Annotated in this window: 54 protein-coding genes, 1 tRNA gene and 7 pseudogenes (2 of these 62 only partly in view); 37 read left to right on the top strand and 25 right to left on the bottom strand. The window is 66.4% G+C overall.

Features of this window, described 5'->3' with window-relative positions:
• Together P1N55_RS05200 and P1N55_RS05195 are read right to left on the bottom strand one after the other, a co-directional pair.
• Window positions 1-340: the 5' end (the start) of a pyridoxal phosphate-dependent aminotransferase gene (locus tag P1N55_RS05200; protein ID WP_276277896.1), read on the bottom strand. Its footprint begins 806 nt before the window's first position; 340 of the gene's 1146 nt are visible here — the first part of the coding sequence; it begins with the start codon at window positions 338-340; its stop codon lies off the left edge, out of view.
• Complete coding sequence (locus P1N55_RS05195; protein ID WP_276277895.1) at window positions 337-831, bottom strand: Lrp/AsnC family transcriptional regulator; 495 nt, start codon at window positions 829-831, stop codon at window positions 337-339. The genes P1N55_RS05200 and P1N55_RS05195 overlap by 4 nt, the downstream gene beginning before the upstream one ends.
• Before the next feature lie 150 nt (window positions 832-981).
• Between P1N55_RS05195 and P1N55_RS05190 the strand changes: the two genes are divergently transcribed.
• From P1N55_RS05190 to P1N55_RS05145, 10 genes and pseudogenes are all read left to right on the top strand, one after another.
• Window positions 982-1323, top strand: coding sequence for a hypothetical protein (locus P1N55_RS05190; protein WP_276277894.1), 342 nt, complete (start codon window positions 982-984; stop codon window positions 1321-1323).
• A gap of 66 nt (window positions 1324-1389) precedes the next feature.
• A complete protein-coding gene (locus P1N55_RS05185; protein ID WP_276277893.1) occupies window positions 1390-2628 on the top strand; it encodes an MFS transporter in 1239 nt (412 codons plus the stop codon).
• Between the two features lie 49 nt (window positions 2629-2677).
• Entirely contained in the window at window positions 2678-3268 is a 591-nt protein-coding gene (locus tag P1N55_RS05180) for a thioredoxin family protein (protein WP_276277892.1), read from the top strand.
• Between the two features lie 51 nt (window positions 3269-3319).
• Window positions 3320-4132 (top strand): BtpA/SgcQ family protein, encoded by an 813-nt coding sequence (locus P1N55_RS05175; protein WP_276277891.1) that lies wholly within the window; start codon window positions 3320-3322, stop codon window positions 4130-4132.
• Window positions 4133-4180: 48 nt separating this feature from the next.
• On the top strand, window positions 4181-5131 hold the full coding sequence (locus P1N55_RS05170; protein ID WP_276277890.1) for a mechanosensitive ion channel family protein: 951 nt from the start codon (window positions 4181-4183) through the stop codon (window positions 5129-5131).
• 41 nt (window positions 5132-5172) lie between these two features.
• Window positions 5173-5840, top strand: a pseudogene (locus P1N55_RS05165) (O-methyltransferase).
• 79 nt (window positions 5841-5919) lie between these two features.
• Window positions 5920-6519, top strand: a complete 600-nt coding sequence (locus tag P1N55_RS05160; protein ID WP_276277888.1) for a chemotaxis protein CheC — start codon at window positions 5920-5922, stop codon at window positions 6517-6519.
• A gap of 322 nt (window positions 6520-6841) precedes the next feature.
• A complete protein-coding gene (locus tag P1N55_RS05155; RefSeq protein ID WP_276277887.1) occupies window positions 6842-7996 on the top strand; it encodes an acyl-CoA dehydrogenase family protein in 1155 nt (384 codons plus the stop codon).
• A gap of 83 nt (window positions 7997-8079) precedes the next feature.
• Window positions 8080-8865 (top strand): N-acyl homoserine lactonase family protein, encoded by a 786-nt coding sequence (locus tag P1N55_RS05150; RefSeq protein WP_276277886.1) that lies wholly within the window; start codon window positions 8080-8082, stop codon window positions 8863-8865.
• Between the two features lie 87 nt (window positions 8866-8952).
• Entirely contained in the window at window positions 8953-9402 is a 450-nt protein-coding gene (locus P1N55_RS05145) for an ester cyclase (protein ID WP_276277885.1), read from the top strand.
• A 65-nt stretch (window positions 9403-9467) separates the two neighbouring features.
• Here P1N55_RS05145 and P1N55_RS05140 read toward each other — a convergent pair whose 3' ends face one another.
• Both P1N55_RS05140 and P1N55_RS05135 read right to left on the bottom strand, forming a co-directional pair.
• Complete coding sequence (locus tag P1N55_RS05140; protein ID WP_276277884.1) at window positions 9468-9707, bottom strand: hypothetical protein; 240 nt, start codon at window positions 9705-9707, stop codon at window positions 9468-9470.
• Window positions 9704-10423 (bottom strand): DICT sensory domain-containing protein, encoded by a 720-nt coding sequence (locus P1N55_RS05135; RefSeq protein ID WP_276277883.1) that lies wholly within the window; start codon window positions 10421-10423, stop codon window positions 9704-9706. The genes P1N55_RS05140 and P1N55_RS05135 overlap by 4 nt, the downstream gene beginning before the upstream one ends.
• Before the next feature lie 255 nt (window positions 10424-10678).
• Here P1N55_RS05135 and P1N55_RS05130 point away from each other — a divergent pair, with 255 nt between their 5' ends.
• The 6 genes and pseudogenes from P1N55_RS05130 to P1N55_RS05105 all read left to right on the top strand — a co-directional run bounded on the left by P1N55_RS05130 (window position 10679) and on the right by P1N55_RS05105 (window position 18270).
• Window positions 10679-12577 carry a 2-oxoacid:acceptor oxidoreductase subunit alpha gene (locus P1N55_RS05130; protein WP_276277882.1) on the top strand — a complete coding sequence of 633 codons (1899 nt, stop codon included), beginning with the start codon at window positions 10679-10681 and terminating at the stop codon, window positions 12575-12577.
• 2 nt (window positions 12578-12579) lie between these two features.
• A complete protein-coding gene (locus tag P1N55_RS05125) occupies window positions 12580-13518 on the top strand; it encodes a thiamine pyrophosphate-dependent enzyme (protein WP_276277881.1) in 939 nt (312 codons plus the stop codon).
• A gap of 84 nt (window positions 13519-13602) precedes the next feature.
• Window positions 13603-14031: an HTH-type transcriptional regulator LrpA1 gene (lrpA1, locus tag P1N55_RS05120; RefSeq protein ID WP_276277880.1), complete on the top strand. Its 429-nt coding sequence runs from the start codon at window positions 13603-13605 to the stop codon at window positions 14029-14031.
• A gap of 34 nt (window positions 14032-14065) precedes the next feature.
• Window positions 14066-15676, top strand: a complete 1611-nt coding sequence (locus P1N55_RS05115) for a DHH family phosphoesterase (RefSeq protein WP_276277879.1) — start codon at window positions 14066-14068, stop codon at window positions 15674-15676.
• A gap of 38 nt (window positions 15677-15714) precedes the next feature.
• The gene (locus tag P1N55_RS05110) at window positions 15715-16506 is read left to right on the top strand and encodes a CBS domain-containing protein (protein WP_276277878.1); all 792 of its coding nucleotides are present in this window, start codon (window positions 15715-15717) and stop codon (window positions 16504-16506) included.
• A gap of 61 nt (window positions 16507-16567) precedes the next feature.
• Window positions 16568-18270: pseudogene (locus tag P1N55_RS05105) on the top strand (acyl-CoA mutase large subunit family protein).
• 21 nt (window positions 18271-18291) lie between these two features.
• On the opposite strand, the pseudogene P1N55_RS05100 reads toward P1N55_RS05105, so the two are convergent.
• Together P1N55_RS05100 and P1N55_RS19895 are read right to left on the bottom strand one after the other, a co-directional pair.
• A pseudogene (locus P1N55_RS05100) lies at window positions 18292-18573 on the bottom strand (ATP-binding protein); the annotation flags it as partial.
• A gap of 250 nt (window positions 18574-18823) precedes the next feature.
• Window positions 18824-19693, bottom strand: a pseudogene (locus tag P1N55_RS19895) (PAS domain-containing protein); the annotation flags it as partial.
• Window positions 19694-19990: 297 nt separating this feature from the next.
• On the opposite strand from P1N55_RS19895, the gene P1N55_RS05090 reads away from it, so the two are divergent.
• A complete protein-coding gene (locus P1N55_RS05090; protein ID WP_276277876.1) occupies window positions 19991-20650 on the top strand; it encodes a hypothetical protein in 660 nt (219 codons plus the stop codon).
• A 17-nt stretch (window positions 20651-20667) separates the two neighbouring features.
• Here P1N55_RS05090 and P1N55_RS05085 read toward each other — a convergent pair whose 3' ends face one another.
• From P1N55_RS05085 to P1N55_RS05060, 6 genes and pseudogenes are all read right to left on the bottom strand, one after another.
• Window positions 20668-20931, bottom strand: a complete 264-nt coding sequence (locus P1N55_RS05085; protein WP_276277875.1) for a DUF7520 family protein — start codon at window positions 20929-20931, stop codon at window positions 20668-20670.
• Window positions 20932-21221: 290 nt separating this feature from the next.
• Window positions 21222-23009 (bottom strand): annotated as a pseudogene (locus P1N55_RS05080) (cbb3-type cytochrome c oxidase subunit I).
• 72 nt (window positions 23010-23081) lie between these two features.
• The gene (locus P1N55_RS05075; RefSeq protein WP_276277874.1) at window positions 23082-23441 is read right to left on the bottom strand and encodes a DUF6684 family protein; all 360 of its coding nucleotides are present in this window, start codon (window positions 23439-23441) and stop codon (window positions 23082-23084) included.
• Window positions 23442-23696: 255 nt separating this feature from the next.
• A complete protein-coding gene (locus tag P1N55_RS05070; protein WP_276277873.1) occupies window positions 23697-25085 on the bottom strand; it encodes a DUF7282 domain-containing protein in 1389 nt (462 codons plus the stop codon).
• A gap of 477 nt (window positions 25086-25562) precedes the next feature.
• Window positions 25563-26130, bottom strand: a pseudogene (locus P1N55_RS05065) (peroxidase-related enzyme).
• 39 nt (window positions 26131-26169) lie between these two features.
• A complete protein-coding gene (locus tag P1N55_RS05060) occupies window positions 26170-26565 on the bottom strand; it encodes a DUF7541 family protein (protein WP_276277872.1) in 396 nt (131 codons plus the stop codon).
• A 100-nt stretch (window positions 26566-26665) separates the two neighbouring features.
• Here P1N55_RS05060 and P1N55_RS19625 point away from each other — a divergent pair, with 100 nt between their 5' ends.
• Together P1N55_RS19625 and P1N55_RS05055 are read left to right on the top strand one after the other, a co-directional pair.
• Window positions 26666-27139, top strand: a complete 474-nt coding sequence (locus tag P1N55_RS19625) for a hypothetical protein (protein WP_346430004.1) — start codon at window positions 26666-26668, stop codon at window positions 27137-27139.
• Window positions 27072-28997, top strand: a complete 1926-nt coding sequence (locus P1N55_RS05055) for a DUF7527 domain-containing protein (protein WP_346430003.1) — start codon at window positions 27072-27074, stop codon at window positions 28995-28997. The genes P1N55_RS19625 and P1N55_RS05055 overlap by 68 nt, the downstream gene beginning before the upstream one ends.
• Window positions 28998-29016: 19 nt before the next feature.
• Here P1N55_RS05055 and P1N55_RS05050 read toward each other — a convergent pair whose 3' ends face one another.
• On the bottom strand, window positions 29017-29322 hold the full coding sequence (locus P1N55_RS05050) for a hypothetical protein (protein WP_135304560.1): 306 nt from the start codon (window positions 29320-29322) through the stop codon (window positions 29017-29019).
• A 196-nt stretch (window positions 29323-29518) separates the two neighbouring features.
• Between P1N55_RS05050 and P1N55_RS05045 the strand changes: the two genes are divergently transcribed.
• The 3 genes from P1N55_RS05045 (at window position 29519) to P1N55_RS05035 (ending at window position 31756) form a co-directional block, all read left to right on the top strand.
• The gene (locus tag P1N55_RS05045) at window positions 29519-30895 is read left to right on the top strand and encodes an adenylosuccinate synthase (protein WP_276277871.1); all 1377 of its coding nucleotides are present in this window, start codon (window positions 29519-29521) and stop codon (window positions 30893-30895) included.
• Window positions 30896-30963: 68 nt separating this feature from the next.
• Window positions 30964-31158 (top strand): methytransferase partner Trm112, encoded by a 195-nt coding sequence (locus P1N55_RS05040; protein ID WP_276277870.1) that lies wholly within the window; start codon window positions 30964-30966, stop codon window positions 31156-31158.
• 34 nt (window positions 31159-31192) lie between these two features.
• Window positions 31193-31756: a DUF7524 family protein gene (locus tag P1N55_RS05035; RefSeq protein ID WP_276277869.1), complete on the top strand. Its 564-nt coding sequence runs from the start codon at window positions 31193-31195 to the stop codon at window positions 31754-31756.
• 1 nt (window position 31757) lies between these two features.
• Here the strand turns inward: P1N55_RS05035 and P1N55_RS05030 are convergent, their stop codons facing one another.
• Complete coding sequence (locus tag P1N55_RS05030; protein WP_276277868.1) at window positions 31758-32849, bottom strand: DR2241 family protein; 1092 nt, start codon at window positions 32847-32849, stop codon at window positions 31758-31760.
• A gap of 53 nt (window positions 32850-32902) precedes the next feature.
• Window positions 32903-33784, bottom strand: coding sequence for a CbiX/SirB N-terminal domain-containing protein (locus tag P1N55_RS05025; RefSeq protein ID WP_276277867.1), 882 nt, complete (start codon window positions 33782-33784; stop codon window positions 32903-32905).
• Window positions 33785-33865: 81 nt separating this feature from the next.
• Here P1N55_RS05025 and P1N55_RS05020 point away from each other — a divergent pair, with 81 nt between their 5' ends.
• The 6 genes from P1N55_RS05020 (at window position 33866) to corA (ending at window position 38998) form a co-directional block, all read left to right on the top strand.
• Entirely contained in the window at window positions 33866-34345 is a 480-nt protein-coding gene (locus P1N55_RS05020) for a DUF7523 family protein (protein ID WP_276277866.1), read from the top strand.
• A 64-nt stretch (window positions 34346-34409) separates the two neighbouring features.
• The gene (cysS, locus tag P1N55_RS05015) at window positions 34410-35888 is read left to right on the top strand and encodes a cysteine--tRNA ligase (RefSeq protein ID WP_276277865.1); all 1479 of its coding nucleotides are present in this window, start codon (window positions 34410-34412) and stop codon (window positions 35886-35888) included.
• A 223-nt stretch (window positions 35889-36111) separates the two neighbouring features.
• The gene (locus tag P1N55_RS05010; protein ID WP_276277864.1) at window positions 36112-36558 is read left to right on the top strand and encodes a hypothetical protein; all 447 of its coding nucleotides are present in this window, start codon (window positions 36112-36114) and stop codon (window positions 36556-36558) included.
• Between the two features lie 616 nt (window positions 36559-37174).
• A complete protein-coding gene (locus P1N55_RS05005; protein WP_276277863.1) occupies window positions 37175-37810 on the top strand; it encodes a DUF6517 family protein in 636 nt (211 codons plus the stop codon).
• Window positions 37811-37856: 46 nt separating this feature from the next.
• Window positions 37857-38024, top strand: coding sequence for a hypothetical protein (locus tag P1N55_RS05000; protein ID WP_276277862.1), 168 nt, complete (start codon window positions 37857-37859; stop codon window positions 38022-38024).
• The gene (corA, locus tag P1N55_RS04995; protein ID WP_276277861.1) at window positions 38021-38998 is read left to right on the top strand and encodes a magnesium/cobalt transporter CorA; all 978 of its coding nucleotides are present in this window, start codon (window positions 38021-38023) and stop codon (window positions 38996-38998) included. The genes P1N55_RS05000 and corA overlap by 4 nt, the downstream gene beginning before the upstream one ends.
• On the opposite strand, the gene P1N55_RS04990 is transcribed toward corA, so the two are convergent.
• The 5 genes from P1N55_RS04990 to P1N55_RS04970 form a co-directional block, all read right to left on the bottom strand.
• Window positions 38993-40219 (bottom strand): tripartite tricarboxylate transporter permease, encoded by a 1227-nt coding sequence (locus P1N55_RS04990; RefSeq protein WP_276277860.1) that lies wholly within the window; start codon window positions 40217-40219, stop codon window positions 38993-38995. The genes corA and P1N55_RS04990 overlap by 6 nt on opposite strands.
• A 167-nt stretch (window positions 40220-40386) precedes the next feature.
• The gene (rpl12p, locus tag P1N55_RS04985; RefSeq protein ID WP_276277859.1) at window positions 40387-40728 is read right to left on the bottom strand and encodes a 50S ribosomal protein P1; all 342 of its coding nucleotides are present in this window, start codon (window positions 40726-40728) and stop codon (window positions 40387-40389) included.
• A gap of 26 nt (window positions 40729-40754) precedes the next feature.
• Window positions 40755-41801, bottom strand: coding sequence for a 50S ribosomal protein L10 (locus P1N55_RS04980; RefSeq protein WP_276277858.1), 1047 nt, complete (start codon window positions 41799-41801; stop codon window positions 40755-40757).
• 1 nt (window position 41802) lies between these two features.
• On the bottom strand, window positions 41803-42441 hold the full coding sequence (locus tag P1N55_RS04975) for a 50S ribosomal protein L1 (RefSeq protein ID WP_276277857.1): 639 nt from the start codon (window positions 42439-42441) through the stop codon (window positions 41803-41805).
• A gap of 214 nt (window positions 42442-42655) precedes the next feature.
• The gene (locus tag P1N55_RS04970; RefSeq protein WP_276277856.1) at window positions 42656-43144 is read right to left on the bottom strand and encodes a 50S ribosomal protein L11; all 489 of its coding nucleotides are present in this window, start codon (window positions 43142-43144) and stop codon (window positions 42656-42658) included.
• 234 nt (window positions 43145-43378) lie between these two features.
• On the opposite strand from P1N55_RS04970, the gene tnpA reads away from it, so the two are divergent.
• Together tnpA and P1N55_RS04960 are read left to right on the top strand one after the other, a co-directional pair.
• Complete coding sequence (gene tnpA / locus P1N55_RS04965; protein WP_276277855.1) at window positions 43379-43768, top strand: IS200/IS605 family transposase; 390 nt, start codon at window positions 43379-43381, stop codon at window positions 43766-43768.
• A 1-nt stretch (window position 43769) separates the two neighbouring features.
• Window positions 43770-44922 (top strand): annotated as a pseudogene (locus tag P1N55_RS04960) (RNA-guided endonuclease InsQ/TnpB family protein).
• A gap of 13 nt (window positions 44923-44935) precedes the next feature.
• On the opposite strand, the gene P1N55_RS04955 reads toward P1N55_RS04960, so the two are convergent.
• Entirely contained in the window at window positions 44936-45136 is a 201-nt protein-coding gene (locus P1N55_RS04955) for a VNG_1110C family protein (RefSeq protein ID WP_276277854.1), read from the bottom strand.
• Between the two features lie 131 nt (window positions 45137-45267).
• Between P1N55_RS04955 and P1N55_RS04950 the strand changes: the two genes are divergently transcribed.
• From P1N55_RS04950 to artA, 5 genes are all read left to right on the top strand, one after another.
• Window positions 45268-46380, top strand: coding sequence for an OBG GTPase family GTP-binding protein (locus P1N55_RS04950; RefSeq protein WP_276277853.1), 1113 nt, complete (start codon window positions 45268-45270; stop codon window positions 46378-46380).
• A gap of 122 nt (window positions 46381-46502) precedes the next feature.
• Window positions 46503-46964 (top strand): TIGR04206 family protein, encoded by a 462-nt coding sequence (locus P1N55_RS04945; RefSeq protein ID WP_276277852.1) that lies wholly within the window; start codon window positions 46503-46505, stop codon window positions 46962-46964.
• 414 nt (window positions 46965-47378) lie between these two features.
• A complete protein-coding gene (locus P1N55_RS04940) occupies window positions 47379-48131 on the top strand; it encodes a VOC family protein (RefSeq protein WP_276277851.1) in 753 nt (250 codons plus the stop codon).
• Between the two features lie 358 nt (window positions 48132-48489).
• Entirely contained in the window at window positions 48490-51144 is a 2655-nt protein-coding gene (locus tag P1N55_RS04935; RefSeq protein ID WP_407067191.1) for a DUF7827 domain-containing protein, read from the top strand.
• 139 nt (window positions 51145-51283) lie between these two features.
• Window positions 51284-52288: an archaeosortase A gene (gene artA, locus P1N55_RS04930; RefSeq protein ID WP_276277849.1), complete on the top strand. Its 1005-nt coding sequence runs from the start codon at window positions 51284-51286 to the stop codon at window positions 52286-52288.
• Here artA and dph5 read toward each other — a convergent pair.
• Window positions 52285-53064 carry a diphthine synthase gene (gene dph5, locus P1N55_RS04925; RefSeq protein ID WP_276277848.1) on the bottom strand — a complete coding sequence of 260 codons (780 nt, stop codon included), beginning with the start codon at window positions 53062-53064 and terminating at the stop codon, window positions 52285-52287. The two genes, artA and dph5, sit on opposite strands and share 4 nt — an antisense overlap.
• Before the next feature lie 75 nt (window positions 53065-53139).
• Here dph5 and P1N55_RS04920 point away from each other — a divergent pair, with 75 nt between their 5' ends.
• Both P1N55_RS04920 and P1N55_RS04915 read left to right on the top strand, forming a co-directional pair.
• Window positions 53140-54120, top strand: coding sequence for a class I SAM-dependent methyltransferase (locus tag P1N55_RS04920; protein WP_276277847.1), 981 nt, complete (start codon window positions 53140-53142; stop codon window positions 54118-54120).
• A 123-nt stretch (window positions 54121-54243) separates the two neighbouring features.
• A tRNA-Thr gene (locus P1N55_RS04915) sits at window positions 54244-54318 on the top strand.
• A gap of 224 nt (window positions 54319-54542) precedes the next feature.
• Here P1N55_RS04915 and P1N55_RS04910 read toward each other — a convergent pair.
• From P1N55_RS04910 to P1N55_RS04900, 3 genes are all read right to left on the bottom strand, one after another.
• A complete protein-coding gene (locus tag P1N55_RS04910; RefSeq protein WP_276277846.1) occupies window positions 54543-54875 on the bottom strand; it encodes a DUF7344 domain-containing protein in 333 nt (110 codons plus the stop codon).
• Window positions 54876-54978: 103 nt separating this feature from the next.
• On the bottom strand, window positions 54979-55221 hold the full coding sequence (locus tag P1N55_RS04905; protein WP_276277845.1) for a DUF7385 family protein: 243 nt from the start codon (window positions 55219-55221) through the stop codon (window positions 54979-54981).
• A gap of 30 nt (window positions 55222-55251) precedes the next feature.
• A protein-coding gene (locus P1N55_RS04900) for a cytochrome c oxidase subunit 3 (RefSeq protein WP_276277844.1) crosses the window boundary here: on the bottom strand, window positions 55252-55985 show its 3' portion. It continues 130 nt past the right edge of the window; the window shows 734 of its 864 coding nt (coding positions 131-864); its start codon lies off the right edge, out of view — the gene reads right to left on this strand; it ends in the stop codon at window positions 55252-55254.

The raw sequence follows: 55985 nt of genomic DNA, 5'->3' as shown, positions 1-55985 counted from the left end.
CGCCGGGGTTCATCAGCGCGCGGAAGGCGAGGTCGAGGCCCTCGCTGGCGCCCGCGGTGACGAGTATCTCCTCGTCCGGGTCGTAGGGCAGCTCGTGCTTGTCGGCCTCGAACCGGGCGATGCGCTCGCGCAGTTCCCGCTTGCCGCGGTTGGCCGTATACGAGGTTCGGCCCCGCTCGAGGGACGCGATGGCGGCCTCACGGGCGGCCCACGGCGCCGTGAAGTCCGGCTCGCCGACGCCCAGCGAGATGATGTCGTCCATCTCCTCGGCCAGCTCGAAGAACCGCCTGATGCCCGACGGGGGAACCTGGTCGACCCGGTCGGCGGGTTCGAAGGTCATGGTGAGACCGACAGCCTGTCGTCGTCGTCGCGGTCGCCGAACTCCATCCCCTGTTCCTTGTAGGACTCCATGATGTAGTGGGTGACCGTCTGCGTGATCTCGGGGATGGGCGCGATCTTGTCGCTGATGAAGTGGGACACCTCGCGCATCGAGTCGCCTTCGACCTCGAGGTCGAAGTCGTAGTCGCCGCTGACGAGGCGCAGCGAGGTGACCTCCGGGAACTTCGCGATGCGGTCGGCGATGTCCCCGTAGTTGGTCTCGCGGTCCAGCGCGACGTTCAGCTCGACGGTCGCCCGGACCCGCTCGTCCTCGGTCTCGACGGCGCCCCAGTCGACGACGGCCTGGTACCCGCGGACGATGCCCGCCTCCTCGAAGTCCTCGATAGCGGCCGCTACCTCCTCGACGGAGAAGTCGGTCTGGCGGGCGATGTCCTCGGTGGTGTAGCGGGCGTTCTCCCGAAGCAGGTCCAGGATCTCTCGTCGACTGCTCATACACAGGAGGCGGAGGGTCGCGGACAAAAACCTTGCTCCACTCGCGCCGTCCCGAGGTACCGTTTCCCGCCGGCCGACGGGGGCGCCCGGACCCGATACCTCACAGCGAAGCCCCGAATTTTATTGAGAGGGCTGCCCTGGGTGAACGTAATGTACGACGAAGTTGGGCAGGCACTGGACCCCGACACGGGGTGGGGCCACGTCGCCGACCACGACGACGCACCGGCGGTCATCGACGCCATCCTCCGTCTCGACGCCGACACCGAGTACACGCGGACCGAACTGAGCGAGTCCGCCGACGTCGCGATGAAGACCCTGTACCTGGACGGCACGCTGGAGCACCTCGTCGAGATGGGTTTTCTCTCGAAGGAGGAGGCCGAGGGCGAGGAGACGACCTACACCGTCGACCGGGAGAGCGACGTCTACGCGGCGGCCGCCGAGTTCGACGAGGCCGTCACCAAGCGCCTCGGCACCGCGGAGCCGACGTCGTAACCCGACCGTCGCGGCGAGCGAGCAATCAGGACGCTCTTTTACCACCGCCCCGGAGCACCGTCCACAGTGGTCACCGACTCCCAGTCCCGGCTGGTCGTCGCGCTCGTCGGCGGGTCCCACGTCGTGAACCACGCGTATTTCATGCTCCTGCCGCCGATTTTCGGCCCGCTCCGGGGCGACCTCGGAGTGACAGACGCCCAGCTTGGCGTGGCGCTCGGCGTCGTGGGCGTCGTCGTCACGGCGCTGCAGCTCCCGCTGGGATCGGTGTCCGACTCGCGCGGGCGGACGCCGGTCCTCGCGCTCTCGCTGTCTTTCGGCGCGCTGGGGGCGCTGCTGACGGCGACCGCCCAGTCCTACGCCTGGCTGCTGGTGGCGAGCGTCGTCACCGGCGTGGGCATCGCGGGCCACCACCCGGCCCACTACCCGCTCATCGGGTCGGCGACGACGCCGGCGACCCGCGGTCGGGCCTACAGCGTCCACGGGTTCACGGGCGCCGTCGGGTTCGCGACTCCGCCGGCCGTCGTCGGACTGTTCGCGACGCTGGGCCTGAACTGGCGCCTCGCAGTCGGGTCCATCGCGGTGCTCGGGGGCCTCTACGGCGTGGTGGCGCTGTTCGCGCTGGACCGCCGCGTCGACGACGCCATCACCGCGCCGACCGCGACGGGGACGACGGACGCCCCCCTCGCCCAGCGAGCGCGCGCCGAACTCCGGACGGTGCTCTCCTCGCCCCCCATCGTCGCGCTCACCGTCCTGTGGTTCGTGACGTCGATGGCCGGGTGGGGCATCAAGCAGTACACGGCGGGCCTGCTCGCGACCGTCTACCGGGTCCCCGACCCGACGGCGAACTTTGCGGTCTCGGCGATGCTCGTCACGGGCGCCGTGCTCATCTTCGGCGGTGGGTGGCTCACCGACCGGGTCTCGCCCGCAGCGGTGCTCGTGGCGGGGTACGCGGCACTCGTCCTCGTGGCGGGGGCGCTCGGCCTCGGCGTGCTGCCGACGCTCGGAGCCCTCGCGCTGGTGCTCGTCCTGAGCGCCACCGTCGACGCGAGTCGACCGGCCCGTGCGTCGCTGGCCGACGCGCTCTCGACGGACGACTCGGCCGGGAAGAACTTCGGCCTGCTCACGGTCGGCATCTCCGGCGGGGCGGCGGTCGCGCCGCCCGTGCTCGCCGTCGTCGTCGAACGGGCCGGCGTCGAGGCGGCGTTCCTGGCTGTCTCGGGCATCGGCGTGCTGGCCATCGCGCTGACGGCGGTCGTCCTCGCCGTCGCGGGCGACGCCGCCGCCGGGCGCCCCGTCCCCGAGTGAGCACGGCACCTGACAGGATGCTTTAGTGCGCGCTCGCCCAAGTGAGCGCATGGTCTCGCTAGACTCGGAATCCGACGTGCTCGAACACGGTGACGCCGCGCCGGCGTTCGAGCTCCCCGGTGCCGACGGCGCCACCTACTCGCCTTCCGACTTCACGGACCACGGCGCTCTGCTCGTCGTGTTCACCTGCAACCACTGTCCATACGCGAAGGCGAAGATGCCCGAACTGAACCGCCTCGCCGAGGAGTTCGACGACCTCGCCGTCGTGGGCATCAACCCGAACGACCCCGAGCAGTACCCCGACGACTCCTTCGAGCGGATGCAGGCGGTCGTCGACGACGGCACCGTGCAGTACGACGCCTACCTCTTCGACGAGGACCAGTCCGTCGCGGCGGCCTACGGTGCCCGCTGTACGCCCGACCCGTTCCTGTTTCGCAACGTCGACGGCACCTTCGAACTGGCATATCACGGCCGACTGGACGACGCCCCCAACCCCGAGGACGACCCGAGCGAGCGCGAGATGGCGGCCCACGTCGAGACCGTGCTCGCGGGCGAGGACATCACTGCCGAGGAGCGCCCATCCCGGGGCTGTTCCATCAAGTGGAAGCCCGGGAACGAACCGGACTACTGGGACGCGTAGGACCACCCGCGGCCGGCTGTCTTTTTCACTCCCGCCGATGAAGCGAGCGGTATGAACCGAGCGGCGGTCTTCGGCGCCGAACGCCCGGTGGTCGGCATGGTCCACCTGCCGGCGCTCCCCGGCGCCCCACAGTCCGAAGCGCCCCGTGCCGAGATTCGCGAGCGGGCCGTCGCCGACGCGGCGGCGCTCGAGGCGGGCGGCGTCGACGCGCTGGTCGTCGAGAACTACGGCGACGCGCCCTTCTACCCCGACGAGGTCCCGGCACACGTCGTCGCCGACATGACCGCCCTCACGCGTGCGGTCCGTGACGCCGTCGACGTCCCGGCCGGTGTCAACGTCCTCCGGAACGATGCGACGGCGGCGCTCTCGGTGGCCGCCGCGGCCGGGGGGTCGTTCGTCCGGGTCAACGTCCACACCGGCGCCCGCCTCACCGACCAGGGCGTCGTCGAGGGGCGAGCCCACGAGACGCTCCGCCTGCGAGAGCGCATCGACGCCGACGTCGCGATACTGGCGGACGTCGCGGTGAAACACTCAGCGCCGCTAGCCGACCGCCCGCTCGACCAGCAAGTGGCGGACGCCATCGAGCGAGGCCTGGCAGACGGCCTGGTCGTCTCGGGGGCTGGGACCGGGGAATCGACCGCCGCGTCCGACCTCGAGGCCGTCGTCGCGGCCCGCGACGAGGTCGATCCGTCCGTCCCGGTGTTTGTCGGCAGCGGCGTCACGGCAGCGACGGTCCGCGACCTGCTCGAAACCGCCGACGGCGTCGTCGTCGGGACGGCGCTGAAACGCGACGGCGTGCCGACGAACTCGGTCGCGCGCGAGCGGGTCGAGACGCTGGTCGCGGCGGCCGACCGGGGGCGCTGACGGCGCCCCCTCCAAACCGTTTAGGGCACCCCGCCCTACTTCGGTGTCGTGAGTCGTCCACTCGGCTATCTCTCGCTGGTCCTCGCAGCCCTCGCGGCCGTGGGCGTCGTCGCCGTCCAGCGACTCGGGGTCACTGGCACGGTCGACGGCTTCGCGCTCTCCTTTCTCCTGGTGAAGGTGCTCTCGGCCGTCGCCGTCGGGTTCGCGACCTACGGCTGCTACCGCCTCGTCAACCACGCCGTCCAGCGCCACACCCCGGACAAGCGGCGGAAACACGACGCCCAGAACGTCCTCCGCCTCGCCTTCGGCCTCGCTGGCACGTTCGCGGCGCTGGGCATCCTCACCCAGCAGTGGCTCGGCCTGCTGTTCTCGCTCGGCGTCGTCGGGTTCGCCGTCACCTTCGCGCTCCAGCAACCGCTGTTCTCGCTGCTCGGGTGGGCCTACATCATGGTCAAGCGGCCCTACCAGGCCGGCGACCGGATCGCGATCGAGTCCTCGAAGGGCGACGTCGTCGAGGTGTCGTTCCTGGTGACGACCCTCTGGGAGATCGACGGCGAACTCGTCTCCTCGAACCAACCCTCGGGGCGGATCATCACGCTGCCAAACAGCGTGGTCCTCTCCTCGCACGTGAAAAACTACACCCAGGACGAGTTCCCGTTCGTCTGGAACGAGCTGTCGATACAGGTGGCCTACGAGACCGACTTCGAGTTCGCGAGCGAGACGATGCGGACCGTCGCCGACGACTACCTCGGCGACGAGATGGCGGACCGCATCGGGCGGTACCGGCGCAACCTGGAGTCGACGCCGGTCGAGCTCGAGGTCCAGGACCGGCCGACGGTCAACGTCGTCCAGGCGGAGTCGTGGGTCGAGTTCCGACTCCGCTATCTCGTCCACCCGCGGCGCGGCCAGCGGGTGAAAAACGAACTGTACCGGCGCATCATCCAGGCGTTCAACGAGTCCCCGGACCGGGTCAGCTTCCCGGTCGGTCGGAACCGCTGACCGCCGCTGGGTTTTACCAGCGCCCCGGTCGCAGGGCTCGTATGGACGAGAATCCGCTGCCCGACGTCACCGAACAGTTCGCCCGGACGCTCGCCCCGAGACCGACCAGGTCATCGAGGCGATGGACGCGAAGGCCGACCGCGAGGGGTTCCCGACGGTCGGTCCGGTCGTGGGCGGGTGGCTCCGGATGCTGGCCCACATGGTCGACGCCGAGCGGGTCTTCGAGTTCGGCTCCGGCTTTGGCTACTCGGCGTACTGGATGGCGCCGGCACTCCCCGCCGACGGCCAGATCGTGCTGACCGAGGTCGACGCCGACGAACTCGAGGAGGCCCGCGAGTTCCTCGAGCGGGGCGGCTACGCCGACCGGGCGCGCTTCGAACACGGCGACGCCATCGACGTCGTCGCGGACTACGCGGGCCCCTTCGACGTGGTGCTCGTCGACAACGAGAAGGACCGCTACGCCGAGGCCTTCGCGGCGGTCCGCGAGAAGGTTCCCGTCGGTGGCGTCGTCGCGGCGGACAACGCCATCGAAGCCGGACCGCTCGACTTCGACGATGTCCGGGCCCTGCTCGCAGGCGAGTCCGTCGACGCGAACGCGATGAGTCGGGGCATCGCGGACTACCTCGAGACGGTCAGGTCCGACCCGGACTTCGAGACGGGGCTGTTGCCGCTGGGCGAGGGTGTCGCGGTGAGCGTCAGAGTCGCGTGAGTCCGATTCTCGCCTGCGAAAATGCGGGTGCACCGCTTATGTACGAGGGGGCAGAACCTCAATCAAGACCCCTTTGCTCATGAGTTTGAAGATAGATATCCGGAAGCTCGGACTGTTCAACCAGATGGCCAAGGAGGGCAACACGGTCGCCAGCCACCTCAGCCAGATGACGGGGATGGAGACGCAGATGGAGATCACCAAGATCAACTTCATCGACATTCCGGACATCAAGACCCAGATCGGCGACGAGAAACAGATCGGCATCAGCATCGAGATGGTCGAGAAGCCCCACGGCTACATCCTCTTTCTGTTCAGCGCCCGGAGCGCGAAGGACCTCGCGGCCGGGATGATCGGCGACATGGGCGAGACCGACCCCAGCGCGACCGGTTTCACCGACATGGAGCGGTCGGCCATCCAGGAGATCGGGAACATCATGACCTCGGGGTTCATCGACGGGTGGGCTAACGTCTTGGACACGACCATCGACATCTCGACGCCGAACTTCACGTTCGGGCCGGGCAGCGGGATGGTCGACCAGCTCGTGGGCGACTGGGACAACGAGATGGCGCTGATGTTCGACTCGCGCGTCCAGGCCCTCGACTCCGACATCAACGTGACCGTCTACACCTTCCCCGAACTCGAGGAGCTGGTCGACCTCATGCAGCAAATCGACGTCTGAGGGCGGCTTCTTCGACGAGTCGGCGGCACCCGGCGACCGTCGGTCCACCGACGGTCAGGGCCTGGGAGTGCGACGTGCGGTGTCTCACTCGACGCCGGCGACGAGGCTGCGAAAGATGAGGACGAAGCCCCCGTGGTCCCGGACGGCCGGGAGCGCCGACACCAGCGCCCGCGACCAGGTAGTTTGCGTCGATACGTCCCACTCGCTTACTGTTGACCGGGAAACGCGTGCCGGTCGACTATCGGTGGTGTCTCGGAAACAACTCTGGCGACGTTTTCCGGAGTTTCACGAGGTATATGGTGGCACGGTCCATGGGTCGGCCATGGAGTTACTCTCAGACGAGCTGGTCCCCGAGCACGCCCGCGAGGTCAAGCAGGCCGCACGGGAGTTCGCCGACGAACACATCGCGCCCAACGCCGCGGACTACTACGAGTCCGGCGAGTATCCCGTCGACATCCTCGAAGCGGGGATGGACGCCGGCCTGGTCGCCCAGGACCTCGGCGAGGAGTGGGGCGGGCGGGGCTTTGACCTCCACCAGATCCTCGCCATCGCCGAGGAGTTCTACCGGGCCGACGCCGGCATCGCGCTCACGCTCCAGCTGGCGAGTTTCGGCGCGGAGATCGTCGAGGACCACGGCGACGAGGCCCAGAAAGAGGAATTCCTCCGCCCGGTGGCGGAGAACGAGCAGATAACCGGCCTGGCCGTCTCCGAACCCGAGACCGGTAGCGACCTGGCGGGGATGTCGACGACCGCCGAGAAGGACGGCGACGAGTGGGTCCTCAACGGCGAGAAGTACTGGATCGGCAACGGCGTCGAAGCAGACTGGGTGACCGTCTACGCCAAGACCGGCGACGATCCGAACAACCGATACGGGAACTACTCGATGTTCATCGTCCCCACCGACACCGATGGGTACGACCCCGAGCACATCCCCGAGAAGATGGGTTTCCGGGCGTCGAAGCAGGCCCACATCGTCTTCGACGACTGCCGAATCCCCGAGGAGCACCTCGTCGGCGTCGAGGGCGCCGGGTTCTACATGCTCGCGGAGTTCTTCAACCACGGCCGGGTCATCGTCGGCGGCCACGGCCTGGGCCTGGCGACGGCCGCCATCGAGGAGGCCTGGGAGTTCGTCCACGACCGGGAGGCCTTCGGCCGCACCGTCGACGAGTTCCAGGCCGTCCAGCACAAGCTCGCCGACATGCAACTCGAACTCCAGTCGGCCCGAACGCTCACCTGGCACGCCGCAGACCGGGTCGCAAACCAGGACAACGCCGGGTACTGGGCCGCGCTGGCGAAGACCCGCGCCACCGAGGCGGCGATGGACTGCGCCGAGAAGGGGATGCAGCTCCACGGCGGTCGCTCGGTGCTGACCGAGAATCGCATCTCTCGGGTCTACCGCGACGTCCGTATCCCGGTCATCTACGAAGGGGCAAACGACATCCAGCGCAACCTCATCTACCGGCAGGCGCCCCAGTAACACTGAACCGGCACATTGGGTCACACTGCCATTACCTACCAGTTTGGCCCACCCCTTATCCCTGTCTGACATCTATCTCGGGTATGGACGAAACCAGCGTCACGTTCGTCGACCGCGGCACGGTCAGGGCCGACATGAACTTCGTGGTCGACGGGCACGCCGTCGCTACCGCCTCGAACCGCTCGCCCGACCACGAGTACGCCGAGTTCGTCGTCTGGAACCTGGTCGTCGAGACCCCGGAGACGACTATCCTCTGGGACACTGGCTCGCACCCCGAGGCCGGTGACGGCTACTGGCCCGAACCGCTCTTCGAGGCGTTCGCCCACGTCGACGCCGACGAGCACCACCTCTCGGACGACCTGGGTGCCGCGGGCTACTCGCTCGAGGACATCGACGCCGTCGTGATGAGCCACCTCCACCTGGACCACGCCGGGGGCCTGTACAACTTCGCGGGGACGGACGTGCCGATCTACGTCCACCGCGAGGAACTTCCCTTCGCGTACTACAGCGCGAAGACGGACGAGGGCTCGATCGCCTACCTCGCCAGCGACTTCGACCACGACCTGAACTGGCAGGTCGTCCACGGCGACCGGTATCACCTGACAGACGGTGTCGAGTTGCTCCACCTGCCGGGTCACACGCCCGGACTGTTGGGCGCGCTCGTCGACAGGCCCGACAGCCCCCTGCTCGTCGTCGGCGACGAGGCCTACGTCGAGGCGAACTACGCCGGCCAGCCGATGGCGACGGGTCTGCTGTGGAACAACGGCGCGTGGAAGGAGAGTCTCGAACGTTGCCGCGACATCGAGCGCCAGACCGGTGCCGACCTGTTACTGGGCCACGACCGCGAGGCGTTCGAGGCCTTGCAGTAACCTGGACGCAGTTACACCGCGCAGTACAGGAAATATCCGGCAGTGTGGTTTTACTACAACTCCACCAAGTTCAGCCTTGGTGACACGATGGCTACACAACCTCCTTCCGACCTCGCCGAGCGGTTCCAGCAGTACGACGCCGCCTGGAACGAGGGTGACCTCGACGCCGTCGACGACCTGTTTGCCGAATCTGTCAGGGTCCACGACGTCCCGGCAGGAACGACCTACGACGGACGAGACGCGTTCAAGGAGTGGATCACGGACATCCGTGAGGCCTTCCCCGACTTCACGGCCAGCTTTGCCGACAGTGATGTCATCGTCGGTGATGGTAAGGTGGCCGTGGAGTGGGAAATGAGCGGCACTCACGAGGGGCACCTCCCCGGTCTCGATATCGAACCGACTCACGAAGCCGTCGAGTTCTCGGGAGTCACCGTCTACGAACTAGACGGCGAAACGGTGACCGAAGCCCGGTGGTACTACGACATGCTCGCCCTCCTCAGACAGGTCGGGGCGGCCCCCGAAGAACTGCCTGCGTAGGCGACCCACTTTGTTCGCGCAGCCGGCCAGGACTGTGTCTGGTCCCGGTGCGCTCTCGCCTTGGTTCAGGAATCTCCGTCGAGACCGTCACTCACAGGCTTCGACGACGCCCTCGGTCCGGACGACTCGACCGGCAGCAGCGTCATGGTTTCGCCGTCGACGGTCCGGACGAGCCACCGGTCGCGCTCGCGCTCGAGTACTCGCCAGCAGTCGAGGGCGAGCGCGAGCTCGAACTCGAGGCCGTTGACTCGCTGTCCAGTCTCTGCAACCTGGAACGCGCGACACGGCCGCTCACCCTCGCTCACTGTTCGACGAACCCGTAGGTCGACTCGAGGTGAGTCAGGATGTAGTCGACCGTCGACGGGTCGTAGGTCCAGAACCCGTAGAACGCCCTCGGTTCGCGCTCCTCGGCCAGCAGGGCGCTCTTCTGTTCGTCGTCGCCCCCGCCATCGAAGACGACGAACCACGAGTCTTCGATCTCGCTGGCCCGTTCGAGGTGGAGCGTGAACCCCTCGTGAGCGGGCGGGTCCGTGTCGGGGTACGCGTAGGCGTGGACGTCGACGTCCGTCTCGCCCAGGCGCTCGTAGAGGTCGAGTTCGCCCTCGAGCGTCGAGGTGGTCTGGAATCCGGCGTGAAGCGCCCCGCTGCCGACCCGCCAGGCCCGGTCCTCTATCTCCCGGGAGGCAGCCACCAGGCGGTCGATGGACCACGAGGTGAACATCGTCTCGTCCAGGTGGTCGAGAATCGGCCGGTACGGGCTGTCGCCGACCGCTCTCGCGGCCGACTCCGTGCCGAGCTCGTCGCGGAAGGCCGCCAGACTGGTCGCCGTGACCACCTCGCCGTCGTCGCTCAGCGTGACGAACTCACCGGGCCGGCCGCTCTCGGTGCGTTCCGTCTCGACGCGGATGTTGCGGTCGGCGAACTGCGCCCGGAGTTCGTCACCGACGTCTTCGCCGGCGTTGTACACGGTCAGCGTCTGTTCGTGGCTCTCGACGCCGGCGATGAGTTCGGAGAGCGACATCGACGCCGGAGGTAGGTGACGAATGTGGTTATGCCTTCCGCCGGATCGTGTTCGGGCGTGGTGCCTACGTGTGAACATTTCCGTTCTCGACTCGACGTTCTTCGAAGTCGGTCGGCACTCGACTCCCGAAATCGGCCAACTGAGGCCCGTCAAACGAAAGATAACGATTAATGAGTGTCGTCGGAGTGGAAAATCTTTAGTCACGGCCCCCCAATTGCCAGAGTACGGCACCACAGCTGGGGCCGAGATTTACCCATGACAGACAACGAGCTAATCTGGCGAATCGCGGGCGGTTCCGGGGACGGAATCGACTCGACGAGTCAGAACTTCGCGAAGGCCCTGATGCGTTCGGGACTTCACGTGTTCACACATCGCCACTACCCGTCGCGGATTCGGGGTGGCCACACGTACGTGGAGGTACGGGCCAAGGACGAACCGGTACAGTCACGCGGCGACGGCTACAACTTCCTGCTGGCTCTGGGCGACTCGTTCGCGCGCAACCCCCAGGAAGAAGCCTACTACGGCAAGGAAGAGCTCAAGCCGCTGTACGAGAACTTCGACGAACTCCGCGAGGGCGGCGTCCTGCTGTACGACGAGGGGCTGCTCGACGACGCGGACGTCGACGAGGTCGGCCTCGAGGAGGCCGCCGAGGAGAACGGCTGGGAGGTCGTCCCGATGGACCTACGGGGCATCGCCAAGGAACACGGCCGCGAGATCATGCGCAACACGGCCGGTATCGGTGCGACGGCCGCCATCCTCGACATCGAGACCGACGAGTTCGAGAAACTCATCGAGCAGAACATGAGCGGGGACATGCAGGACGCGAACCTCGCGGTCCTCGAGGACGCCTACGAGGCGGCCAGCGAACTCGACGTCGACCACGACATCGAGGTGCCCGAAAACACCCACGACGAGGAGCAGGTCATCCTCTCGGGCTCCAACGCCATCTCCTACGGGGCCCTCGACGAGGGGTGTCGGTTCATCTCCGGGTACCCCATGACTCCGTGGACCGACGTCTTCACCATCATGTCCCAGCACCTGCCGAACTTCGGTGGCATCTCCGAGCAGGTCGAGGACGAGATCGCGGCCGCGGCGCTCGCACTCGGGGCCTCTCACGCCGGCGTCAAGGCCATGTCCGGATCCTCGGGCGGCGGCTTCGCGCTGATGTCCGAACCGCTCGGCCTCGCGGAGATGACCGAGACGCCCGTCGTGCTGGTCGAGGCGATGCGTGCCGGGCCGTCGACCGGGATGCCGACCAAGCCCGAGCAGGCCGACCTCGAACACGTCCTGTACACGTCACAGGGTGACTCCGCACGGGTCGTGTTCGCCCCAGCAAACATCCGCGAGTGTTACACGCAGACGCGCTCGGCGTTCCGCATCGCCTACGAGTACCAGATTCCGGCCATCGTCGTCTACGACCAGAAGATCCAGGGCGAGCTCCGGAACCTGCCGGCGAGTCACTTCGACGAGGAGCCGAACGCCGACCCCGGCTCGGTCCTCACCGAGGAAGAGATCGAGGAGGCGGCGCACCACTCCTCCGGAAAGTTCAAGCGGTTCCTGCACGACCCCGAGGACGGCTCGAACGTCAGTCCGCGCTCCATCCCCGGCCAGAAGAACGGTCGCTTCCTCGCGACGGGGAACGAGCACAACGAGGAGGGTCACATCAGCGAGGACCCCGCGAACCGCATCGCCCAGATGAACCGTCGACTCGAGAAGCTCGACGACATCCGCGCGGACTTAGACGAGAACGCGGCCCACCAGACCTACTACGGGCCCGAGGAGGCCGACTACGGTATCCTCGTCTGGGGCAGTCAGCAGGACACGGCCTTCGAGGCCGTCGACCGGCTCAACGAAGCCGGCCACTCGGTGAAGGCCCTGGGCGTCTCCGACATGATGCCCTACCCCGTCAAGGAGGTCAGCGAGTTCCTCGAGTCCGTCGACAAGGCGCTCGTCGTCGAGATGAACGCCACGGCGCAGTTCCGCGGCCTCACGCAGAAGGAGATCGGCAAGTACGGCGACAAGATGTCGAGCCTCCTCAAGTACAACGGCAACCCCTTCGAGCCCGCCGAAATCGTCGACGGGTTCGAGTCCAGCATCAACGGCGAGGACCTCGCCGCGACCAACATGAAGTACCTCCCCGCAGCGGGTGACTAACCATGAGTGCATTCAGTGCAATCGGAGACGAGCGCGAGATCGACCGAGACGAATTCACACCCGGCATCGAACCGCAGGCGACCTGGTGTCCGGGCTGTGGTGACTTCGGCGTCCTCAAGGCGCTGAAACAGGCCATGCCCATGGTGGGCAGGAACCCTGACGAGGTCGCCCTCTTTACCGGAATCGGCTGTTCCGGGAAACTTAACAGCTACTTCAACAGCTACGGGTTCCACACAATCCACGGCCGCTCCCTGCCCGTCGCCCGGGCCGCGAAGCTGGCCAACCCCGAACTGGAAGTCATCGCCGCCGGCGGCGACGGCGACGGCTACGGCATCGGTGGCAACCACCTCATCCACACGGCCCGTGAGAACCACGACATGACCTACATCGTGTTCAACAACGAGATCTTCGGGCTCACGAAGGGCCAGACATCGCCGACCTCGCCGAAGGGCCACAAGTCGAAGACCCAGCCCCACGGCTCGGCGAAGTCGCCCATCCGGCCGCTCAGCCAGTCGCTGAACGCCGGGGCGACCTACATCGCCCGGACCGCCGCGGTCAACCCGAACCAGGCCAAGGAGATCATCGCCGAGGCTATCGAACACGACGGGTTCGCCCACATCGACTTCCTCACGCAGTGTCCGACCTGGAACAAGGACGCGAAACACTACGTCCCGTACACGGACATCCAGCAGTCCGACGAGTACGACCACAACGTTTCGGACCGCCAGGAGGCGGCCGAGATGATGTTCCAGACCGAGAACAAGCTCTACGAGGGCGAGGTGCTGACCGGTCGCTACTACGTCGACGACCAGAGCCCGTCCTACGGCGAGGAGAAGCGCGCGACCGGCGAGATGCCCGAGGAGCCACTCGCCGAGCGCTACTTCGACGAGGACGCCGAGTGGGAGCGGACCTACGACGAGCTGCTCCACCACCACAAGTAACCCGTCGACACCCTGTTTGGGCTGTCGTACACGAGGGGTTTCTTGTTCGGAAGATATTTTTTTGTCCACGGAAAAATACGCTACATGAGCACCGAGTCGACGGAGCGTCGAATCTTATCTATCCTGGAGGAAGACGCCCAGGCGTCCTACGCCGAGATCGCTGACAGAGCCGACGTTTCGAAACCGACGGTGCGAAAGTACATCAAGAAGCTCGAGGAGGAGGGGGTCATCGTCGGCTACTCGGCCGACGTGGACCCGAAGAAGCTCGCGGGGCAGTCTATCGCGCTGGTGGGGATGGACGTGGCCAGCGAACGGTACGTCGAGGCGACGCGGCAACTGAAAGACGTCGACGCCATCGAGGCGCTGTACACGTCCAGCGGCGACCACATGCTGATGGCCGAGGTCCGCGCGCCCGACGGCGGGTCGATGGCCAGGGTCATCGAGGACGAGATTCTCGCCCTCGACGGCGTCACCGCCGCACACCCCTCGTTCCTCCAGGAACGACTGAAGTGAAGGGTTTTTAGCCGCTCCGGGTAGAGGAGCTGGTATGTCTTCCCGGCTGGTGCTGGGCGCCGGGCCCACCGCGCTGTCGCTGCTCGACACGCTCAGCGACCGGCAGGGTGAGCTCGTGGTCGTCACCGACGACAGGCACCGGGCCGGGGCGCTCCGGGACGACGGCATCGGCGTGACCGAGGCCGACCAGACGGACGCCGACGAACTCGTTGCACTCGACGTCGCGCCGGACACCGTCGTCGTCGCCTCCGAGGACCCCGCGACGAACCTGCGGGCCGCGCGGACCGCTGACACGCTGTTTCCCGACGCTTTCCTCCTGGTCTACACCGGCACGGATGCGACTGCCGACCAGCGCGAGGCCTTCGAGACCCTCGCAGACAGCATCGTCGACCCGACGGAGGTGCTCACCGGGTGGTTCAAGACGGCCGTCGGCGAGGACGGGACGCGTGTCCGCCAGCTCCAGCGCATCCTCCGGGACGTCGACGGCGAACTGGCCGTCGTGACACACGACAACCCCGACCCGGACGCCATCGCCAGCGCCGTCGCCCTGGCCGAACTGGCCGACCGCGCCGACTGTTCGGCGACCGTCTGCTACTACGGTGCCATCTCCCACCAGGAGAACCGCGCGTTCGTCAACCTGCTTGAGTACGACCTCGAGAACTTAGACCCAGACGACCCCGAGGCGCTCGACCCCTTCGACGGGTTCGCCCTCGTCGACCACTCCCGGCCCGGCGTCAACGACCAGCTGCCCGAGGACCTCGACATCGACATCGTCATCGACCACCACCCGCCCCGCGTCCCGGTCGAGGGACGGTTCGTGGACCTGCGAAGCGGCGTCGGCGCGACGAGCACCTTGCTGGTCGACTACTTCCGTCGGTTCGACGTCGAAATCCCAGAAGCCATTGCGACCGGCCTCCTCTTTGGCATCCGCGTCGACACGCGGGACTTCCGCCGCGAGGTCTCAGCCGAGGACTTCTTGGCGGCGGCGCACCTGGTCGAGCGGGCCGACATGGGCGTCCTCCAGCGCATCGAGGACCCGAGCGTGACCTCCGAGACGCTCTCGGTCATCGGACGGGCCATCACGAACCGCGAGCAGGAGGGCTCGGTCCTGCTGAGCTGTGTGGGCCAGGTCACCGACCGGGACGCGCTGGCCCAGGCCGCCGACCGACTGCTGGACCTGGATGGCGTCCACGCGACGATGGTCTACGGCGTGATGGAGGGGACCATCTACGCGTCGGCCCGGGCCCGCGGCGCGGACATCGACCTGGGCGAGGCGCTCCGGGACGCCTTCGGACAGATCGGGTCGGCGGGCGGCCACGCCGACATGGCCGGCGCCCAGATCACGCTGGGCGTCCTCGAGTCGGTCGACGACCGAGAGGAGTCGCTGCACGACATCGTCAGGGCGGTCGTCAACAACCGGTTCCTCGAGGCCGTCGAGGCGCGGTCGAACCGCCTGCTCGACGTGTACGACCCCTCGGAGTACACGACCGAGGGGTTCGCCAACGCGATGCTGGGCGACTCGCTGGTCGGGCGGGCGCACCCCGACGACGGCGAGTCGAAGTCGAGTACGAACGGTGAGACCGGCGACGAGGACGGCGAGGCGACGGCCCCGGCGACCGGCGACGGCGACGCCGACCCCCGGTAGGGGAGTCTTTTTGCCCGTCGGCCGTCAATCGAGTGTCGATGGAGGACTCCGGCCGGCCGACCGTCGGGGAGTACATGACACGCGACGTCGCCACCGTCGAACTCGACGACACGGTGGCCGAGGTTGCCGAGCGCATCTCGAACAACGAGGAGTTCAGCGGCTTCCCGGTCACCGACGGCCGTCGGGTCGAAGGATTCGTCAGCTCCCGCGACCTGCTCTTAGCCGAGGACCACGAGCCGATGTTCCGCGTGATGACCGACGACATCCTCGTCGCCCACCCGGAGATGGCCGTCCAGGACGCCGCGCGGGTCATCCTCCGGTCGGGCATCCAGAAGCTGCCGGTGGTCGACGACGCGGGCAACCTCGTGGGCATCATCTCGAACGCCGACGTCATCCGCTCGCAGATAGAGCGCGCGACGCCGGACAAGGTGGACAAGCTGGGCCGGACCTTAGAGAACATCCACGGGACGACGGTCCACGAGGAGCGACGGACCGTCTCCCTGGCGGACCTGACGCCGACGCAGACGACAGTCTACGCGGACGAACTGGAGGGCCGGGTCTACGAACTCGAGCGGAAACTGGCCGAACCGCTCGTGGTCATCGACAACGGTGGCGACCTGTTGCTCGCGGACGGCCACCACCGGGTGAAGGCCGCCGAGCGCCTCGACATCGACCGGATGGACGCCTACGTCATCGTCCTCGACCCCCCGGTGGAGCTGGGGATGGCGAAGACGGCCGCCGAGTCCGACCTCGAGTCCATCGCCGACATCGACGTCGTCGACTACGCCCACCACCCGCTGGTCGAGACGACACAGCGTCTACAGGAGTAGTTTGGGTACTGGCGGCCGATCCGCCCGAACGTTCATGCAATCTAGTGACAAATACCGTGGTATGTACGACGAGGCGGACCTCCGGAAGATCCGCGAGTCCAAGGACGCCTGGGAGAACGACACGCTGGATCCGGCACTGGACGCCCACGGCGAACGCCGGGACCGCTTTGCTACCGTCTCGAACCTCGAGGTCGACCGGCTCTACACGCCGCTGGACGTCGCCGACACCGACTACGACGCCGATCTGGGATTCCCCGGCGAGGAGCCGTACACCCGCGGCGTCTACCCGACGATGTACCGCGGGCGGACCTGGACGATGCGGCAGTTCGCCGGGTTCGGGACCGCCGAGGAGACCAACGAGCGGTTCCACTACCTGACCGACGAGGGCCAGACCGGGCTCTCGACGGCCTTCGACATGCCGACGCTGATGGGGCTGGACTCGGACGACCCGATGGCCGACGGCGAGGTCGGCAAGGAGGGCGTCGCCGTCGACACGCTCGCGGACATGGAGGTGCTCTTCGACGGCATCGACCTGGGCGAGGTCTCGACTTCCTTCACCATCAACCCGAGCGCGCCGGTCATCTACGCGATGTACGTCGCGCTGGCCGACCGGCAGGGGGTGCCCCGCGACCAGATTCGAGGGACCCTCCAGAACGACATGTTCAAGGAGTTCATCGCCCAGAAGGAGTGGGTCGTCCCCCCCGGAGCCGTCGCTGAAACTGGTCACCGACGTCATCGAGTACGCCAGCGAGGAGACGCCCAACTTCAAGCCCGTCTCGGTGTCGGGCTATCACATCCGCGAGGCGGGGTCGACGGCCGTCCAGGAACTGGCGTTCACCCTGGCCGACGGCTTCGCCTACGTCGAGGACTGCCTCCACCGCGGCCTCGATATCGACGACTTCGCGCCCCAGCTGTCCTTTTTCTTCAACTCGCACAACGCCATCTTCGAGGAGGTGGCGAAGTTCCGGGCCGCGCGGCGCATCTACGCCCGGGTGATGGACGAGTGGTACGGCGCGGCCCGCCCAGAGCAAGCAGCTGAAGTTCCACACCCAGACGGCCGGCCAGTCACTGACCGCCCAGCAACCGCTCAACAACGTCGTCCGGGTGACCATCCAGGCACTGGCGGGCGTCCTCGGGGGTACCCAGAGCCTGCACACCAACTCCTTCGACGAGGCGCTGGCGCTGCCCTCCGAGGAGGCGGTCCGGGTCGCCCTGCGGACCCAGCAGATAATCGCCGAGGAGTCCGGCGCGGCCGACATCGTCGACCCGCTCGGAGGGAGTTTTGCCGTCGAGGCGCTCACCGACGACATCGAGGCCCAGGTGATGGCCTACATCGAGCACATCAAAGAGGAACTGGGCGACGGCTCGGTCCGCGACGGTGTCCTCGAGGGCATCGAGCAGGGGTACTTCCAGCGCGAGATACAGGACTCGGCCTACGAGTACCAGGAACGTGTCGAGCGCGACGAGGAGGTCGTCGTCGGCGTGAACGCCTACACCGTCGCCGAGGAGACCGAACCCGAACTGTTGCGCGTCGACGAGTCCGTCCAGCAGCGACAACGCGAGCGCCTCGCACGGGTGAAAGCCGAGCGCGACGACGACGCCGTCGCGGCCGACCTGGAAGCCCTGCGTGAGCGCGTCGACCAGGGGGACAACGTCGTGCCGGCCATCGTCGACGCCGTGAAAGACTACGCGACGATGGGCGAGATAATGGCCGTCTTCGAGGCGGCCTACGGGTCCTACACCGAGACGGCGGGCGTCGTCTGAGCCCCACCCGCCGGTCGCGGGTCAGGAGCCTCCGTCTTCGGTCGGTAACTCGACGACGAAGACGGCGCCGTCGTGGTCGCCGTCCTCGACCCACACCTCGCCGCCGTACCCCTCGACGAGCGTCTGGACGAGGTACAGGCCGAGGCCGCTCCCGCGGCTCCCGAGCCCCTTCTCGCCTTTGCTGAAGATGGTCTCCCGGCGGGACGGGTCGATTCCCGGTCCGTTGTCGGCGACGCGGACGGTCACGGTGCCGTCCCCCAGCGACGCCGAGACGCTCACCTCGGGCACGTCGGCGTCGTTGTGCTGGACGGCGTTTCAGCAGGTTCCGGAACACCGACCGCAGCATGTCGTCGGCGAGCACGCTGACGTCGTCTAGGTCTCCTTCGAGGCGCACCGTCGCCTCGGGATAGGTCGCCCGGAGGTCCTCGAGCTCGGCCTCGAGTGCCGTCCCGAGATCGAGTGGACGTCGGGTGTCGGCCTCCGAGAGCATCACGCTGGCCATCTCGCGGGCGGTCCGCGTGAGTTCGACGGCGTGGGTCGCGCTCTCGAGGATGGTCTCGGCGTACTCGCGCCGGGTGTCGTCCGGGTCGTCCGCGAGCAGTTCCGCGTATGCCACCACCAGCTGGAGGTCGTTCCGGATGTCGTGGCGCAGGACCTGGTTGAGCACGTCCAGGTCGTCGCGCTGGATTTTGAGTCGCTCCGCGTACTCCGTTCGTTCGGTGACGTCGCGGCTGCTGACGAGCAGGCCGTCGATGACCTCGTCGTCCAGGCGGTTCTGTATCGTCGCCTCTATCCAGCGCCAGGACCCGTCTGCGTGGCGGAACTTCGTCTGGACGGTCCGGGGCTCCTCGGGGGTCTCACGGACGTCCGCTATCGCCTCCGCGACCACCGCCGCGGTCGAGTCCGGCTGGAAGTCGAAGCCGTTCTCGCCGACGAGGTCCTCGGGCGCGTAGCCCAGGACCTCGTGCACCGAGGGGCTCACGTAGGTGATGACCCCGTCGGTGTCGATGACCGTCACGACGTCCTTCGAGGCTTCGAGCATCGCCTCGTAGCGCTCGAGTTCCCGGTCACGCTCTGCCATTCCGGTGAGGTCGGTCCCCGTGCCGACCAGCCGCGTCACCGTCTCCCCCTCGACGACCGGCACCAGCCTGGTCCGCCACCGACACGTCCCGGCGGGAACCGCGAGCGTCTCCTCGTAGGTCACCGGTTCACCCGTCTCGACACAGTGGCTGTAGGTGGCGGCGATCTCGGCGCCCTGCTCGGCGCCGAAGAGCGCCCGTGGCGTCGCTCCCCGGAGCTGGTCTCTCGAGAATCCGGTCTGTCGTCTGTACGCTTCGTTGCTCTGGCTGAGGGTGAACGTGTAGTCGTCCCCCGCGTGGTCGACGTCGACGAGGAAGACGGCCTCGTCGATAGCGTCGACCATCGTTTCGTAGACGCTGCCCCTGTCTCTGTCCCCTGCCGGCGCGGAACCCCCGCCGGACTCGTCGCAGTCCCCCATCTTCTCGTGAGAGGTGTGTGTCGTGCAACCAAATACGTGTAGGTCTCTGCCGGCCGTCAACTGAACCCGGGGTGGCTCTGTTCGCTCTCGAACGCCCGGCCTCGAGTGCCACGGCAGTCACCAGACGCCGCGGGTGGGGCGGACCACCACCCTGTCGCGGTGACCGAGATTCGGTTCCGGAGTGAGGCCAACATTCATTCGCCAGGCGCGCGCGAATCCGCTATGGCGCCGCCAGCCGAGACGAACTCGCTCGAGGTCCGATGGTTCGACGCCGGCCCGCCACCGACCTCTCTGACCGATTGGGTCACCGGGCTGGGTGACGTCACGACGGCGACGCGAACGGACCTGTACCTCTCGCCGCCGGCACCCGCGGTCAACGTCAAACTCCGTGGCGGCGACGCCCATGCGCTCGAGATAAAACAGCGCCTGGCAGCACTCGGGTCGCATGCGTTCGGGCCGGCTGTCACCGGCCGACTCGAACAGTGGTACAAGTGGCGGTTCTCGCTTTCGGAGGCACCGGCCCTGTGGGACGCCGACCGGAGCGGGCTGTGGCACCCGGTGGAGAAGACCCGGCTGCTGGTCCGTCTCGACGACGACCACCCGGTCCTCGCCGAGCGTCTCTCCGAGGCCGGCGTGACCGCCCACGCCGAAGTGACGGCTGTCGAGGCGGGGGACACCAGCGCCTGGACCTGTGGGCTGGAGGCGACGGGGCCGCCGACGCAACTGGTGCCGTCGCTGCGCGCGGTTGGGGACGCCCTGTTCGACGAGGCGTTCCCGCTGTCGCTCGACGCCTCACAGTCTGTCGGGTACAGTGCCTGGCTGGGGGCGGCCCTCGCTGACGACGACGCGGACCCGTCGGTCCTCACGTCGGCAGACCGGTGATCCGCGGGACGTGGCCGTCACTCGCTCGCGTCGTCGTAGCGCGAGACGTAGACGACCAGCAAGAGCAACACCCCGAGTCCGATGCCCACCGTCGTCACCCCGTAGATGGCGACCCCCAGCGGCGTCGGCGGGAGCGGGATGATCCCGAACAGCGCCGGCTGGAGGTTCTCCGGGCGGATGACGCCGAGCACGTACCCCATCACGCCCGCCAGCGCGACGATGGCGACGTAGATGCGGACGACGATTCTGTCGCCGGATCTCGCGGCGACTGCTTCGCTCATACCCGAGCGTAGGCCGCGAGACGATTAGCCTTTTTCACTTCCGTCCCCTACGGAGCGTATGTCCCAGAAGGAACTGCTGTTCCTCGTGCTCTCCGGCATCGCCGTGATGATGTTCGTGACCGCCATGGTGCTGGTCGCCGGCGCGGCCTGACTGCCCCCGTGTGCTCACCGGCGGGCCGCGCTCTCTGCCGTCCAGTGTCACTGCGCCACCGGAACAGGTCGTCACTCGCCGGTTCGTCGGCTCTGCGGGTGTATCTACGTCCGCCGTCGTAAAAACAGGGCGCCGCGTCTCAGTCGTCCGCGTCGGTCCGCTCGCCGCCGTCGGGCAGCACCGACTGCTCGTCGTCTTCACCGCCGTCGGCGACGGCCGTCTCGAGCTTGCGGTCGAACCACTCGAACTCGCGGTCGAGCATGCCGTCGCGCTCCAGGTTCCACGGGTCGCCGTCCTGGACGACCGGGCCCTCGAGCCACGACTGGACGAGGTTCCAGACGAAGATTATCTGGCCGATGAACAGGATGACCGCACCGACGGACGCGGCGATGTGGAACGTCTCGACCTGTGCCAGCGGCGCGATGGCGCCGTCGAACTGGTAAGTCGCGTACCGGCGGGGCATCCCGAGGTAGCCGAGCGCCAGCATCGCGAAAGGTGATGTTCGTCCCGACCATCGAGAGCCAGAAGTGGGCCTTGCCGAGGGTGCGCTGGTACATCCGACCGGTGAAGACCGGGAACCAGTAGTAGATGCCGGCGAAGGCGGCAAAGCCGATGGCACCCATGACGATGTAGTGGAAGTGACCCACCACGTAGTAGGTGTCGTGGAGGATGAGGTTGACCGGGACGGCGGCGAGGAAGACGCCGGTCACGCCGCCGATGATGAAGTTCGCGATGAAGCCGATACAGAACAGCATCGGCGTCGTCAGGCGAAGCCGACCGTTCCACATCGTCGTGATCCAGTTGAACGTCTTGACTGCACTCGGGATGGCGATAGCGATCGAGACGGCCATGAACGAGGCCCGCAGCCGCGGGTCCATGCCCGTCGAGAACATGTGGTGGGCCCAGACGCCAAAGGACAGCACGCCGATGGCCAGCGTCGAGTAGACGACGAACTTGAAGCCAAAGAGTTTCCGACCGGAGAACTTCGGCAGGATGAGACTGACCAGCCCCATCGGCGGCAGGACGAGGATGTACACCTCGGGGTGGCCGAAGAACCAGAACAGGTGCTGCCAGAGCAGCGGGCCGCCGCCCTCGACGGCGAAGAACGTCGTCGCGAGGTTGCGGTCGAGCAACAGCATGACGATGGCGCTGCCCAGCAGCGGGAAGGCAAAGAGGATGAGCGCCGACTGGGTGAGGATGGTCCACGAGAAGATGTCGAGCGTCGCCCAGCTCACGTCGTCGTCACGCTCGGTGAAGATGGTCGCGATGAAGTTGATGGCCCCCATCGTGGCCGCGACGCCGGAGAGGTGCAGGCCCAGCAGCATGAAGTCGACGCCGGGGTTGGTCTGTTCGACCGACAGCGGCGTGTACATCGTCCAGTGGTCTGGGCGGGCTCGATCATGTTGCCCGTGATGGGCGCGAGGAAGAACCCGGCCCAGATGAGCAGCGCCGCGGGCGGGAGCAGCCAGAACGCGATGGCGTTGATGCGCGGGAACGCCATGTCATCGGCGCCGATGAGCAGCGGGATGAAGTAGTTCGCGAACGCCGCGATGATGGGCGTCCCGAACAGGAACAGCATCGTGATGCCGTGGCTCGTCAGGATGCCGTTGTACGCGTTTGGCCCCAGTAGCGCGCCGGCGGGCGTGACCAGCTGGAGTCGGATGAGCATCGCCATGATGCCGCCCACGGCGAGCGCGATGACCGCGTAGGCCCCGTAGAGGAGGCCGATGTCCTTGTGGTCGACGGTCGTCAGCCAGCGGATGACCCCCGCCGGTTTCTCTCTGTGGACGACGGTCTCACCGGTGGCGGAACCCCCTCCCGCCAGCGGCGTGTACGACCGCCAGTCCTCGATACGTGTCAAAAGCGCGGCGATGCCGACGAGGAGGACGGCCATCAACCCCGTCAGCAATAGATCTCCTGCTGCCATGGTCGCCTGTGAGGACTAGACGATAATGAAAGGGTCGGTTCCGCGCCGCCGTCGGTCGGTCAGTCCCCGTCGTCAGGCGTCGTCGTCAGTCCGCTCGAGCGACGGTTCGGCGTCCGCTCCGTCGTCGTCGAGCGCCGCCGTCTCCGCGGTCGTTCCCTCGACCTTCGGGTCGCTCTCGGCCGGTTCCTCGAGCGCGGCTGCCTCCGCTGCCTTCTCGGCGTTCTCGATGGCCCGCCCGGCGTAGTAGGTCAGCACGCCCAGCAGGAGGAACATCGAGATCATCAGCGCGAACTGCATCCCGGAGAACACCGGGTCGACGCCGAACGCGGGCACGACGGCGAACGCGGCGATGAAAAAGAGGATGATACCCAGCGGGATGAAGTTGACAGTGAGGTCGAGCAGGGTGTCCTTCTCGAATCCGAACAGTGCCATGGATAAATCAGGGTTAGCACAGGGCGGTAAATAGACTGTTGGTTTCGCTCAGCGTTGCACTCCTCGTCACCAGCGACCCGGATCGCGGCATCACCCCTCGATACACGGATCACAGCATTGCCCGTGTGCCACGTTGCGTGAATGACGACGAAAAATGGGTGCAACTGAGACGCAGTCCGCTGTATCGATTGCCCGGCCGGGACAGATACCTCCCGCACTCCTCGACCGGGGTTCGAACTGGACCGCGGGTATCCTCTACGCTTCGGTCTCAGTCGGTTCGTCAGTCGGTTCCTCGGTTGGTTCTTCGGTCGGTTCGTCAGTCGGTTCCTCGGTTGGTTCTTCGGTCGGTTCGTCAGTCGGTTCCTCGGTTGGTTCTTCGGTCGGTTCGTCAGTCGGTTCCTCGGTTGGTTCTTCGGTCGGTTCGTCAGTCGGTTCCTCGGTTGGTTCTTCGGTCGGTTCGTCAGTCGGTTCCTCGGTTGGTTCTTCGGTCGGTTCTTCAGTCGGTTCCTCGGGCGGTGGGTCCTCTCCCGGGGTTTCGACGGTGATGAGCGCCGACTGTCCGAAGTCCCGGGTGAAGACGCTGTGGATGTACGTCCCCGGACTGACGCCGCTCGCGTCGACCTGGAACTGGACCGTCGAATTGTCCTCAGCGTCGAGGGTGACATCCCGCGCCTCGATAAGGCCACCCTGGAACCGGAACTCGACGGACTGCCTGCTGACGAACGCGTTGGGGTTGGAGACGGTCGCGTTCACGGTAAACTCGCTGCCGACTTCGACAGCAGTGGGGGCCGAGAGGTTCGACACTCCGAAGGACTGCACGTCGTCGACGACCTGGATCTGTGCTGGCGCACCCTCGGACCGCGTGTACACGCCGTGGAAGTACGAACCGGTTTCGACGTCCGACGTATCGAGGGTGTAGGAGACGGTCGTCGAGTTCCCGGCCGCGAGTTCGACCTGGTCGCGGACCACGACGGTGCCGTCGAACCTGAAGACGACTTCCTGCGTGTCTGCCACGTCGTTCGGGTTCGTTATCGTCGCACTGACGGTCACCGAGTCTCCCTGTTGGACGGACGGGGGTGCCGAGAGGTTCGAGACGGTGTACGACTCACCCTCCGTGAGCTCCTCCGACTCGACAGTGACGTTGGCCGCGTCAGTGACCGGGGACCCGTCTGCTGTCACGTACGGACCGTCCGCCGCGCCGTCCGTCGCGACGAAGTCGTACGTCTCGTTGGCGTTGGTGTCCAGATGCGGCATCGCGATGAGCGTCTCGTTTTCGGTGAGCTCGCTTTGATCGAATTCAGCGCCCGGGACGTCGAACAGCGTGATCTCGACGTCCTCGTGCTCACCGGGCTCGAGGTACTCGCTTACCCCGATGACGCTCCCGACAACGTTGCCCTCTAACAGGCTGCTGTCGTGTACGACGACGAACCCGCCCTCGGAGACGTTGACCGAGTCGACGGTGACTGTCGTCCCTTCCGTCGTCTGGTCGGAGAACGAGACCGTCGCGACGCCGACGTTCCCGACGTTCCCGGCGTTCCCGGCCTGTTGTAACGACGCGCCGGCAAAGCCTATCGCGATCGAAGACGATACGAGCATCAACAGCACCAGCGAGAGTGCTGTGACTTTTCTGGTATGTGTGTGCATCCTTCGCAATCGAAGTGTCACGATGTCTAATAACGTGACAACCTTTCATCCGGCGGTGTGATAGTTCGATTGTATTACCAGCGATAGCACATAGTTACCTTGCTGGACGTCACGTCGACCTGCCTATCGAAGGGTGAAAACCTCAAATAATGTATGAAAACTGGCGGGAGATGAGCCGTCTTGATCGAACCAGGGGCCGACTTGAGGCGACACCCGAGGACTGGGTCCTGGTGGCCCATACCGCTCTGATCTCGATCGGTACTCCGAAATTACCCGAGGCTGATGCGTATCGGTGTCGGTGTTCATATTATATTCACTAGCATACCCTCGCCACGAGCGGTTCGGATCGGTGGGACGTGGAATAGTAGGTGATATACTCCTCGTGATGGGTAGATATATACTACTGCTGACCGGTTTTCGAACCCGGTATCTCTGGCCTACCGGTTGATATGTGGCTGCTACCCGCTTGGCGGATAATTACTCTCGACCGAGTGTGTAAAATTCCTCGTTCGGACGCATGTCCGCGAGGTGAGCCATCCGGTTCGAGAGGTTGAAACGAGGTGACGGCGCCGACGTCCCAGACGGCTTCCCGGGAGAAGCCGTGGTCTTCGAGGGCTTCGATGTCGTCCTCGCCCACGCGTGCGGGCGACTCGGTGAGCTTCACCGCGAAGTCGAGCATCGCTCGGTGGGCCTCGCCGACGTCCGCGGTCCGGTGGTTCGTCGCCAGTTGCTCGGCCAGCAGGGGGGCGTCGGCGTAGATACGGGTCAGCGCGCCGTGGGCGACGACACAGTAGAGACAGTCGTTGACGCCGCTTACCGCCACGATTATCATCTCGATCTCGGCGCGCTCGAGCGCGCTGTCCTCGACCAGCGCGTCGTAGTACTCGAAGAAGGCGCGGAACTGCGAGGGTCGGTAGGAAAGCGCCGAGAAGACGTTCGGGGTGAAGCCGGCGTCCTCGGTCTCTCGTTCGATGCGTTCGCGCACGTCGGCGGGCAGGTCCGCCTCGTCCGGGACGGGGAACCGGGTCATCGCTGGTTCGGTCATACTCGACAGACGGCCGCCCGCACCGTCAGCGTGTCGGCGTCAGACCGCAGATTGCTCTACGAGCGACCCGACACTACCCATCGCGGCCATCACGATGCCCGCGACGACGACGGCGACCATCCGCGAGAGCAGGCCGTTGTCGTCGATGTTCGCGACGTAGAACTCGCTCGCGGGAATCTGCCAGAGGGCGATGGCGGCGGCGACGAGCGCGAGCACCGCGCCCACTGCCACGAGCGTCGGCCACGGACGGGTGGCGTAGCCCGACTCGGTGAGGATGCCGGCGACGCTGCCACCGAAGAGGATGAGGCCGAAGACGGCCACCGGAAACAGGCCGACGAACACGCCCACCTCCGACAGCGCGAGGCCGAGTGCGACGAACACCGGCCACGGGCTGGCGGTCCGATACTGGTCGCTCAACCCCGGTTGCTCTTCCATACCCCCTCATTACGAGTCGGGCGACATATGCCCATCGGACTCGGCGTTCTGGCCGGTCTGGGCACAAACTATTTGTCTTCGATGGGGCTTCCATGAGGTAATGACCACACGTACAGACGAACGGGTCGGTGACTGGGATTCGGTCCCGTTCGCGGGCGGGTACGCGGGCCTGCAGGAACTCGCCGCGGACGAGTTCTCGGGCGCCGTCCTCGCCGGCCCGACGCGACTGTTCATGCTGAACGGGACGGTCGTCGGGGTCCTCGACGGCGACATCGAGGACCTCCAGGACGCTGCTGGCACCGCCCGCGAGGCTCCACACGAAGCACTCCCCCTGCTCGCGGTGATGCAGAACCGCGCCGACGAGGTGCGGGCGAAGTACTACACCGAAGAGACCCATCGAGGAAGTCGACCGGACGCTTGCCGACGGGAAGTTCACCGGGTTCGTCGAGCTCTCCGAGAACGTCCTCTCGGGCGACTACTACGTCGTCTACCACCAGGGCCGTTCGATGAGCGTCGCCTGGGTCGGGTCGGCCGAGCGGTTGCTAACAGACGACGAGGCCTTCGACCAGGCTAACGGTGAGGTGGGCATCTACGAGGTCAAGCCCGTCGACATCACGCCGATAGAGATACCCGAACCCGAGGGAGCCACGGAGGAAGACGAGGGCGCGGGCGCAGTCGCCGCCGAGGAGGCCACGGACTCGCCGTCCGAGGTGGTCGACGACGAGGACGACGCGACGGGCGCCGACGAGTCCGGGGAAGCGGTGGCGGACGCGCCGCCGGCGGGTGGCGGCAGCGACGGAGGCGTCGAATCCGAGTCAAGAGAGGAAGTCAGCGCCCGGTCGAGCGGCGGCCCACCGGGGTCGAAGGCCGCCGGCTCGAGCCAGGGGGCGTCGGTCCGCTCCGGCGGCGAGGCCGACGACACAGCCGCCGAGGCGTCGACCGACACGGCAGATCAGGCGACGCCGGCGGACGTCGCGTCGAGCACGGAGCCGACACAGCCAAAGCCGGAACCGGCCCGGCAACAGTCCGACGCGGCCGACTCGGGCGTCGAACGGTACGACCCGACGCCGAAGACCGAGCCGACGAGCGAACGAACGGCGTCGAGCGGCGAGTCGCCCCAGACGCCCGACCGGCAGCCGGAGGACGGGGCCGTCCAGACCGGGCCGACGAGCCAACAGCGAGACGAGAGCCTGGCGAACGCCGAGACGAGCACCGACACGAGCGGCGACAGCGACGGTCCGACCACGGCAGCGGACCTCGAGACGCGCTCGATTCCGTCCGTTGACCCCGAGCGCTCGGTCTCGGTCGATCAGTCGACCGCGAGTGCATCCGAGGGCGACCTCGGGGCCGACGCCGGCCCGCGCCGTGACCGACCCCGGGCGGGGACGTCCGAGTCGCGCCAGACGCGCCGGCCACCGACGCAGTCCTCGAGTCCGTCGACACACCCGACCCCGACCCATTCGGGCGAGAGCAGCGACACCACACCGGACCCGGGCGAGGTCGAGTCCCTGGAGTCGGAACTGGCGGACCGCGAGGACGAGATTTCCCGCCTGGAGGCCGAAGTCGACTCGCTGGAGTCGACGGCCGAGGACCTCCGTGCCGAACGTGACCGCCTTCAGTCTGACCTGGAGGAGGCACGCGGCGAGATCGAGCGCTTGGAGCGCCAGCTCGAGGAGGCCGGTGGTGCGGGCACCGGTTCCGGGACCGCCCTCACCGCCGGCGACGCCATCGGCAAGACCAACCTGTTCGTCCGGTATCACTCCAAGGGCGAAGCCACCCTGGCGAAAGCCCACGACGGCGAGGTCGGGCGCGACGCGGTCGAGGAGAACCTGCGCCTCGAGTACCACACCCAGTTCGAGGCCGAGGACGCGTCCGTCGACGGCGAACCGTTCGAGGAGTTCCTCCAGGGGACGATGCAGTACCGCTTCGTCGACTGGCTCATCCGCCACCTGCTCTACGAGATCGCCAACACTGGCCACGCGAGCGGGATGCAGGACCTCTTCGACGCCATCCCCCGAATCGACCGTGCGGAGCTCAACGGCCAGGTGTCGGTGACCTACGTCGAGAACGGCGAGGAACACCGCTCTCAGGAGCGTTTCGACGTGGTCGTCCGCGACCGGATGGGCAACCCGCTCGTCGTCGCGAACATGAACGACTCGCGCGACCCCGCCACCGAAGAGCAGATGACGACGCTTGTCCGCGACGGCGAGCGCGTGGGCAACGCCTCCGAGACACTCGCGGCGGCGTTCCTGGTCACCAGCAGCTTCTTCGAACCGGGTGCCCTGGAGACCGCCGAGGAGGCGACCTCGAGCGGGCTGTTCAGCCGGGACAAACGCGACAGTTACGTGAACCTCTCGCGCAAGGACGGGTACCACCTCTGTCTGCTCGAAGCGAGAAACCAGGAGTTCCACCTGGCGGTACCCGAACTGTAGCGAGACGAAAACAGTCGTCCTAACCTTCTATCTCGGCGGCGTCTTCGATCTTCATGCCCTCGAGCTTCTCGATGATCTCGTCGATCTTCTCGTCTAAGTCGTCGACGAACTCGCCGGTCTGCTCGGTGGTGATTGCACCCTGGCTGGAGGGCTCGATGAGGTTCTCCTCCTCGAGCACGCGCAGCGAGTAGCGAACCTTGTGGTGGGGATATCCAGTCTCGTTGGACATCTTCACGATACCGATAGGCTCGTTCTCAATCACCATGCGGAGCACCTGGAGGTGTCGCTCCAGCATGTCTACTTCCTTCTCAAGCCTGTCTATCATGGCAATTGTTAACTTGTGTTTGCGGGGTTTAAAAGTTACCCTCCTCTACCCGCCTTTGCCGGTTGTTTTCTACGGACAGCGGCGTGATAAAGCCATCGCAACCGTTCACATGTGAACGGCTGACAGCCGGCGACGGGCAGCGAACCGGGCGTTCGGACCGTAATCTGTTTACCACGGTGGGCGGAATGGTCGTGCGATGACCGTAACCATCGTCGGCTCACAGCTCGGCGACGAAGGGAAGGGCGGCATCGTCGACCTGTATGGCGACGACGCTGACGTCGTTGCCCGCTACCAGGGCGGCGACAACGCCGGCCACACCGTCGTCCACGAGGGCGAGGAGTACAAGCTCTCGCTCGTCCCGAGCGGAGCCATCCGCGGCAAGGTCGGCGTGCTCGGCAACGGGTGCGTCGTCAACCCGCGGACGCTGTTCGACGAGATCGACACGCTGCAGCAACGTGGCCTCGACCCCGACGTCCGCGTCGCGGAGCGCGCCCACGTCATCCTCCCGTACCACCGCGTCCTCGACGGCATCGAGGAGGAGGTAAAGAGCGAGGACGACCAGGAGGTCGGGACCACCGGCCGGGGCATCGGCCCGACATACGAGGACAAGGCCGGCCGCCGGGGCGTCCGTATCGGGGACCTGTTGGCCCCCGACGTCCTCCGGGAGCGACTCGAGTACGCCGTCCCGCAGAAGCGCGCGCTGGCCGAGGAGGTCTACGGCGTCGATCTCGATGACCTCGAGGATCCCGAGGCCTTCGACGTCGACGCGCTCTTCGAGGAGTTCCGCGAGTACGGCCGCCGCTTCGAGGACAACGGGATGACCGTCAACGCCGGCGAGTTCCTCTCGGCGGCGATGGCCGACGGCCAGAACGTGATGATCGAGGGCGCCCAGGGGACCATCATCGACATCGACCACGGGAACTACCCCTTCGTCACCTCCTCGAACCCCACCGCCGGCGGCGCGGCCGTCGGCACCGGCCTGAGCCCTGGAGTCGTCGGCGGCGGCGACGTCGTCGGTATCGTGAAGGCCTACCTCACCCGGGTCGGCAGCGGCCCGCTGCCGACCGAACTCGGCGGCGTCGTCGGCGACACGCCGGGCTACGAGGGCGACGAGGAGGGCCCCGAGGAGGAGCTGGCCCACTACATCCGCGAGGAGGGCGGCGAGTACGGCACCGTCACCGGACGGCCCCGACGGGTCGGCTGGCTCGACATGCCGATGCTGCGCCACGCGACCCGCGTCTCCGGATTCGACGGCCTCGCCATCAACCACCTGGACGTGCTCGGCGGGCTGGACGAGGTCAAGGTCGGCCACACCTACACGCTCGACGGCGAGGAACTGTCCACGATGCCGTCCACCACCGAACAGTGGGCCCGCTGTGAGGCGACTCACCGGACCTTCGATGGCTGGGACGACGTGGACTGGGGCGCGGTAGCCGACGAGGGCTACGACGCGCTGCCCGAGAACGCACGGGCCTACGTCGAGTACATCGAGGACGAGCTCGACACGCCGGCCTACGCCATCGGCGTCGGGCCCGGCCGCGGCGAGACCATCGTCCGCGAACACCCCTTCTAGACGGCGCTCGCACCCCCGACCTTCGGGAGAGCGGCAGACTTTTGCGGCCACCAGCCCACCCCCGACGTATGAAAGAGGACCTGATGGACATCATCTGCTGTCCGCTGGACAAACACGCCCTCGAACTCACCGTCGAGGAGCGTGAGGACGAGGAGATACTCACCGGCGAACTCGTCTGCACCGAGTGTGGCGAGGCGTTCCCCATCGAGGACGGCATCCCCAACCTCCTCCCGCCGGACATGCGCGACGAAGCCCCCGCCTGAACCTTTTTTTACCTGTCGCGCCGGAGTCAACTATGTGACAGACGCCCTGCCCGTGCACGTCAACCGTCAGGAGCTCCACGGACTGGAGGTTCCGACGGCCTTCGAGGCCGACGGGAGCTTCGACGTCCGCGTCGTCAACCACGGCGAGGCGCTCCACGTGCACCTGCACATCGACGACGACCTGTCGGCGGCGGCGACGCTGGCGGCATCGAACCACTACGTCGACGGGGAGTCGGAGCGGCGGGTCCGCATCGAGGTCGACGAGGAGGCGTCGTTCCCGGTCAGGGGCTCGCTCAAGGTGGTCACGGGCTACGGGGCCCAGACGCGCTACGTCGACGTCGAGATACACGAACCCGCGGCCGGCGAGGAGTCGGTCCTGGTCGACGAGTCGCTCTCGAAACCGCAACCAGGGCCCGAGCAGGGGACGGGCTCGCTGCTCCCGGAGGACCAGTCGGTCCCGGTACTCGCGCTGGGAGGCGTCGCCCTGCTCTTTGCCGTCGTCGCCGTCGTCGTCTTCGACAACGTCGGGCTCCTCCTGGGGTCGCTCGCCGTCGTCGGCGCCGCGCTCCTGGCGCTGTACGTCCGCGGGTCGGGGTGACTCACTCCCCGCCGTCGCGGTCGGTGGGGGCGCCGCTCAGGTTGCCCTCGCCGTCGAACCGCTTCGCCCGGAGGAACCGTGCCCGGTAGCGGTTCGCGTCCTCGTAGACGTCGGCCTCGCGGATGTCGCCGACGCTTCCGTCTGCCACGGCGTCGACGATGCCCTCGACCTGTTCTTTCTCGCTGGGCGTGAGCTCGAACTCGTAGGTCCGGGACTCCTCGCTCTCGAGTTTCGTCCACTGCCGGGCGGCCGCGATGACCACCGAGCAGGGCTCGCGACACGGGACGACGCCGTCGCCGCCGTCCACGTCGAGCTCGGTCTCGTCGTCGTAGTGCCACTCGCGGCGCTTCAGACACTGCGAGTCGGCACAGCAGGCCTCGGCCACCCAGTTGACGTGTTCGTAGCCCTCGCCGCGGTCCCAGGTCTGGACGACGCCGTAGATGCCGGTCTGTCGCTCGACCGTCTCGTGCCAGTGGGTGACGTCGAGCTCGCCCTCGCGCTCGCGGTGCCAGTTGGCGACCGACGCCGGGTAGAACGTCTCGACCGTCTCGACGAGGTCGGCTGCCGAGCGGTCGGCAAAGCGCCACCCGGTCCGGAGCGTCGGGGCCGACTTCAGCGGGCGGTAGCGCCCCCGCTCGTCGTGTTTCGCGAGGTCGCGGGCCGCCCGCGGGTCCTCGTGGGCAGTCAGGGCGGCGGGGTCCGCCCGCGCGTCGTCGACGTGGCGGACGTGGTACCGGCGTTCGCCCCCGTCGTCGACAGTCGCGGTGACCCGAAGCTGGCCCCACTCGGAGACCACGCCGTCGGCCAGGTTCTCGAGGCGACGCTCCAGGGCCGTCTCCTCGGCGTCCTCGAGCCACCGGAGGAACGCCCAGCGGTCGGCCTTCTGTGGCGCGACGGCGTGCCAGAAGTACCAGTTACGGACGAAGGGGGAGTCGGCGGCCACGGCACGCAGGTCGTCCTCGTTCAGCGCGCCGTGGGTCTCCTCGGGCGTCTCGAACGCGTAGCGGTCCCCCTCTCGGTCGACGCGAAGGTCGTCGAAGGCGATGCCGTCGGGAGCGGTCGCCACCAGCGCGTCCACGTGGTCGCCGTGCATACCGGGAGACAGGGCTCCCGCGAAAAAAACGAGTCGGTCTGAGACAGCCCCGGTCAGTCCCCGGCGGCGGGGTTCGCGCCGCTGGTCCGCTCGCGGACCTGTTCGATGGCGGCTTCGACGTCTGCCCCGGCGTCGGCGGCCCGTTCGAGCACGACGTCGGCCATCAGGGGTTCGGTCCCCACCGCGCCGGCGTACCAGATGTCGTGGCCGTCGACGGCCGTGGGGACGTCGTAGCCCAGCCGGTAGTCGTCGGTCAGGCCCATATCCTCGGGGATGTCCTCCTGGGTGTGGAAGCCGTCGGCGATGAACAGGGGGACGACGACGATGTCGTCGCTCTCGAAGTACTCAGTGACGTCGTCGACCTCCGGGTCCTCGTCCATGAACAGCGCCTGTACCTCGTCGAAGCGGCCCCGGTCGCGGATGCGGCCGGCGTGGTACTCGATGGCCTTCGCGGAGTTCTCGTTGCGCTCGGTGCCGTGGCCGACCACCGCCAGGCCAACGCCCTCGCCGATGTCGGGGTCGCCGGTGACCGACTCGGCGCGCTGGACGATGACGTCGCTCATCGCGTCGTGGGTCCCCACCGGGCCGCAGTAGTGGACGGTCTGCCCGGTGTCATCGGCGGTGAGCGTCGCGTGCGTGGCGCTCGTCCCGTCGGAGCTCCACAGGTCCGGGTCCCAGCCCCCGAGGCGGAACTCCCGGGGGATGACCTGCTCGGTGAAGTAGCCCTCCGAGATAAAGAGCGGGACGAGGTACACCTCGTCGGCGTCGACGGTCCGCAGCGCCTCTCGGAACGACGGTTCTTCCTTCCAGAACGACTCCCGGACCTCCGCGAACGCGCCGGTCGCGCGGATGGTGTCCGCGTGGGTGTAGGTCGGCGTGCTCGACTCGGCGTTCAGGTGCGAGCCGTGGGCGGCGATGACGAGCGCTGGAGCCATACCTCGGGATTAGGACGAACCGTTCATAGGGGCTTCGCCCGCGAGTCGCACGGGTTTGTCCCCACCGGCGTCAGGTCGGGTATGTCACTCGCGAGCGAGACGCGCGACGCCGTCCGGGCGCGCCCCTTCCTCTATGATGCGCTCCGGGCGGGTGTCGTCAACTACACCGCCGCCGCCAGGACGCTCGACGTCGACGGTGAGGTAGACGCCGTCGCGACGGCGTTGCGCCGGTTCGCCGAGGAGTTGCCGGAGTACAGTCCGCCCGCGGGCGAGGCGCGCGTGTCGATGGAAACCGGCCTGGGGCCCGTGGACGCGGAGACGACGGACCCGTTGCTGGTCGTCGGTGACGCGCGCTTCGGGCGCGACGCCGGGTCACTGACGGCCGTCGTCGCCACCGGTGACCTCTCCGGGGCGGCGCTGGCCGACGTGCTCGGCCGGTCTGGAACCGCGGACGTCGACGTCGAGGCCGCCGCGGTCGGCGGCGAGACGCTGGTTGTCGTCGTCGAACGTCGCGACGGGCCGGACACGCTCCGTCTCGTAGAGGCCGCGGTCGGCCGGTAGCGCCCGTAGCGACCGCGCGGGGCATCCGACGAGTTAAAGCGGGCGCGGACAGACCCTCCTGCTAATGACGCTGCGCGTGACGAACACGCTGACCGGCGAGAAAGAGCCCTTCGAGCCGCGCGACCCCGACTCGGTGCTGCTGTACTACTGCGGGCTGACGACGTCGGACCCGCCCCATCTGGGCCACGCCCGCGGGTGGGTCCACGTCGACGTGATGTGTCGCTGGCTCGAACACCTGGGCTACGACGTCCGTCACGTCGAGAACTTCACCGACGTCAACGAGAAGATCGTCGCCCGCGTCGGCGAGGACGGTGACAGCGAGGCCGACGTCGCCCGTCACTACGTCCAGCAGGTCATCGAGGACATGCGCTCGCTGAACTTAGAGCGCGCTGAGGTCTACCCCCGGGTCTCCGAACACGTCCCGGAGATCATCTCGCTCGTAGAGCGCCTCGTCGAGTCGGGCCACGCCTACGAGGCCAACGGCTCGGTGTACTTCGACGTTCGCAGCTTCGAGGACTACGGCAAACTGTCGAATCAGACCGTCGAGGACATCGAGTCACAGGGCGAGACCGCCGAGTCGGAGAAGCGCCACCCGGCCGACTTCGCGCTCTGGAAGGCCGGCGGCGTCACCCCCGCGGACATCGAGGAACACCAGCACCCCGAGGCCGCACCGGCCGCGGAGGCCTGCGAGACGGCCCAGACCTGGGACTCGCCGTGGGGCGAGGGACGGCCGGGCTGGCACATCGAGTGCTCCGCGATGTCGATGACCCACTTAGACGAGTCCATCGACGTCCACGTCGGCGGCCAGGACCTCGTCTTCCCCCACCACGAGAACGAGGTTGCCCAGAGCGAGGCCGCGACCGGCGAGCAGTTCGCGACGTACTGGCTCCACGTCCGTCTGCTGGAGACGAAAGGCGAGAAGATGTCCTCCTCGCTGGGCAACTACTTCACCGTCAGCGACGCCGTCGCGGAGTTCGGTCCGGACGTCCTCCGGACGTTCCTGCTCTCGACGGCCTACAGCTCCAGCGCCGTCTACAGCGAGGCGACCATCGCCGAGGCCCAGGAGCGCTGGGACCGCCTCCAGCGGGGTTACGAACGCGCCGTCGAGGCCTGCGACGACGTCGAGGCGTACGCGACGGTCGCGGACGAGGCGCTCAGGTCGGCCGTCGAGGAGGTCCGCGCGGACTTCGAGGCGGCGATGAACGACGATTTCAACACCCGCGAGGCGACGACGGCGCTGCTCGACCTCACCGCCGCCGTCAACACCCACGTCGACGCCCACGACCGCTACGACTACCGCGGCCTGCGGCGAGCCGTCGAGGCCTTCGAGGACCTGGGCGGGACCGTGCTTGGCCTGTCCTTCGGCGAGCGCGACGACGGCGAGGTGACCATCGCCGGCGACCTCGTCGAACTCATTCTCGAGGTCCGCGAGCAGGAGCGGGAGGCCGGAAACTACGAGCGGGCCGACGACCTGCGCGGCGAACTCGAGGCACTCGGCGTCGAGGTGCAAGACACCGACGACGGTCCCACCTACCGGCTCTGAGGTATCGGCACCCCTACCGTCGTCTTTTCGTCGGATCTGGTGCTTTTGGGGTCGTTGGAGCGACGTCCCGACACGCCCAGGGCCGGCTCGCTGTGCTGTGTTGCCGACGACTGCTATCACGCGTCAGCACGAATTTATATACTCTATCGGCGTACCTAGGGTCGTTATGAAATGCTTACCAAGTAGTTCTCAATCCGTCCGGCTCCTGATTGCGACGTTCGTCGTGGTCTCGGTCGCGTCGTTCGGGGTCGCCCCAGCCCTCGCGCAATCCGACCAGCCGGCGTGGGCCGACGAGATGTTCGGGAGCTTCGGGGGATTCGTCTCGACGTACAACGAGAACGTCGACGCGAGTGACCTCGGCATCGCCGCCGACCAGCTGAAAAACGAGCGCGTGAATCTAATTGTCACCGACGCAGACGGCACGCAAGGCACTGCGTCGTTCCGAATGAACGCGCAACTCCAGATTCAGGAGCTCGAACAGGGGACTCGTGACGACGCGACGCTGAAGATGACGACTGACCGGGCGACCATCGACAGGATTCTCGAATCGAACACCCCCACGACCGCGTTCCAGAACGCTCTCATGGACGGGGACATCCGGATTGACGGCATCGGGGTCGTCAACTCACTGAAATGGGCCGTAATCAACGTGCTGGCGAGCCTGTTCTGATAGCTTCCGATCGAGATCTTCACCGACGTACTCGGCCCCGTAACGCCTGTGACTCCGATTCAAGGGGGATCCGGGCGTCCTCTCGATTCTGTCATCGGAACGTGCTGGTCCCGTCAGTGGCGAGCCGGTTACACCCAGGCACGAAGACGGGACTGCGAGGCTAGGAAGCCGTGCCGGGCGACGAATTACACGACGAGCTCGCGGCGCTCGGTGTCCGGGTACCGAGCGCGCACGACGGCATCGCCCTCGGGTTGTAAGCAACGACTTCCGTCACGCCGACCACCGCCCTTCCGTGGCTCGGGTCCTGACAGGAGGTGTATACCAATACCTTCCCTGCACGTCAGTGGAACGTACGATGAACCTGTTCTACGCAAACTCGCGGCCGGTCCGCATCCTCCTGGCACTCGGACTGCTGCTCGTCGTGGCCTCGCTGTCCTCGACTGGTGTGACCATCTGACCCGAGTGAGCTCGTAGCCGAGTGACTGTCGCCAACACCCCCAATCGAGCGCAGCAACCGCTCTGGGACGGGTCCCCTAGCTGACTGGCTCTGCCCGATCCGGGCCGATGTCCGACACGTGTTCTTTTTTTACACCACGGGGCGTCTGGTAGGCACACCATGCGAACCGAACTCCTCACCGCGCTCGTCGCCCTCCTCGTCGTCTCCTCCGGCTGTGTTGGTCTCATCACCGGCGAAACCGTCGCCTTCGAGGCCGAGCCCGCGGCGGTCGACGACGCGGCGCTCGAGACGACCGGCTACGACGAGGCCCGCGCCGAGGCACAGACCGTGACCCGGAACGTGTCCGTCGTCGGGCAGGAACGGACGGTCAGAATCACGAACCACGTCGCCGAGTACAACCGCTCGGTCGAACTCGGGCCACTGGGTGAGCTTGAGCTGGCCCGGCTCATCGTCCTCTCGACGCCCGGGGCGACCGTCGCCGGTCAGTCGCTGAACCCGCTCGCGAGCCAGTCCAACCGCCGCCTCGCCGAGCGACTCGTCCAGCGCTCCGGGCGCATCAGCGACGTCGCGAGCGAGGGCAACCGGACCGTCCAGATACTCGGCGAGGACCGCACTGTCAGCGAGTTCACCGGCACCTCGGAGGTCCAGGGCCAGGAGATAGACGTCCGCCTGCACGTCACCAGTTTCGAACACGATGGCGACGTGATCGTCGCCATCGCCGTCCACCCCGAGCGCATCGACGAGCGAGACCGGGTCGACACGCTCATGGGCGCTATCCAGCATCCCACCTCCTGACGCCACCGGGGCGTACCGTTTTCTGCCCGGCCGGAGAGTAGCCGGTATGCACACGGCAGCAATCGCTGGGGCACTGCTCACCGCCGTCGGTCTCGGGGGATACGCCGTCGGCGTCCTCGTGCCGTACTCGGGCCGGGCGTTCTCGCTGACGGCGCTGATGCTCGGCCTGACGCTTCTGACTGTCGGCCGCGCCCAGGGGGGGACCGAACCGTGATCTCCGCCGTGGTCTACGCCGACGAGGAGGCGGTCGCCTACGACGACCTCTCGGCGGCCCGTCGCGCCCTGGGGACGACCTGGGTGCACGCCACGTCGGTCACCGAGAGCGAACTCGACGCGATTCGGGACGCGTTCGACCTCCACCCGCTGCCCATCGACGACGTCCGGAACCACGCCCGGGCCAAGACCGAGGAGTTCAGCGACTACACGTTCGTCCTGCTGAAAGTCGCGACGCTCTCGCCGGGCGAGACGACCTTCGAGAAGGAGGTCCAGACGACGCCGGTCGGCGTCTTCGTCGGCGACGACTGGGTAGTCACCGTCTCGCCGGGCGCGGCACGGCCGGTCCAGCGCGTCCTCGACGCCGTCTCGCGGGGCGACGAGCGCCTGCTCCACCGCGGCGCCGACTTCACCGCCTACCGTGTGCTGGACGTCATCGTCGACGGCTACTTCGACCTCTTAGACGAGATCGAGACCGACATCGAGGAGATCGAGGAGGCGGTCACCGTCTCCACGGACCGCGAGACCCTCGAGAAGATAAACGACGTCCGCCGGGACCTGCTGTCCTTCCGCAAGCAGGCCTGGCCGGCCCGCGAGGCCGTCGGCGTCCTCGCCCGCGGCGACCCGGCCCAGGTCGCCCCCGAGACGGAGAAGTACTTCCGGGACGTCTACGACCACCTGGTCCAGGTCGTCGACCTGACCGAGACCTACCGGGACCTGGTGGCGGGCGCCCGCGACATCTACCTGAACACGCTCTCGCAGTCGACCAACGAGGTGATGAAGGTGCTGACCGTCGTCGCGACGATATTCATCCCGCTGACGTTCGTCGCCGGCGTCTACGGGATGAACTTCGCGGACAGCCCCTACAACATGCCCGAGCTCGCATGGACCTACGGCTACCCGGCGACGATGATCGGGATGGCGCTCATCGTGGCCGTCATGCTCGCGCACTTCCGCCGACGGGGCTACCTATAGGGTCAGCGGGACGAGCAACACCCCCATCAGCGTCGCCCGTCGCGTCCCGAAGTGCGGTGGGACGTGGCCCACGAGCGTCGCCGCGCCGAACGCGCCGACGCCGACGGCCCCGGCGAAGACCCACGAGAGGACGCCAAGCGCGGCCAGGACCGAAAGCGAGAGGCGTGCGGGGTCCAGTCGACCGACGGTCCGCAGGTACCGGTCACCGAGCACCGGCACCAGCACGGCGCCGGCGACGGTGGCGAGGACCACCGCGGTCAGCAGCGGGGGGAGCGCGAGCGGGACACTGGCCCGTTCCATCGCGACGAGGACGCCGGTGCGCGGTTCGCCGAGCGCGATGAGCGCAAAGAGCGCGAACACCGCCGTCGCCGTGTTCACGCCGCTGGTCGTGACCACGAACGCCCGCGGGCCGCCGTCGGCGGTCAGCCCGAGCGCCAGGGTCGCCGCCACGGCGCTGGAGACACCCGGCAGGTAGCCGACGACCGCCCCACACAGCGTCCCGACGACGACGAGCTCGGCCACCGTCTGCTGGGGGGTCGTCACCGTCGCGTCGGCCTGTGCGGGGACGCCCTCGCCGTCGATGGCCGCGAGCAACACGGGCGCGCCGAACAGCCCCGCGAACAGCGCCACGAGGACGTCCGCGACGGGAAGCAGCGACGTCACCTCGGCGTCGAGGACGAGCAGCCCCAGGCCCCCGCTGGCCGCGAGCGAACAGCAGGCTCCAACCTTCGCTCTGGCGTCGCGCTCGGTGGCGACGAGCAGCGCCGCCACCCCGCCCAGGACCAGCGAGCGGTGGGCCTCGACCAGCGGATAGAGTTCGACCATCGCGGCCGTGACCGGCAGTGCGAGTGGCGCCGCCAGCACGACGGCGCCGGCGCTCCCGACGGCCGAGAGGCGCAGCGCTTCGCGGCCCCGGCCCTCGACGACGAGTCGGTGGCCCGGGAGTGCGCCGGCGGCCATCGCGGGGTCCGGGACGCCCAGTGCCAGCGCCGGCACGACGTCCAGGAAGGTGTGGACGACGCCGGCAGCCAGCATCGCCGCCCCGACGTAGCGGCGCGGGCCCGGGACGGCGCCGGCAGTGGCGGCGAGCAGGAGCGCGAACGTGTTCGCGTGCAAGCCCGGCACGAGGCCGCTGACGGTGCCGAGGCAGACGCCCCCGGCCACCGCCGCCAGCAGCGTCGCCGTCGCGACGGGGTCGCCCGAGAGTCTGACCGGGAGCATACGCGCCCCTGGTCCCGTCCCGGTACTTGAACCTCAGCACTGGCCGGTGTGGTAGTCCCGGCATCTGTCTGTCGCGTGGCGCTGTGACGTCCACGATCGGACACTCGCCCGACGCATCGCTGTGCGGGGCAGCGTCGAAGAAAATGTCGTTCGCTGGTGGTGACGGCTTAGCCGAAGAGCTCGCCGAGGCCCTCGCCGCCGGCGTCGTCGTCTTCGTCCTCGTCTTCCTCGTCGGCCTCGTCGGCGGCCTCTTCCTCGTCGGCCTCGTCGGCGCCCTCGTCGGCGCTCTCGTCGGCGGTCTCTGCGGCCCCGCCGCTCGCGGCGACGGGTGCAGCGGCGGCCTGCTCGACGGCCTCGTCGATGTCGACGTCCTCCAGCGCGGCGACGAGCGCCTTGACGCGGGACTCCTCGACGTCGACGCCGGCGGCCTCGAGCACGCCGGTCAGGTTGTCTTCGTTGATCTCTTCGCCCGATTCGTTCAGGATGAGTGCAGCGTAAACGTATTCCATTGTTCTGTGATGTGGTGTGTGGGTGGTTAGAACATCGCTCCGAGCGCGTCGCCAGCGTCGTCGTCGTCATCGTCGTCCTCGGCCGCCTCGGCCTCGGCGTCGACGTCGTCGCCGGCGTCCTCGTCTGCGGTGTCCTCGTCGTCTTTGTCAGCCGATTCCTCGGGTGCCGCGGCGACCTCCACGTCCTGGAGCTCGTCGGGCAGCGCCTCCGTGTCCTCGATCTGGGCAGCGAGCGCGCGCAGCTGCGCGTCGGCCTTGCTCACGAGGTCGGGGACGACCTCTGGGTCCTCGATGGCGGCCTGGAGCGCGAGGCTCTTGGCCTCGCCGCTGGCCGTCTGGAGCATCGTCGGGACCGTCTGGGCCGTCGGGAACTCGGCGTTGACCGAGAGGTTGAAGGCCCGACTGGCCGCGGCCGAGATGTCTGCCTCGTACTCGTCGATGTCCAGCTCGAGTTCCTCGGGTTCGAACAGCACGCCGTCCGCGAAGACGCCGCGGAGGTCGAGCCCGACCTCCTTCGGTTCGATGCCGAGCTCGCTGAGGACGTTCGAGAGCTCCTGGGAGACCTCCTCGCCCGCGTCGAGCACGGTCGAGTCCGAGAGGACCTGGATGGACCCGTCCTGGATGCGCGCGTCGGCCCCGACGCTCTGGAGTTCGCCGACGAACGGGCCGGGGTCGACGCCGGTGTCGCCCTCGGGGATCACGATGTCGTTCGGGGCGATCTCGCCGGCGCTGATGGGGGCCGGCGTCTTCGATGCCTCCAGTTCCTGGAACAGCGAGAACGGGTTGTCGTTCGTCCCGATGAGGCCGACCTGGCCCTCGACGAACTGGGTGAGGTCCTCGACGCCCTCGTCGACTTCCTCGAGGGCCCGCCGGAGCAGCGTGTTCCGGGAGACGCGCAGTTCCGCAGTGCCGTGCAGGTCACGGCGCATGTCCTGGAGCTGGCGGGACGGGATGCCCGCGATGTTGACCACGCCGACGCTCTCGTAGGACTCGATGGTCTCGACGAGGGCGTCGACCTCTTCCTGTTTCCACTGTGGGATGGTCTCTGTCTTGCGTTCGCTCTCGGCGCTCATATCAGGCCACCTCCACGGCCGGGCCCATCGTCGTCTTGACGTAGACGGTGTCGATGTTGAGCGGCCCCTTCTCGAGGTCGGCGTGCAGGCGGCGGAGGATGACGTCGATGTTGTCGGCGATGTCCTCGGCGGACATGTCCTCGGCACCCACGCGGGTGTGGAAGGTTCGACGTTCACCGCTGCGCAGCTGCACGGTGTTTTTCATTCGGTTGACGACCTCGACGACGTCGTCGTCGGGGTCGAGCGGTTCCGGCATCTTGCCGCGCGGACCGAGGACGGTCCCGAGGTAGCGACCGATGTCCTGCATCATGTTCGTCTCTGCGATGAAGAAGTCGGTCTCGTTTGCGAGCTCCTTGGCGGCGTCGTCGTCGCCCCCGAGCTCCTCGAGTTCGTCCTGGCTGAGTACGTCGTCTGCGACCTCCTCGGCACGGAGGGCTGTCTCGCCCTCGGCGAAGACCACGATGGTGGTCTCCTGGCCGGTGCCGGCAGGGAGGACGACGGACTCGTCGACGCGGTTCGACGGGTCGTTGAGATCTAAGTCGCGCAGGTTGACTGCGAGGTCGACCGTCTCGCGGAAGTTCCGCTCAGGTGCGTCCTCGAGTGCGCGAGAGACTGCATTCTCTATTTCCTGGTCTGCCATTGTTCACCTCCGTAGTACGCCAAACGGCTGCTACGGGTCAGTGAAACAGGCGGTTGCCTGTCTCGTCCGTGTGGAGGCCGATGTGACACTTAAAAGCGTCGAACCGCCCCGCAGACGGTGTGTGACCGTCACATACCGGCGCGGGGAGGGGGACGGACCCACCACTGGTCGGGCGAGAGAACAACAAAATCGCAGTCCGGAGGTCGGGTCGGCGTTACGCTTCGGCTGCTTCGCCGAAGACGTCGTCGTACTCGCCGCTGTCGATGCGTTCCTTGAACTCCCGGGGGTCGTTACCCTCGATGGTGACGCCCAGGGAGGCACAGGTGCCGACGACCTCCTTCGCGGCGTTCTTGAGGTCGTAAGCCAGCAGGTCTGGGTGTTTCTGCTCGGCGATCTGGATGACCTGATCGACACTGAGGTCGGCGACGAAGTTCTTCTGGGGCTCGCCGCTCCCGGTCTCGAAGCCGGCCTCGTCCTTGATGAGTTCGGCCGTCGGCGGGACGCCGACCTCGATGGAAAAGGAGCCGTCGTCGTCGTACTCGACGGTGACGGGGACTTCGGTGCCGTCGAACGCTGCGGTCTGGTCGTTGATCTCCTGGACGACTGCCTGTACGTCCACGGGGGTCGGGCCCAGTTCGGGACCGAGCGGCGGGCCAGGGTTGGCCTGGCCGCCGGGAACGAGCACTTCGATAGTTCCAGCCATGTCTCAGCAATCCCGTTCGGCGGTTTAAAGGATTGCGTTTCATCGACGCCCCCGTGAGGTCGACACACGGCCGGACCGGGCGACCTGCGACCGTTACAGCGGTTGCGAGGCGAAAGCCCACCCATTCACGGGTGGGAAGAAGCCGACAACTGGGTATCTCTCCACGCTCGTAGCCACGGTAGAGGTTGGATGCTTGTATAACATCTTTAGGTGAGTGAATTCTATATACTGACGATGCCTCGTGGGTTCGACAGGGAACGTACCAACGTCCACAAACTCCAGTATCACTTCATCTGGTGTCCGAAGTATCGCAAGTCAGTACTCGAAGGCGAGGTACGTGACCGTCTCGAAGAACTCATCGAGGGGAAAGCCGACGAACTCGGCTTAGAGATACTGGAGTTGGCGATTCGCCCCGACCACGTACACCTGTTCATCACGGGCGACCCGACGCTCGCCCCGAACAAGATAATGCAACAGGTCAAGGGCTACTCCTCGCGCCGACTTCGGGACGAGTTCGACTTCGGCCTGCCGTCCCTGTGGACGCGCTCGTACTTCGTTTCCAGCGCGGGCGACGTATCCAGTGAGGTCATCGAGGAGTACATCGACGCCCAAGCAGGTGAGTAGTATGCAACGGAACGTCTCAACCACGGTGCGGGTCAAACTCCACTCGCTGACCAACAGGAAAGCCGACCTGCTCGCCCGTGAGTACGAGGCGTTCCAGACCGAGGTACACGGCGGAGATACCGACCTGTATTCTGCGACCGACCAACAGGCGTCGAAAGTCCAGCGACAGAAAGACCCGAACCCAGACACCGAACAGCCCGTCGTCCTTCGCAACGACGTGTTCGACGTGACCCACGACGAGGATACCGTTCTCTCGTCGTGGTGGGTCAAAGTCCCCGTCTACGACCCCGAGCGTGGACGGGGCAACTCCATCTGGTGTCCTGCCCACGTCCCACGAAAGGACGAACAACTCGTCCGCGAGGGCGATATTCGGGACAGCGAACTGGTGCGCCGTGACGGTGATTGGTACGTCCATCTCGTCGTGAAGCGGTCTGTGACCGTGGCCGACGAGTACGACGACGTGCTGGCTATCGACATGGGCGTACGGTGGGTCGCAACCTGTGCGTTCCTCTCTGACCGCAAGACCACCTTCTACGGAAAGGAAGTGCGCCGTATCCGCGAACACTACAAGCAACTCCGCAAGTCCATCGGGAACTCCAAACCACGACAGGGACAGCAGGTGGTCGAGCGTATCGGTAACGCGGAAGCACGGAAGGTGGACGACCGTCTCCACAAGATTACTCGGCACATCGTGGAGGATGCCGAAGAACGGAACGCGCTCATCGTCGTGGGCGACCTCGGTGGGATTCGCAAGGACAACGACAAAGGCAGGTACGTCAACGACAAGACCCACAAGATGCCGTTCGCCCGCCTCTTCAACTACATCGAATACAAGGCCCACGACGCGGGTATCGACGTGCAGTTGGTCGAAGAATACGACACGTCGAAGACGTGCAATCGGTGTGCTTGCGAGGGCGTCCGAGAGACGCAGGGACGCTTTGAGTGTCCCGAGTGTGGGCTGGACGACAACGCAGACAAGAACGGTGCGCTGAACATCGGCAAACGAGCCTTGGGCAAGTTCTCGAAACCGCTGTCCAAGGCGGGGGCTGTACTGGCACAGCCCGAAACACAGGTCATCGTCCAACGTGACGACGAACCTGCGAACCTCTCCGTATCCGTGGGTTCAACCCAGTGGGGGAACCCCACGGCTTTAGCCGTGGGAGGATGTCAGGCGAAGGTGACGCCGTTCATCGCGAGGAAGTCCCCGGCGGCCTTGATCTCGACCGGCGACCCGATGATGCGGACCCGGCCCTCCTCCCGGCGGACCATGACCGTGAATCGCGCTTCCAGTTCCTCGCGGATGCCGTCGAGCGCACCGGCTGGCAGGAGAATCTGCGTGCTGTCACGGAAACGCTCGACGTCTGCCATGATTGAACCTGACGGTTGGCCGCCTAAAGGCGTGTCGACTTACACGTGGCTGGCAAGAATTACCGACTGCCGACGGCGAGGTCGGCGAGGGAAGAAAGCCTTATCCAGCGCGCGCGGCGGAGGTACACGTAATGGGGCTCGAAGAGGAGATACAGGAACTCGAGGAGGAAATCGCGAGTACGCCCTACAACAAGTCCACCGAGGCCCACATCGGCCGGCTGAAGTCGAAACTCGCCGAGAAGAAGGAGAAACTCGAGCAACAGCAGTCCTCCTCGGGCGGTGGCGGCGGCTACGGCGTCGAGAAGCACGGCGACGCAACCGTCGCCCTCGTCGGGTTCCCCAGCGTCGGGAAGTCGACGCTGTTGAACGCCCTGACCAACGCCGAGTCGGAGACGGGCGCCTACGAGTTCACCACGCTCGACGTCTACCCGGGGATGCTCAAGCACAAGGGCGCCAACATCCAGATCCTCGACGTCCCCGGTCTCATCGAGGGTGCCGCTGGCGGCCGCGGCGGCGGCAAGGAAGTCCTCTCGGTCGTCCGGACCGCCGACCTCATCGTGTTCATGGTCTCGGTCTTCGAGATCGACCAGTACGATCGCCTGCGCGAGGAACTGTACAAGAACAAGATCCGCCTCGACACCGAGCCCCCGCGCGTGTCCGTCCGGAAGAAGGCCAAGGACGGCCTCAGCATCAACAGCTCCGTCGACCTCGACTTAGACGAGGAGACGATCAAGGCCGTCCTGCGCGAACACGGCTACGTCAACGCCGACGTGACCATCGGCGAGCAGATGGACCTCGACCGGCTCATTGACGGCGTGATGGACAATCGGGTCTACCTCCCCTCTGTCGTCGTCGTCAACAAGGCCGACCTCATCGAGGAGAACTACCTCCCGACGGTGAAGGGGGAACTCCGGGAACGGGACATCGACCCCGAGGAGGCCATCTTCATCAGCGCCGAGAAGGAGAAAGGGCTGGAGGGCCTGACCGAGCGCATCTGGAAGGAACTGGGGCTCATCCGTATCTACATGGACAAGCCGGGCCGCGGCGTCGACTACGAGGAACCGCTCATCCTCCGCGAGGGCGACACCGTCGACGACGCCTGCGAGAAACTGGGTGGCAGCTTCGACGAGCGCTTCCGCTTCGCCCGCGTCACCGGCCCCAGCGCCAAACACGACGAGCAGCAGGTCGGGCGCGGCCACGAACTGGCCGACGAGGACGTCCTTCGAATCGTCGCCCGGCGGTAGGATTTCGAATACAGTTTTACTACTTCCGCGCACGTGCGAGCGTCGCCCAGCGCACGCACGGCAGTGGCACACGTAAGGCGGTGAATGCGTGGACTCTTTGCTTCGAATCCCTACCCACGTGTATGGAGCACGGCCCACGCCGCCGCCTGGTCGCCGTCGTCGTCGTCGCCGGCCTCGTCCCCTGGACGGTGCTGCTTATCGGCGACGAGCTCACGCTGGTGTTCTCCTTCGGCCTGTTCAACACCAACCCGCCGAACGTGGTCTCGGTGTACGACTTCTTCTTTCGCTTCACCGACGGCCTTCCCCGCTTCATCGAGGCCTGGGGGACCGGCGTCATCCTGTATCTGCTCGCCTTGGGGAGTGCCGTCGCCGGCGTCGTCTGGCGTGAGGACGTGCGCCTGACTGCTTTCGCGCTCGTCGCGGCCGGCCTCTCGCAGATTTCGGTCTTCCTCGGGTTCAACCGCCGCATCGGCTACGCCGGGTTCCCGCTGGGGACGGTCGTGCTGCTCGCTGTAGTCTGGTGGTTCTACTGGCCGTCGGTGCGTGAGGCTGGGGTCTTTGGTGTTGATACGGACTACGAGTGAGTCCCGGAATCTGCTACGGAAGAATTCGGATGGGTGGGTAATCTTGGAGTCGTTCTCTACATGTTTCCGAACAGCCAGAAAGCCCCGGCTGGCTGAACTCGGGGGCCTCGCTGCGCGCTTCACTCACTGCGTTCGTTCCAGTGCTTGCTTCGTCCGCCGTCGTTCAGCCAGCCGCCCCTTTCAGTCCACCCGAAGCCGGGTGGTCAGCCGCCAAGGGGGGATTGAAAGGGGCCGACCTATCGACGAACCCCGGCGACGCAAGCACCGCAGTGAGTGCAACGAACGAGGAGCGCAGCGAGCCGCGGGAGTCGATAGGTCGGGGGCTTTCTGGCTCTCGGAATTCCTGTCCCCAGACCCACTTTGTGTCTCTCCTCGGACGGTAACCTTTTCGCGTGCCCGTCCCACGACCCGCATATGCTGACGCTCGACCACACGATGATGCGCGTCGAAGACCTGGACGCGTCGCTCGACTGGTACCAGAACCACCTCGACTACGAGGAGAAGGGCCGCTGGGAGGCCGACACGTTCACCAACGTCTTCCTGGGTCCCGAGGACATGCACGACGAGGGGGCGATGCTCGAGCTGACGTACAACCACGACGGGCGCTCGTACACGCACGGGGACGCCTGGGGCCACATCGCCGTCCGCTGTGAGGACGTCTACGACGCCTACGAGGAGCTGATGGACGCTGGCGTCGAGGACTACCGCGACCCGGACTCTTGTGGCGGCTCGTACGCGTTCGTGAAAGACCCCGACGGCCACGAGGTCGAGATCGTCGAGCGCGACCACGGCGCGAAGTGGTCGCTCGACCACACGATGCTGCGCGTCGAGGACGCCGACGAGGCCATCGGCTGGTACACCCGCAAGCTCGACTACGAGATGTTCCGCCGCTCCGAGCACGATTCGTTCGCGCTGTACTTCCTCAAGCCTCGCGAGGCCGCCGACGAGGCGATGTCCGTCGAACTGACCTACAACTACGACGGGCGCTCGTACGAACTGGGCGACGCCTGGGGCCACCTCGCGGTCAGCACCGACGACCTCCACGAGACGTGGGAGACCCTGATGGACCGTCACGCCGAGGACTACCGGGACCCCGCGAGCTGCGACGACCGCTACGCGTTCACCAAGGACGCCGACGGGCACGAGGTCGAGATCGTCACGAACTGACCTGGCGGTTCGTATTGCATTTATAATACGTCCGTCCAGCGTCAGACGGTCGTATGACACGCACCTGAGAAGAACTGTAACGGTCCTAAACGTACACGAGGTCCCCTCTCGGGGGCGTTGACGCGCTTGGTGCTGTGTGTCATGCCGCATGCCTGACCACAAAACATTTATAATACCCGCCTAAGGTTTGCAGTGTACCCCTACCCATGGTGCTAGATGCGAGTACACTGGTTCGGTCTACGCGTGGTCGCGGCGACTGCGCTCTGGCTACGTGGAAAGCAGCTGGCGCCGCCCGATAGCAAATCACAAACTATGACAGATACAAACGAAACTTCGCAGCCTGTTCCTGGCCGCGCTCATGGTGTTCTCGGTGTTCGCCATGACGACCGGTTTCGCGGGCAGTGCTGCGGCTGCTTCGAACCTGAACGCTGGGACGTTCTACAGCGGTCAGGACGTACAGTTTACCGCAAATAACGGAAACACGGACTATCAAGTCCGGACCGTCGACGACAGTGGCGACGAGGACCAGGTCGGCTCGCTCCGCCGAACCGAACGGTCCGACGGCGATGGTGTCATCGACTTCACGCTCGACAACCGACTCTCCGAGGGTGACTTCGTCATCGTGAACGCAGATACCGGTGAGGTCGTCAACTTGAATAACGGTGATGAAGATCCTGTCCCTGATGGTGGTCTCACCGCGGCCTATACCTTCGAGGTCATCCCGCAGGACCTGACCGCCGAGTTCGACGACAGTGAAGTCGGAACCTCCGGCGACGCTGCTGAGGTCGATTACGAAATCGACTCCGACATCCGGAACGGCTACGACGTCAACATCTCCGCCGAGGGCCTCGACCGTGACGAACTCGTCGATATCTTCGTCGAGAACGGTAACGCTGAGGAAATAGCGGACAATGTCGTCTACGACTCCGACAACGCGGATGAGCTCAGAGATGTTAACTCCGGTGAAAACTTCTTCGACGACACCGAGAAGATTCAGCTTCACAACGCCGAATCTGATGAATACGTACTGAACTTCGAGGACATCAACGAGGGTAACTACACCTTCGAGGTCGAAGTGACCGACACTAACGCGAACGCGTCGGACACCATCGACGTCACCGACACCGGTGACGCAAGTACCTCCTTCGAGGACGGCGTCGTCACAGAAAACCGTGGTGACGTGGCCAACATCACGTTCCAGCTCGACAACACCGACGACGCCACTATTCAGATCGGTGACTTCGAGGACGACAACTACTACATCAGCGCCGAAGTGACCGACGACGATGATGACGGTGAAGTTTCCGTCCTGTTCAACAGTTACAGGGCTGGAACCGAGGATCCGAGCGAGGTCCTGACCGTTACTGGTGACGACGAGCTCGACACCGCCTCCCTAGAGCAGGGTGGTTCATTCACCGATACAGACGAGGCTGCTGGCTCTGACATCCTCGAAGCGACTGACTACGACATGCTCGTTGTCGAGGGCCACGGCGTCACGCTTGACGAAGATGATGATCTCGTCGAAGACTATGATGAACTCGACACCGATTCACAGATCATCACCAATGAAGACGACGTCGGCACGCTCTCGCTCGAAGAGGCGTCGCTAGAGGACCTCCAGATCTGGACTGCTCCGCAGGAGAAGTTCAATGACATAGAGGATCTCGACGACGACGAGACTGCACCCGTCTACGAACTGGTCAAGGACGGGAACATCACCCAGACTGACGAGATTGCGATCGGCGACGTCAACGACGTCGTGATCGTTCAGGTCGAGGCCTCCGGCTTCGAAGGTCTGTTCACCGATGGCGGCGACCTCAGTACGGGTGACTACGGTGCTCTATCCCAGCCGGCCGACGACGAGAACGAGAACAGCGGTCCGTTCGCGCTCACGTTCGAGAACGCTGACCCCGGTGCCAACGTCGATTCACCCCAGCAGGACATCGACCAGCTCAGCGGCTACAAGGTCATCTACGACGAGGCTAACGACACGCACTTCGTCGCGATTGAAAGCAGCGAATTCGCGGATAAGATCGACGCTGAAGACGAAGACGAGTACGTCGCGAACTTCACCGTCTTCAACAATGGCTACGGAGACGCTAATAACGGCATTGACTACCTAGGTGCCAGTGACCTCATCGACGCAGACGACGACAGCGAGAACGTCACTGACAGCACCCAGTTCCTCGACGCCGACGCGACGCTGAACAACGACGACGACCTCGTCGTCCGCGCCAGCGCCGACCAGCAGATCCGCGGCACGACGAACGTCGCGCCCGGGAGCGAAGTGACTGTCCGGCTCCGCAGCAGCCAGAGCAGCAGTCCGTTCCTGCTCCAGCCGAGCGCCATCGTCGGTCCGAACGGTACGTTCACCGCAGTGGCCGACTTCAGCGAGCGCTCGCCCGGTGCGAACTTCACGGCACAGACCCGTGTCGGTAGCGCGGAAGTCGGTGACGAGATCGACGGTACCGTCGCCGGTGCCGCCACGGCCTCCGTGAGCATCTCCGACCAGGACTCCGACGGCACGACGGTCGTCGTCGACAGCGCGCAGCTGTCCGACGGCGGCTTCATCGCCATCCACGAGGGCTCGGCCTCCGGTGACGTCATCGGAGCCTCCGACTACCTCGCGCCTGGCAGCCACTCGGACATCGAGGTCACGCTCGACTCCCCGCAGGACGGGGACTTCACCGCAGTCGCCATGCCGCACCTGGACGACGACGGTGACGAGACCTACGACTTCCCGGACAACGACGCGCCGTACACCGACAACGGCACCGCTGTGACGGACAGCGCTGACGTGACGGTCGGCGAGGAAGAGACCGAGACGGAGACTGAGACTGAGACGGAGACCGAGACGGAGACCGAAACGGCCACCGAGATGACCGAGACGGAGACCGAAACGGAACCGCCGGAGGAGACCACCACCGGTGACAGCGGGCCTGGCTTCACGGCCGTGCTCGCTCTCATCGCGCTGGTCGCCGCGGCGCTCCTCGCAGTCCGCCGTAACAACTAACCGGAGCAGTTCCGGTCCCTGACTTCCGACCTTTCTTTCGCGCGCTACGTCCGATAGCGACAGCGCCGGCCGTGCGGTGTCGATGCACACGCAGGCGTAACGACAAAACATATACGGCGGATTTGCCAAGATAGCATCCATGACGGCGACAGTCCTGCAGTCGACGGTCGACCTGGGTGGACTGTCGTTCGACCCGCTGGTGTACTCCGAGCCGCTGATGTGGCTCGTGCTGGCGGCGTTTCTGGGCAGCAGCGTCCTCGCGTACACGAACGAGACGTGGGCACGTCGCGTCGCCGTCGCCGGCTGGGGACTGTTCGCCCTCTTCTGGCTCGTCCTGATTCCGCACTTCGTGTTCACGCAGAAGAGCCTCGTCGAGGGACTCGGGAGCGTCGCCGCGGTCCCGCTCTCGGCGTACACGGCCTACCTGCTGTGGAACGGCCGGGACTCGCTTTTCGTCCTCACTCGCGCCGTCGGATTGATGGGCATCGTCTACGTGCCGGCGGTGACCGTCGACCCGATCCGGCAGTGGCTGGTCGAACTCGTCACCGACCAGACCGCCGTCCTGCTGGGCCTGGTCGGCGTCGACCCGCTGGTCGTCGACGGGCTGAGCCACGACGGGGTCCGCATCGCGACCAAGAAGTACCCATACGAGAGCACGTTCTGGTTCGAGCACGAGGACGGGCCCATCACGTACAACATCCTGCTCGCGTGTACGGGCCTGGGGAGCATCGCCATCTTCGCGGGGGGCATCCTCGCGGTCAAGGCGCCCTGGGGCCGGAAGCTCAAGGCGCTCGCGGTGACGTCGGCGGTCATCTACGCCCTCAACCTGGTCCGGAACGTCTTCATCGCTATCGCCTTCGGGTTGCAGAAGATGCAGTGGTTCGTCGACCCGATGATGACCATCTTTGGCCTCACCGACCCGCGGATGGTCTCGTACTACATCGCCGACCGCATCCTCGCGCAGGTCGGGTCGGTGGTCGTCCTGGTGGGCATCACGTGGCTGCTGGTCCGTGAACTCCCCGAGATAACGGTCATCGTCGAGGACCTGCTCTTCCTGGTGACCGGGACGGAGTACGACCTGGCGAGCGCGTTCGAGGGGACGGCCGACGTCGGCGAGGAGACGGCGGCGCCCGGCGACGACTAAGACTCGGGCTTGCCGGCGAGTGCGGTCAGCGCGTCGTCCTCGATAGGATGCAGCGACCCGGGAATCACGAGCATGTGCAGCGGGTCGCCGAACGATTGCTCGGCCAGCGACTCGAGCGTGTCGGCTGCGACGGTGGGGTCCGGACTGCCCGCCTGGGCGACGACGACGGCCAGCGTCTCGGGGAACTCGGTCGCGAGCAGGCCGGCGGCGTGATCGGCGGTCATGTACGTCTCGTCGCCGTCGTCCCAGTGAGGGTCGTCGACCTTGATGTCGAGGTAGACCAGCGTGTGCAGGTCGCGCTCGCGGTTGTCCTCGATGGTCGTGACGACGCTGTCGGGGACGCCGTCACCGCCGTGGGCGTCCTCGAAGGGGAGCGTCGTCGCCTTGCCAAAGCGGTAGTTCTGCAGGCCGGTCAGCGACCCGGCGGCGGTCTGGGCGGTCGTCCCGTGGACGACGCGGGTCTCGATGTCCCGCTCTGCGGCCCGCAGGCGGAGGTCGGTGTGGGTCGTCGAAACCATCGTGTCGCCGGCGGTCAGGAAGACCACGTCCGAATCCTCGGCCGCCGACAGTATCGGCTCGGGGTCCTGTTCGACGCCGGCGCGGTCCCGGATCTCGATGGTGGTGTCGTGGAACGACTCCAGCGTCTCGAGGTCGGTGCCGACGAGGCGGCTGGTGTAGAACTCCGCGAAGACGCGGTCGGCGTCGCGGATGGCGTCGCGGCCGGCGAGCGTGACCGAGCGTTCGTCGTAGAGGCCGAGGCCGACGAATGTGAGCATACCCGCTGTCGACGTCCGGCGGGGATAAATGGCGCGAAGCGTCAGGCTTACCGCCAGCGACCGGAGAGAGTGCGTATGGGCGTTCCCTGCGTTCGTGTTCGGCGCGAGGCCGGCGAGGCGACTCGGCAGCGACTCGCTGACGCGGACCTCGTCGACGACGGCTACGACATCACGGTCGCGGACGGCTGGCTCTACGTCCCCGTCACCGACCCGACCGGCGTTCCCGAGGAGTTCGCCGTCGTGGAGTTCGACGCGCCCGTCCGCGAGGGCCAGACGATGCCCGCGGACATCCTCGGCTTCGAGCCCAGTTACGAGCGCATCGGGGACCTGGTCATCGTCGACGAGGACGACCCGGAGCGTGCCCGCTCCGTCGCCGACGCGCTGATGGCTTCTGACCTCCCCGTCGAGGGCGTCCTCAACCGGGCCTCGAAGATCAAAGGCGAGCAGCGCGTCCGCGACTGGGAGGTGCTGGCCGGCGACACCACCGAGGTCGTCCACCGCGAGTACGGCTGTGCGTTCGAATTGGACCTGGCCGAGGTGTACTTCTCGCCGCGACTGGCCACCGAGCGCCACCGCGTCGTCGAGCAAGTCGAGGCGGGCGAGCGGGCCTTCGACATGTTCGCCGGCGTCGGCCCGTTCGTCGTCCCCTTCGCGAAGCGCGGCGCCACCTGCGTCGGGACGGACATCAACGAGGCAGCCATCGAGTACCTCCGGCGCAACGCCGAGCACAACGGTGTCGCCGACCGCGTGACCGGAATCTGTGGCGACGTCCGCGATGTCGCGGCCGACTACGCGGGGTGGGCTGACCGCGTCGTGATGAACCTCCCCCACAGCGCCGACGCATTCCTCGATACGGCGGTTCGCCTCGCCGGCGAGGACTGCACGCTGCACTACTACGACATCCAGTCCGACGACGACCTGTTCGGGCCCGGCGAGCGCGCGATTCGGGCCGCCGCCGAGCCGGAGTACGAGGTGACCGTCGAGACGCGCCGGGCGGTCCGGTCCTACGCCCCGGGCGAACAGAACGTCGTCCTCGACGTTAGTCTCCGGCGGTGAGTTCGGTGTCGTGAGCGGCCGAGAAGCGCCGGAGGGGCGTGGGAGACCTTCGCTCGACGCCCCCGATTCGCAATCCTTATTGCGGTTATCGCACACTGTTCGAGTGCTGCGAGGCACCGACGCGCCGGTGTAGCTCAGACTGGCTAGAGCGAATCCTTCGTAAGGATTAGGCCGAGGGTTCAAATCCCTCCACCGGCTTTCTGCTGCGAACGAACGTGAGCAGCGAAAGCCAGATAGGGATTTGAATCAGGGAGGAGCTCCGCTCCGACCGTGGTTCACAATCCCTCCACCGGCTCTTTCTGCGACGAGCCGACGCGTGCAGCGACCGGTGGGGCCGTCCGAAGTGGACCGATATTGCCCGGAGAGCGCGTGGCTCTGGGGCACAGAATCGAGGGAGTGGCCGTCCGGCGCGCTGCGGCGGCCTACGACAGAATCGACTCGACCGGTTCGAGCAGCGTCCGCTCGACGGTCTGTCCGAGTTCGGTCACGGCGACGCGGTCCTGTTCCTGGCTGTAGGTGACGAGGTCGGCGGATTCGAGCTGGGGGACGTGCCGGTGGTAGAGTTCGAGGTACAGCTGACAGACCTCCTCTGGCGGGATGTCGGCGAGCGTCGTTCGGTGCTCCCGCTCGGCAACCTCGTCGGCGAGGTCGGGGAGCGTCAGTTCCGTGTGGTCGGCCAGCAACGAGAGGGTGCGTCGCCGTCGTTCGTCGGCGAGGGCGAGGAAGACCTGATCACGCCGCTGCGCATCTCGCATGTGTGCCCTTTCTATCGACGACCCTGAAATATCGTTTCATTCTCGTCGGCCGTGACCGTCTCGGGTCACACTCGGACGCATTGTCCCGACGGGTATCGGGACGTCAGTGGGTCAGGACCAGCAGTTTCGCGTCAGTCCGCACGAGACAGAACGGCCGGCCGGGGTCACCGAACGTGTTCGTGCGCTGCTCGCTGACAAACAGGCGGTCGAACGCCTCGCCGCAGGCGGGACAGGCAAATCCCTCGCGGTTCTCGAGAGTCATCGTGTCGCGGTCCTGGGTGAGCAGTTTCAGGCCGTGGCGGTAGTCGTGGACGTCGAACCCGTCGCTGACGTCGAGTCGTTCCATGGGGGGAAAAGCGAGTCGAGGGGCTTAAACTCAGACCAGGTTCGCGCCCATGTAGAGGACGACGACCAGGAAGACCCAGACGACGTCGACGAAGTGCCAGTACATCGACGCCGTCGAGACGGAGGTGTGGCGCTCGGGGGAATACTGCCCGTAGTAGGCGCGGGCGAAGACGATACCCAGCAGGACGGCGCCCATCGTCACGTGGAGGCCGTGCAGGCCGGTCAGCCCGTAGAAGGCCGACCCGTAGATGCCCTCGCCGATGGTGAACCCTTCGTGGACGATGAACTCGTAGTACTCGTAGACCTGGCCGGCGATGAAGACGATGCCGAGCAGCAGCGTCACGCCGAGCAGCTTGATGAATCGGTCGCGGTTGCCGTTGATCAGCGCGTGGTGGCTGTAGTGCAGCGTCACCGAGCTGATGAGCAGGATGACGGTGTTGACGATGACGAGCGACCCGAACACCTCGGGGATGGCGGCGTCGACCCAGACGTCGCCACCGCGGATCATGAAGTAGTAGATGAACCCGGCCCCGAACGTCGCCACCTCGGTGCCCAGGAACAGGAGCATCGCGAACTTCAGCGTCCGGCTCGAGTGGTGGTTGGTCCCACGCTCCCAGAAGTCCGAGACGAAGGCGTGGTAGAGCCAGCCGTACAGGCCGACGAGGAAGATCCCGACGCTGCCGACGACGGCACCGGCACTGATCGTCGCGCTCACGAGCGGTTCCTCGGCCATCGAGAGGACGAACAGTGCCGCGCCGACGTAGA

Origin of the sequence: Haloarcula regularis (assembly GCF_029338315.1) — an archaeon.
In the GTDB taxonomy this organism is placed as follows: Archaea; Halobacteriota; Halobacteria; order Halobacteriales; family Haloarculaceae; genus Haloarcula; species Haloarcula regularis.
Note: the sequence above shows the minus strand (reverse complement) of the source record. Positions and strands in the feature narration are given on the sequence as shown.

What these genes read in the sequence shown, in the direction of transcription:
- P1N55_RS05195 (WP_276277895.1), bottom strand. Translation starts at nt 831, where the DNA reads ATGAGCAGTCGACGAGAGATCCTGGACCTGCTTCGGGAGAACGCCCGC.
- P1N55_RS05190 (WP_276277894.1), top strand. Translation starts at nt 982, where the DNA reads ATGTACGACGAAGTTGGGCAGGCACTGGACCCCGACACGGGGTGGGGC.
- P1N55_RS05180 (WP_276277892.1), top strand. Translation starts at nt 2,678, where the DNA reads ATGGTCTCGCTAGACTCGGAATCCGACGTGCTCGAACACGGTGACGCC.
- P1N55_RS05175 (WP_276277891.1), top strand. Translation starts at nt 3,320, where the DNA reads ATGAACCGAGCGGCGGTCTTCGGCGCCGAACGCCCGGTGGTCGGCATG.
- P1N55_RS05160 (WP_276277888.1), top strand. Translation starts at nt 5,920, where the DNA reads ATGAGTTTGAAGATAGATATCCGGAAGCTCGGACTGTTCAACCAGATG.
- P1N55_RS05155 (WP_276277887.1), top strand. Translation starts at nt 6,842, where the DNA reads ATGGAGTTACTCTCAGACGAGCTGGTCCCCGAGCACGCCCGCGAGGTC.
- P1N55_RS05150 (WP_276277886.1), top strand. Translation starts at nt 8,080, where the DNA reads ATGGACGAAACCAGCGTCACGTTCGTCGACCGCGGCACGGTCAGGGCC.
- P1N55_RS05145 (WP_276277885.1), top strand. Translation starts at nt 8,953, where the DNA reads ATGGCTACACAACCTCCTTCCGACCTCGCCGAGCGGTTCCAGCAGTAC.
- P1N55_RS05135 (WP_276277883.1), bottom strand. Translation starts at nt 10,423, where the DNA reads ATGTCGCTCTCCGAACTCATCGCCGGCGTCGAGAGCCACGAACAGACG.
- P1N55_RS05130 (WP_276277882.1), top strand. Translation starts at nt 10,679, where the DNA reads ATGACAGACAACGAGCTAATCTGGCGAATCGCGGGCGGTTCCGGGGAC.
- P1N55_RS05125 (WP_276277881.1), top strand. Translation starts at nt 12,580, where the DNA reads ATGAGTGCATTCAGTGCAATCGGAGACGAGCGCGAGATCGACCGAGAC.
- lrpA1 (WP_276277880.1), top strand. Translation starts at nt 13,603, where the DNA reads ATGAGCACCGAGTCGACGGAGCGTCGAATCTTATCTATCCTGGAGGAA.
- P1N55_RS05115 (WP_276277879.1), top strand. Translation starts at nt 14,066, where the DNA reads ATGTCTTCCCGGCTGGTGCTGGGCGCCGGGCCCACCGCGCTGTCGCTG.
- P1N55_RS05110 (WP_276277878.1), top strand. Translation starts at nt 15,715, where the DNA reads ATGGAGGACTCCGGCCGGCCGACCGTCGGGGAGTACATGACACGCGAC.
- P1N55_RS05090 (WP_276277876.1), top strand. Translation starts at nt 19,991, where the DNA reads ATGGCGCCGCCAGCCGAGACGAACTCGCTCGAGGTCCGATGGTTCGAC.
- P1N55_RS05085 (WP_276277875.1), bottom strand. Translation starts at nt 20,931, where the DNA reads ATGAGCGAAGCAGTCGCCGCGAGATCCGGCGACAGAATCGTCGTCCGC.
- P1N55_RS05075 (WP_276277874.1), bottom strand. Translation starts at nt 23,441, where the DNA reads ATGGCACTGTTCGGATTCGAGAAGGACACCCTGCTCGACCTCACTGTC.
- P1N55_RS05070 (WP_276277873.1), bottom strand. Translation starts at nt 25,085, where the DNA reads ATGCACACACATACCAGAAAAGTCACAGCACTCTCGCTGGTGCTGTTG.
- P1N55_RS05060 (WP_276277872.1), bottom strand. Translation starts at nt 26,565, where the DNA reads ATGGAAGAGCAACCGGGGTTGAGCGACCAGTATCGGACCGCCAGCCCG.
- P1N55_RS19625 (WP_346430004.1), top strand. Translation starts at nt 26,666, where the DNA reads ATGACCACACGTACAGACGAACGGGTCGGTGACTGGGATTCGGTCCCG.
- P1N55_RS05055 (WP_346430003.1), top strand. Translation starts at nt 27,072, where the DNA reads ATGAGCGTCGCCTGGGTCGGGTCGGCCGAGCGGTTGCTAACAGACGAC.
- P1N55_RS05050 (WP_135304560.1), bottom strand. Translation starts at nt 29,322, where the DNA reads ATGATAGACAGGCTTGAGAAGGAAGTAGACATGCTGGAGCGACACCTC.
- P1N55_RS05045 (WP_276277871.1), top strand. Translation starts at nt 29,519, where the DNA reads ATGACCGTAACCATCGTCGGCTCACAGCTCGGCGACGAAGGGAAGGGC.
- P1N55_RS05040 (WP_276277870.1), top strand. Translation starts at nt 30,964, where the DNA reads ATGAAAGAGGACCTGATGGACATCATCTGCTGTCCGCTGGACAAACAC.
- P1N55_RS05030 (WP_276277868.1), bottom strand. Translation starts at nt 32,849, where the DNA reads ATGCACGGCGACCACGTGGACGCGCTGGTGGCGACCGCTCCCGACGGC.
- P1N55_RS05025 (WP_276277867.1), bottom strand. Translation starts at nt 33,784, where the DNA reads ATGGCTCCAGCGCTCGTCATCGCCGCCCACGGCTCGCACCTGAACGCC.
- P1N55_RS05020 (WP_276277866.1), top strand. Translation starts at nt 33,866, where the DNA reads ATGTCACTCGCGAGCGAGACGCGCGACGCCGTCCGGGCGCGCCCCTTC.
- cysS (WP_276277865.1), top strand. Translation starts at nt 34,410, where the DNA reads ATGACGCTGCGCGTGACGAACACGCTGACCGGCGAGAAAGAGCCCTTC.
- P1N55_RS05005 (WP_276277863.1), top strand. Translation starts at nt 37,175, where the DNA reads ATGCGAACCGAACTCCTCACCGCGCTCGTCGCCCTCCTCGTCGTCTCC.
- P1N55_RS05000 (WP_276277862.1), top strand. Translation starts at nt 37,857, where the DNA reads ATGCACACGGCAGCAATCGCTGGGGCACTGCTCACCGCCGTCGGTCTC.
- P1N55_RS04990 (WP_276277860.1), bottom strand. Translation starts at nt 40,219, where the DNA reads ATGCTCCCGGTCAGACTCTCGGGCGACCCCGTCGCGACGGCGACGCTG.
- rpl12p (WP_276277859.1), bottom strand. Translation starts at nt 40,728, where the DNA reads ATGGAATACGTTTACGCTGCACTCATCCTGAACGAATCGGGCGAAGAG.
- P1N55_RS04980 (WP_276277858.1), bottom strand. Translation starts at nt 41,801, where the DNA reads ATGAGCGCCGAGAGCGAACGCAAGACAGAGACCATCCCACAGTGGAAA.
- P1N55_RS04975 (WP_276277857.1), bottom strand. Translation starts at nt 42,441, where the DNA reads ATGGCAGACCAGGAAATAGAGAATGCAGTCTCTCGCGCACTCGAGGAC.
- P1N55_RS04970 (WP_276277856.1), bottom strand. Translation starts at nt 43,144, where the DNA reads ATGGCTGGAACTATCGAAGTGCTCGTTCCCGGCGGCCAGGCCAACCCT.
- tnpA (WP_276277855.1), top strand. Translation starts at nt 43,379, where the DNA reads ATGCCTCGTGGGTTCGACAGGGAACGTACCAACGTCCACAAACTCCAG.
- P1N55_RS04955 (WP_276277854.1), bottom strand. Translation starts at nt 45,136, where the DNA reads ATGGCAGACGTCGAGCGTTTCCGTGACAGCACGCAGATTCTCCTGCCA.
- P1N55_RS04950 (WP_276277853.1), top strand. Translation starts at nt 45,268, where the DNA reads ATGGGGCTCGAAGAGGAGATACAGGAACTCGAGGAGGAAATCGCGAGT.
- P1N55_RS04945 (WP_276277852.1), top strand. Translation starts at nt 46,503, where the DNA reads ATGGAGCACGGCCCACGCCGCCGCCTGGTCGCCGTCGTCGTCGTCGCC.
- P1N55_RS04940 (WP_276277851.1), top strand. Translation starts at nt 47,379, where the DNA reads ATGCTGACGCTCGACCACACGATGATGCGCGTCGAAGACCTGGACGCG.
- P1N55_RS04935 (WP_407067191.1), top strand. Translation starts at nt 48,490, where the DNA reads ATGGTGTTCTCGGTGTTCGCCATGACGACCGGTTTCGCGGGCAGTGCT.
- artA (WP_276277849.1), top strand. Translation starts at nt 51,284, where the DNA reads ATGACGGCGACAGTCCTGCAGTCGACGGTCGACCTGGGTGGACTGTCG.
- dph5 (WP_276277848.1), bottom strand. Translation starts at nt 53,064, where the DNA reads ATGCTCACATTCGTCGGCCTCGGCCTCTACGACGAACGCTCGGTCACG.
- P1N55_RS04920 (WP_276277847.1), top strand. Translation starts at nt 53,140, where the DNA reads ATGGGCGTTCCCTGCGTTCGTGTTCGGCGCGAGGCCGGCGAGGCGACT.
- P1N55_RS04910 (WP_276277846.1), bottom strand. Translation starts at nt 54,875, where the DNA reads ATGCGAGATGCGCAGCGGCGTGATCAGGTCTTCCTCGCCCTCGCCGAC.
- P1N55_RS04905 (WP_276277845.1), bottom strand. Translation starts at nt 55,221, where the DNA reads ATGGAACGACTCGACGTCAGCGACGGGTTCGACGTCCACGACTACCGC.